General features: G+C 57.6%; 51 protein-coding genes and 5 pseudogenes (1 of these 56 running past the window's edge). 19 read left to right on the top strand and 37 right to left on the bottom strand.

What is annotated here, in order from left to right; all coding sequences use genetic code 11:
- The 3 genes from HDG33_RS29205 to HDG33_RS29195 form a co-directional block, all read right to left on the bottom strand.
- Positions 1-242, bottom strand: the 5' portion of a protein-coding gene (locus HDG33_RS29205) for a DUF3788 domain-containing protein (protein WP_184037444.1). It extends 244 nt beyond the left edge of the window; 242 of the gene's 486 nt are visible here — the first part of the coding sequence; the start codon lies at positions 240-242; its stop codon lies beyond the left edge, outside the window.
- 725 nt (positions 243-967) lie between these two features.
- Positions 968-2,038: a ferrochelatase gene (gene hemH / locus HDG33_RS29200; RefSeq protein WP_184037442.1), complete on the bottom strand. Its 1,071-nt coding sequence runs from the start codon at positions 2,036-2,038 to the stop codon at positions 968-970.
- Between the two features lie 215 nt (positions 2,039-2,253).
- Positions 2,254-3,663 (bottom strand): PLP-dependent aminotransferase family protein, encoded by a 1,410-nt coding sequence (locus HDG33_RS29195; RefSeq protein ID WP_184037440.1) that lies wholly within the window; start codon positions 3,661-3,663, stop codon positions 2,254-2,256.
- Between the two features lie 90 nt (positions 3,664-3,753).
- On the opposite strand from HDG33_RS29195, the gene HDG33_RS29190 reads away from it, so the two are divergent.
- The 7 genes from HDG33_RS29190 to HDG33_RS29160 all read left to right on the top strand — a co-directional run bounded on the left by HDG33_RS29190 (position 3,754) and on the right by HDG33_RS29160 (position 12,054).
- Positions 3,754-4,188: a GNAT family N-acetyltransferase gene (locus tag HDG33_RS29190; protein ID WP_184037438.1), complete on the top strand. Its 435-nt coding sequence runs from the start codon at positions 3,754-3,756 to the stop codon at positions 4,186-4,188.
- Entirely contained in the window at positions 4,188-4,826 is a 639-nt protein-coding gene (locus HDG33_RS29185; protein WP_184037435.1) for an FMN-dependent NADH-azoreductase, read from the top strand. The genes HDG33_RS29190 and HDG33_RS29185 overlap by 1 nt, the downstream gene beginning before the upstream one ends.
- 511 nt (positions 4,827-5,337) lie before the next feature.
- Complete coding sequence (locus tag HDG33_RS29180; protein ID WP_184037432.1) at positions 5,338-6,567, top strand: efflux RND transporter periplasmic adaptor subunit; 1,230 nt, start codon at positions 5,338-5,340, stop codon at positions 6,565-6,567.
- A 16-nt stretch (positions 6,568-6,583) separates the two neighbouring features.
- Positions 6,584-9,739: an efflux RND transporter permease subunit gene (locus HDG33_RS29175; protein WP_184037430.1), complete on the top strand. Its 3,156-nt coding sequence runs from the start codon at positions 6,584-6,586 to the stop codon at positions 9,737-9,739.
- A 40-nt stretch (positions 9,740-9,779) separates the two neighbouring features.
- Positions 9,780-11,321: an efflux transporter outer membrane subunit gene (locus tag HDG33_RS29170; RefSeq protein WP_184037427.1), complete on the top strand. Its 1,542-nt coding sequence runs from the start codon at positions 9,780-9,782 to the stop codon at positions 11,319-11,321.
- A 46-nt stretch (positions 11,322-11,367) separates the two neighbouring features.
- Positions 11,368-11,520, top strand: coding sequence for a methyl-accepting chemotaxis protein (locus HDG33_RS38435; protein ID WP_184037524.1), 153 nt, complete (start codon positions 11,368-11,370; stop codon positions 11,518-11,520).
- Between the two features lie 150 nt (positions 11,521-11,670).
- A complete protein-coding gene (locus tag HDG33_RS29160) occupies positions 11,671-12,054 on the top strand; it encodes a hypothetical protein (RefSeq protein WP_184037424.1) in 384 nt (127 codons plus the stop codon).
- A 440-nt stretch (positions 12,055-12,494) separates the two neighbouring features.
- Here HDG33_RS29160 and HDG33_RS29155 read toward each other — a convergent pair whose 3' ends face one another.
- From HDG33_RS29155 to HDG33_RS29140, 4 genes are read right to left on the bottom strand one after another with little or no spacing between them, the layout of a single operon-like run.
- Positions 12,495-13,550 carry an LLM class flavin-dependent oxidoreductase gene (locus HDG33_RS29155; RefSeq protein ID WP_184037421.1) on the bottom strand — a complete coding sequence of 352 codons (1,056 nt, stop codon included), beginning with the start codon at positions 13,548-13,550 and terminating at the stop codon, positions 12,495-12,497.
- A 33-nt stretch (positions 13,551-13,583) separates the two neighbouring features.
- Positions 13,584-13,988, bottom strand: a complete 405-nt coding sequence (locus tag HDG33_RS29150; RefSeq protein ID WP_184037418.1) for a DoxX family protein — start codon at positions 13,986-13,988, stop codon at positions 13,584-13,586.
- Between the two features lie 20 nt (positions 13,989-14,008).
- Complete coding sequence (locus HDG33_RS29145; RefSeq protein ID WP_184037415.1) at positions 14,009-14,677, bottom strand: alpha/beta hydrolase; 669 nt, start codon at positions 14,675-14,677, stop codon at positions 14,009-14,011.
- A 17-nt stretch (positions 14,678-14,694) separates the two neighbouring features.
- Positions 14,695-15,324, bottom strand: coding sequence for an NADPH-dependent F420 reductase (locus HDG33_RS29140; protein ID WP_184037412.1), 630 nt, complete (start codon positions 15,322-15,324; stop codon positions 14,695-14,697).
- A gap of 105 nt (positions 15,325-15,429) precedes the next feature.
- Between HDG33_RS29140 and HDG33_RS29135 the strand changes: the two genes are divergently transcribed.
- Positions 15,430-16,350, top strand: coding sequence for a LysR family transcriptional regulator (locus tag HDG33_RS29135; RefSeq protein ID WP_184037408.1), 921 nt, complete (start codon positions 15,430-15,432; stop codon positions 16,348-16,350).
- Positions 16,351-16,452: 102 nt separating this feature from the next.
- Here the strand turns inward: HDG33_RS29135 and HDG33_RS29130 are convergent, their stop codons facing one another.
- The 6 genes from HDG33_RS29130 to tnpA form a co-directional block, all read right to left on the bottom strand.
- On the bottom strand, positions 16,453-17,316 hold the full coding sequence (locus tag HDG33_RS29130; RefSeq protein WP_184037404.1) for an IclR family transcriptional regulator: 864 nt from the start codon (positions 17,314-17,316) through the stop codon (positions 16,453-16,455).
- A 120-nt stretch (positions 17,317-17,436) separates the two neighbouring features.
- On the bottom strand, positions 17,437-18,129 hold the full coding sequence (locus HDG33_RS29125; RefSeq protein WP_184037401.1) for a Crp/Fnr family transcriptional regulator: 693 nt from the start codon (positions 18,127-18,129) through the stop codon (positions 17,437-17,439).
- 49 nt (positions 18,130-18,178) lie between these two features.
- Positions 18,179-19,753, bottom strand: coding sequence for an EAL domain-containing protein (locus tag HDG33_RS29120; RefSeq protein WP_184037398.1), 1,575 nt, complete (start codon positions 19,751-19,753; stop codon positions 18,179-18,181).
- Between the two features lie 831 nt (positions 19,754-20,584).
- Positions 20,585-22,147 (bottom strand): IS66 family transposase, encoded by a 1,563-nt coding sequence (gene tnpC / locus HDG33_RS29115; RefSeq protein WP_184037395.1) that lies wholly within the window; start codon positions 22,145-22,147, stop codon positions 20,585-20,587.
- Positions 22,148-22,210: 63 nt separating this feature from the next.
- A complete protein-coding gene (tnpB, locus tag HDG33_RS29110) occupies positions 22,211-22,546 on the bottom strand; it encodes an IS66 family insertion sequence element accessory protein TnpB (RefSeq protein WP_184037393.1) in 336 nt (111 codons plus the stop codon).
- Positions 22,543-22,932 carry an IS66-like element accessory protein TnpA gene (tnpA, locus tag HDG33_RS29105; RefSeq protein WP_184037390.1) on the bottom strand — a complete coding sequence of 130 codons (390 nt, stop codon included), beginning with the start codon at positions 22,930-22,932 and terminating at the stop codon, positions 22,543-22,545. Before tnpA ends, tnpB begins: the two co-directional genes overlap by 4 nt.
- A 115-nt stretch (positions 22,933-23,047) precedes the next feature.
- Here tnpA and HDG33_RS37645 point away from each other — a divergent pair.
- Positions 23,048-23,548: pseudogene (locus tag HDG33_RS37645) on the top strand (group II intron reverse transcriptase/maturase); the annotation flags it as partial.
- A 355-nt stretch (positions 23,549-23,903) separates the two neighbouring features.
- On the opposite strand, the gene HDG33_RS29100 reads toward HDG33_RS37645, so the two are convergent.
- On the bottom strand, positions 23,904-25,931 hold the full coding sequence (locus HDG33_RS29100; RefSeq protein ID WP_260330616.1) for a sigma-54-dependent Fis family transcriptional regulator: 2,028 nt from the start codon (positions 25,929-25,931) through the stop codon (positions 23,904-23,906).
- Positions 25,932-26,709: 778 nt separating this feature from the next.
- Between HDG33_RS29100 and HDG33_RS38430 the strand changes: the two genes are divergently transcribed.
- Positions 26,710-26,868: a LuxR C-terminal-related transcriptional regulator gene (locus HDG33_RS38430; protein ID WP_221311573.1), complete on the top strand. Its 159-nt coding sequence runs from the start codon at positions 26,710-26,712 to the stop codon at positions 26,866-26,868.
- 200 nt (positions 26,869-27,068) lie between these two features.
- Positions 27,069-28,392: pseudogene (locus tag HDG33_RS29090) on the top strand (IS5 family transposase).
- Positions 28,393-28,792: 400 nt separating this feature from the next.
- Here the strand turns inward: HDG33_RS29090 and HDG33_RS29085 are convergent.
- The 4 genes from HDG33_RS29085 to HDG33_RS29070 all read right to left on the bottom strand — a co-directional run bounded on the left by HDG33_RS29085 (position 28,793) and on the right by HDG33_RS29070 (position 32,300).
- Complete coding sequence (locus HDG33_RS29085) at positions 28,793-29,329, bottom strand: peroxiredoxin-like family protein (RefSeq protein WP_184037387.1); 537 nt, start codon at positions 29,327-29,329, stop codon at positions 28,793-28,795.
- A gap of 685 nt (positions 29,330-30,014) precedes the next feature.
- On the bottom strand, positions 30,015-31,409 hold the full coding sequence (locus HDG33_RS29080) for a dihydrolipoyl dehydrogenase (RefSeq protein ID WP_184037384.1): 1,395 nt from the start codon (positions 31,407-31,409) through the stop codon (positions 30,015-30,017).
- Positions 31,410-31,531: 122 nt separating this feature from the next.
- Complete coding sequence (locus HDG33_RS29075) at positions 31,532-31,813, bottom strand: hypothetical protein (protein WP_184037381.1); 282 nt, start codon at positions 31,811-31,813, stop codon at positions 31,532-31,534.
- 142 nt (positions 31,814-31,955) lie between these two features.
- Positions 31,956-32,300 (bottom strand): hypothetical protein, encoded by a 345-nt coding sequence (locus tag HDG33_RS29070; RefSeq protein ID WP_184037376.1) that lies wholly within the window; start codon positions 32,298-32,300, stop codon positions 31,956-31,958.
- 165 nt (positions 32,301-32,465) lie between these two features.
- Here HDG33_RS29070 and HDG33_RS38425 point away from each other — a divergent pair.
- Positions 32,466-32,726 (top strand): annotated as a pseudogene (locus HDG33_RS38425) (AMP-binding enzyme); the annotation flags it as partial.
- 391 nt (positions 32,727-33,117) lie between these two features.
- Here HDG33_RS38425 and HDG33_RS29055 read toward each other — a convergent pair.
- Entirely contained in the window at positions 33,118-34,278 is a 1,161-nt protein-coding gene (locus HDG33_RS29055) for an IS30 family transposase (RefSeq protein ID WP_184037373.1), read from the bottom strand.
- Between the two features lie 695 nt (positions 34,279-34,973).
- Between HDG33_RS29055 and HDG33_RS38420 the strand changes: the two genes are divergently transcribed.
- The 3 genes from HDG33_RS38420 to HDG33_RS29045 all read left to right on the top strand — a co-directional run bounded on the left by HDG33_RS38420 (position 34,974) and on the right by HDG33_RS29045 (position 36,499).
- Positions 34,974-35,381 (top strand): GAF domain-containing protein, encoded by a 408-nt coding sequence (locus tag HDG33_RS38420; protein WP_409259087.1) that lies wholly within the window; start codon positions 34,974-34,976, stop codon positions 35,379-35,381.
- A 196-nt stretch (positions 35,382-35,577) separates the two neighbouring features.
- Positions 35,578-35,919: a PAS domain S-box protein gene (locus tag HDG33_RS38415; protein ID WP_184037370.1), complete on the top strand. Its 342-nt coding sequence runs from the start codon at positions 35,578-35,580 to the stop codon at positions 35,917-35,919.
- Positions 35,807-36,499, top strand: a complete 693-nt coding sequence (locus HDG33_RS29045; RefSeq protein WP_409259086.1) for a sensor histidine kinase — start codon at positions 35,807-35,809, stop codon at positions 36,497-36,499. Before HDG33_RS38415 ends, HDG33_RS29045 begins: the two co-directional genes overlap by 113 nt.
- Positions 36,500-36,737: 238 nt before the next feature.
- Here HDG33_RS29045 and HDG33_RS29040 read toward each other — a convergent pair whose 3' ends face one another.
- The 11 genes and pseudogenes from HDG33_RS29040 to HDG33_RS29000 form a co-directional block, all read right to left on the bottom strand.
- Positions 36,738-37,796, bottom strand: coding sequence for an AraC family transcriptional regulator (locus HDG33_RS29040; protein ID WP_184037365.1), 1,059 nt, complete (start codon positions 37,794-37,796; stop codon positions 36,738-36,740).
- Between the two features lie 78 nt (positions 37,797-37,874).
- Positions 37,875-38,396, bottom strand: coding sequence for an acyloxyacyl hydrolase (locus HDG33_RS29035; RefSeq protein WP_184037516.1), 522 nt, complete (start codon positions 38,394-38,396; stop codon positions 37,875-37,877).
- A 513-nt stretch (positions 38,397-38,909) separates the two neighbouring features.
- Positions 38,910-39,191, bottom strand: a pseudogene (locus tag HDG33_RS38410) (helix-turn-helix transcriptional regulator); the annotation flags it as partial.
- 40 nt (positions 39,192-39,231) lie between these two features.
- Positions 39,232-40,554: an IS5 family transposase gene (locus HDG33_RS29030; protein ID WP_184037362.1), complete on the bottom strand. Its 1,323-nt coding sequence runs from the start codon at positions 40,552-40,554 to the stop codon at positions 39,232-39,234.
- Between the two features lie 113 nt (positions 40,555-40,667).
- Positions 40,668-40,808 (bottom strand): annotated as a pseudogene (locus HDG33_RS37635) (AraC family transcriptional regulator); the annotation flags it as partial.
- 240 nt (positions 40,809-41,048) lie between these two features.
- Positions 41,049-41,450, bottom strand: coding sequence for a GNAT family N-acetyltransferase (locus HDG33_RS29025; RefSeq protein WP_311548393.1), 402 nt, complete (start codon positions 41,448-41,450; stop codon positions 41,049-41,051).
- A 162-nt stretch (positions 41,451-41,612) separates the two neighbouring features.
- Entirely contained in the window at positions 41,613-42,308 is a 696-nt protein-coding gene (locus HDG33_RS29020) for a glutathione S-transferase N-terminal domain-containing protein (protein ID WP_184037359.1), read from the bottom strand.
- Between the two features lie 150 nt (positions 42,309-42,458).
- Entirely contained in the window at positions 42,459-43,004 is a 546-nt protein-coding gene (locus HDG33_RS29015) for a carboxymuconolactone decarboxylase family protein (protein WP_184037339.1), read from the bottom strand.
- 185 nt (positions 43,005-43,189) lie between these two features.
- The gene (locus HDG33_RS29010; RefSeq protein WP_184037356.1) at positions 43,190-43,825 is read right to left on the bottom strand and encodes a nitroreductase family protein; all 636 of its coding nucleotides are present in this window, start codon (positions 43,823-43,825) and stop codon (positions 43,190-43,192) included.
- A gap of 67 nt (positions 43,826-43,892) precedes the next feature.
- Positions 43,893-44,072 carry a hypothetical protein gene (locus HDG33_RS29005; RefSeq protein WP_184037353.1) on the bottom strand — a complete coding sequence of 60 codons (180 nt, stop codon included), beginning with the start codon at positions 44,070-44,072 and terminating at the stop codon, positions 43,893-43,895.
- Between the two features lie 273 nt (positions 44,073-44,345).
- The gene (locus HDG33_RS29000) at positions 44,346-45,308 is read right to left on the bottom strand and encodes an AraC family transcriptional regulator (protein WP_184037351.1); all 963 of its coding nucleotides are present in this window, start codon (positions 45,306-45,308) and stop codon (positions 44,346-44,348) included.
- A 730-nt stretch (positions 45,309-46,038) separates the two neighbouring features.
- On the opposite strand from HDG33_RS29000, the gene HDG33_RS28995 reads away from it, so the two are divergent.
- On the top strand, positions 46,039-46,317 hold the full coding sequence (locus tag HDG33_RS28995; protein ID WP_184037349.1) for a hypothetical protein: 279 nt from the start codon (positions 46,039-46,041) through the stop codon (positions 46,315-46,317).
- Between the two features lie 416 nt (positions 46,318-46,733).
- On the opposite strand, the gene HDG33_RS28990 is transcribed toward HDG33_RS28995, so the two are convergent.
- Together HDG33_RS28990 and HDG33_RS28985 are read right to left on the bottom strand one after the other, a co-directional pair.
- Entirely contained in the window at positions 46,734-47,195 is a 462-nt protein-coding gene (locus HDG33_RS28990; protein WP_184037347.1) for a carboxymuconolactone decarboxylase family protein, read from the bottom strand.
- Between the two features lie 4 nt (positions 47,196-47,199).
- Entirely contained in the window at positions 47,200-47,616 is a 417-nt protein-coding gene (locus HDG33_RS28985) for a cupin domain-containing protein (protein ID WP_184037345.1), read from the bottom strand.
- Positions 47,617-47,703: 87 nt separating this feature from the next.
- Between HDG33_RS28985 and HDG33_RS28980 the strand changes: the two genes are divergently transcribed.
- Complete coding sequence (locus HDG33_RS28980; RefSeq protein WP_184037343.1) at positions 47,704-49,116, top strand: PLP-dependent aminotransferase family protein; 1,413 nt, start codon at positions 47,704-47,706, stop codon at positions 49,114-49,116.
- Positions 49,117-49,242: 126 nt separating this feature from the next.
- On the opposite strand, the gene HDG33_RS28975 is transcribed toward HDG33_RS28980, so the two are convergent.
- The 4 genes from HDG33_RS28975 to HDG33_RS28960 all read right to left on the bottom strand — a co-directional run bounded on the left by HDG33_RS28975 (position 49,243) and on the right by HDG33_RS28960 (position 52,276).
- Entirely contained in the window at positions 49,243-49,956 is a 714-nt protein-coding gene (locus HDG33_RS28975; RefSeq protein ID WP_184037341.1) for an SDR family NAD(P)-dependent oxidoreductase, read from the bottom strand.
- Positions 49,957-50,184: 228 nt separating this feature from the next.
- Positions 50,185-50,730 (bottom strand): carboxymuconolactone decarboxylase family protein, encoded by a 546-nt coding sequence (locus HDG33_RS28970; protein WP_184037339.1) that lies wholly within the window; start codon positions 50,728-50,730, stop codon positions 50,185-50,187.
- 185 nt (positions 50,731-50,915) lie between these two features.
- Positions 50,916-51,533 (bottom strand): nitroreductase family protein, encoded by a 618-nt coding sequence (locus tag HDG33_RS28965; protein WP_184037337.1) that lies wholly within the window; start codon positions 51,531-51,533, stop codon positions 50,916-50,918.
- A gap of 230 nt (positions 51,534-51,763) precedes the next feature.
- The gene (locus HDG33_RS28960; RefSeq protein ID WP_260330615.1) at positions 51,764-52,276 is read right to left on the bottom strand and encodes an ACT domain-containing protein; all 513 of its coding nucleotides are present in this window, start codon (positions 52,274-52,276) and stop codon (positions 51,764-51,766) included.
- A 461-nt stretch (positions 52,277-52,737) separates the two neighbouring features.
- On the opposite strand from HDG33_RS28960, the gene HDG33_RS28955 reads away from it, so the two are divergent.
- Positions 52,738-54,657, top strand: coding sequence for an FAD-dependent oxidoreductase (locus HDG33_RS28955; RefSeq protein WP_260330614.1), 1,920 nt, complete (start codon positions 52,738-52,740; stop codon positions 54,655-54,657).
- Positions 54,658-55,121: 464 nt separating this feature from the next.
- On the opposite strand, the gene HDG33_RS28950 is transcribed toward HDG33_RS28955, so the two are convergent.
- A complete protein-coding gene (locus HDG33_RS28950) occupies positions 55,122-55,625 on the bottom strand; it encodes a YkgB family protein (RefSeq protein ID WP_184037334.1) in 504 nt (167 codons plus the stop codon).
- 1,134 nt (positions 55,626-56,759) lie between these two features.
- On the opposite strand from HDG33_RS28950, the gene HDG33_RS28945 reads away from it, so the two are divergent.
- Positions 56,760-57,571, top strand: a protein-coding gene (locus HDG33_RS28945) for an IS5 family transposase (protein WP_184037331.1) whose coding sequence is annotated in 2 segments (ribosomal slippage) — positions 56,760-57,108 and positions 57,108-57,571 — 813 coding nt in all. Because the reading frame shifts where the segments join, the coding sequence is not laid out codon by codon here.
- Positions 57,572-57,671: the final 100 nt, after the last annotated feature.

The raw sequence follows: 57,671 nt of genomic DNA, 5'->3' as shown, positions 1-57,671 counted from the left end.
CTGTATTCAGGAAGCAACGTGCAGAAGGCTTTGGTCTTCTTGTAGCGCAGTGACCAACCGCGTTTCTTGCCGCCATAGAGCCAGTCTGGCGTGAAAACATTGGGGTACGATTCCTCGATCCAGCTCTGCAGGTCGGCCCAATGCTTGAACGCCTTCGCCCCCATCCAGTTGCGTAGAGTTTGCCCATCGGGCGGCGCCGATTTGTCGGTGATCCTATCTCCAATATCGGGAGACTCTTTCATGTTGCTTCCTTCTCCTCTGCGGGCGGAATGCTTGTATCGGGGGGCGTGCTCTTCTCGCCAACGATCTTACATGAGCTTCTGCCAAGTGATTTAAATGCTTCTGAAGGCTTATTCATATCCTCTGGAGGGGCTGCAATGGCAATACCCCTGATTCACAGATCTTCGCTGCAGCCAGACCCGACGCGCAAATCAGGCCTGCAATGGCTCCATCGTCTGCAGGGAAAGTAACCTTCGGCGTCGTGAATTCAACTATGAAATTTCGTTACTGCGTAACGAACACGGTGACATTCAGTGACGCTGTCCCACTAAAGCGCTATGGCGTGAAACCGCATGGGCTGCGTATGTATATCAGACACCTGTGACAAGGGAGAAGTTAAGTGGTGTCCGGTGGACGCAGTTGAGTAGGTTTTTTCGACGCGAGGTTTCGTCATAGATTGCTTCCCGCTCTGCGTCCTGGTAACCCACATCAGCGATGAGATCGCGGACTTGCACTCCTTGGTAGGCTTCGCCGTTGCGCCACGGATTCGCGCCGGCTCTTTCGCCGCGGCGTCGCCAGCGAGCGCGTTTTGACGAGGCGCGCCGTCAACAGCCATTTGTCAATACGCAGTCCCGCGCCCCGTTTCGGCTGAAAGTCTTGTAGCCGATCAGCGCTTCTTCAGGCTCTTCCAGACGCCATTAGGCATCACACGATTGCACATTGCAGATTGCAAGCCGGAGGCGTAATTTCAAGCCACGGACGCACTTTGCGGCGTGTCCGCCTGAACCGGCCAGCCCTGCAGATGCTGCGCGACGATTTCGCCGAGCGCCGCGATCCACGCGGGCGCCGCGTTCAGGCATGGAATAGCGTGAAAAGCTTTCCCGCCGGCATGAACGAACTCGTCGCGCACTTCCATGCCGATTTCCTCGATCGTCTCCAGGCAGTCCGCGGTAAATCCCGGGCAGAACACGTCCGCGCGATGCACGCCCGCCGCGCCCAATTCCTTGAGCGTCGGCGCTGTATAGGGCTGAAGCCACTCGGCCTTACCGAAACGCGACTGAAACGTCACACGGCAATCGACGGACGTCAGCCCGAGCGCATGCATCAACAGCGACGCCGTCTGTTGACATTGGTCGTGATACGGATCGCCCAGATCGATCGTGCGCTTGGGCACGCCGTGAAAACTCAGCACGAGCTTGTCGCCCGCCGCGAAGTCCGGACGGCCATGCGCATGCCAGTAGTGATTCACTTGCGCCGCAAGCGCCGCGATGTACGCGGGGTGATCCGCGTACTGGCGCACCGTGCGGATTTCCGGCTGGTTGCGCATGCGCTTGAGCGCGGCGAACGCGTCGTCGAAGGCGGTGGCCGTTGTGGACGACGAATACTGCGGGTACATCGGCATCAGCAAAATGCGCTCGGCGCCCGCCAGCTTCAACTGATTGAGGATGGCCGGAATGCCGGGCGTCCCGTAGCGCATCGCGTACTCGACGATCACCGTGTAATCGTTTAGATGCAGCGGATGCCGCAGCCCCTCGACCTGCTTTTGGGTATACACGCGCAACGGCGAGCCCTCAGGCATCCACACCGACGCGTACTTCTTCGCCGAGGCCAGGCCCCGAAACGGCAGGATGAACAGACGCAGGATGACTTGCCATACGAAGGACGGAATCTCGACCACGCGCGGATCGGACAGAAACTGCCCCAGGTAGCGCCGCACGGCGCGAGGCGTCGGCGCATCGGGCGTGCCTAGATTGATCAGCAGTACGGCGACGCGACGAGTCGCTGCGGACTCAATGGGCCGCTTGATATCGAAGCGCATAGGAAAAAGACAAGAGCCGCGCGAAGGCGCGGCACGTAATGGACTGAAAGCTCATTATAGCGGCGCGCTCTGCCAGCGATATCTGGCCGTCCGGCCGATTGGCGCGGAGAAAAGCGCCGCGCATGCTGGACACCGGATATTCGCCGGCGGGATTGGCGAACGCGCGCGGCCTGAAACCCAGAAGCTGTTCATGAGCGGCGGGATTTGTGCACATATCAGTGATCGAAAGCCTCTCTCAACCGTCGGACATGCTTTAAAGCTTGTTCGGGAGTGGCAATATTGGCAAATCCCATCAGCAGGCCAACCGGGGATCGACGGCGTATGCACCATTCGCTCAAGGCCATTATTGCTAAACCTTTGGCATTGGCAGCGGCAGCGAATGCCTTATCGTTGTACTTTGGTTTTAGATGTGCAACCACATGGATTCCCCCCGCGCGTTCGGGAACCAGCAGCATATCGCCGAACACCTGAGCCAAAGCCTGAACAAGATAATCGCGTCTTGTCGCGTAAAGTGAACGCATTTTCTTGATGTGCCGAGCAAAATGGCCCTGCTCCATGAAATCGGCTACGGTGGCCTGAAAAAGGACTGGGTTGCTTCCGAGTTGCGCCATTGAGGTCCGGAACTTGCCGATTTCATGCTCCGGAACCACCAGGTAGGCCAGTCGCAATCCCGGGTACAGCACCTTGCTGAAAGTGCCGGCATATAGCACGCGGCCCCCGTGGTCCAGGCTCTTCAGAGGAGGAAGGGGCCGGCCGTCGTATCTGAACTCACTGTCATAATCGTCCTCCACGATCCAGGAGCGCTGAACTTGGGCCCACTCCAGTAACGCCAGCCTTCGCGGTAGTGACAGGGCGACGCCGGAGGGACTTTGATGTGTCGGGGTGACCACTGCAAACCGTGCGTCGACGGCCTGTTGCAGGCCCGCCTCCACGTTTAGGCCGTCGTCGTCTACGGGCAGCGGGACCAATCGCATACCGGCGTCTTCGAGGAATCGTCGGGCGTGTAGATAGCCAGGATCCTCGAACCAGCCCGTATCACCCCGCCGGAGCAAGGTGCGCCGGATGAGTTCCAGTGCTCCCCGGTATCCTGCCGTGACGAAAACCTGATCGGGCGTGCAGGCGATACCACGGGAAACCGCCAGATAAGCGGCGATCGCCCGTCGCAGCGGCTCATATCCGTTGGGATCCGCGTTGACCATCTCCGCGACGTTCGTCGCGCGCAGATTGCGCCCGGCAAGCCGAACCCAGGTTTTTCGAGGAAAAGCATCCAGTGCGGGCAATCCCAGCTGCAAAGGCTTGGCGCCGGACGGTTTCATCTGATTTGGTCGGTGAATAACGCTCGACCCAACCGGTGTCGTAGCGCCGATGCGCCCATCGAGCTGCGGAGACACAACCGTGCCTGCCGGTCCGCGTCCTATCAGGTAGCCTTCGCTGGTTAACATCTGATATGCCGCCTCGACAGTACCGCGTGCGAGATTCAGCTCGCTCGCGAGGCTTCGAATCGAAGGCACGCGGTCGCCAGGAGCCAGCTTGCCGGTGGCGATTGCATTTCGGAACCGCCAATACAGCTGCAAATAGATCGGCGACTCATGGTCGGTCAGCGACTTAAGGTCAGGTAAATCCATCGCGATGTCCCAATCATTTGGATGTTTCTTGTGCCTATTGAGTAGGTCACCGTTCTTCTAAACTGGTGATTCGCTATCTCGGATATCGCCATGACATTCCCCTCCTTACGTCATATCGACAACGATCAAGATTGTATCGCCTGCTATGCCGTCATGCAGGAGCTACGACCGAATCTCGTCGGGCCGGACGCCTTTGTCACACAATTCCGACGGCAGTCAGAACAGGGTTACCGGCTGCTCGCTGCATGGCAGGGAGAAGAGATCGTTGCGCTGGCGGGTTATCGGTTCCAGGAAAACCTGCTGTACGGTCGCTTCGTCTATATCGATGATCTGGTGGTAGGCGCTGGCGTACGCAGCCAAGGCCTTGGGCGACGACTGATTGAAGCAGTACGTGAAGAGGCGAAACAACTGCGCTGTGATCGGCTTGTGCTCGACACAGGTTTGTCGAACGCGTTTGCTCAGCGCTTTTACTTCCGACAAGGGTTGCTGGCAACAGGATTGCATTTTGTTGAGGCGGTTGACTGATGAGCACCTTTCTTCTGTTGGAATGCAGCCCCCACGGTGAGCGCTCATTGGGCGGCCGGTTGGCACGCGACGCTATCGAACAGTTCCAGTTTGGACGCCCGGAAGTTCGTCTCGTGACGCGCAACGTCGCTACTGATGGGTTGTGCGCCCTTTCTGCGGCGTACGCGCAGGGTCTGTTTGAGTCATGGACGCATACGCCGGATGCCTTCCCGGGTTCCGAACAATTGATTGATGAACTGGAGCGGAGTGCTTACGTGCTGATTTCCACGCCGATGCATAACTTCGCCGTGCCTTCGGCACTGAAGTTATGGGTCGATCACGTTGTGCGTGATGGACGCACGTTCAAACGAGGGAATCGGGGGAAGATTGGGCTACTCAAAGATCGCCCGACACTGGTTCTTGTTCGCTCTGGCACTCCATGCGTTGGCGAAAGAGCGAGTCAACCTGACTTTCTCACGCCGTATCTGCGCCATGTGTTTTCTGTTATCGGGATCCATAGTACCGAATTTGTTTATCTGGCGGGGCAAGACCCGACAGCGGGTGACATTGCGATTGCGCGTGCGAAACTGACCACATCGCTTGAATTTTCATCACGGGTGTTCCGCTCGGTGCGAAACATACAGCGGACTGGACGTTAGGAAGGTTCTACTTCTAACACGGATGGTTTGCTCCGCGGGTACGACGTCAGAATCTCAAAGTGCTTGAGGCGACGCGATACCGAAGACCACGCTCAAGTCGGCTAATTGTCGACATGAGCATCCGTCGGCTGGTTGTTGTTTAATGCGTAGTTGAACCAGTGTTTGCCCACGTAGGTTTTACAAAATTTTCGGCGAGGAGTGTGGTGGGTATTTCGGAATCTTCTCTACGCGTCACTAGCGCTCCCAGCGGTCACGAAAAGACTCACGGATCACAATGGCGGCTTGCAACGCGAACGGACGCCGATTCCGTTGCTGACGGCGATCGCGGCAACGAAAGCGCGTTTTCATTTGCTGCTTCTAGAAGCGTTACTGAGACACGCATCGCGCGATGTGTCTGTCCGTTATCACCATTACCAGCTTTGCCTCCATGACAAGTTTGATTTGAGCGCCTTTAGCCGTTCTTATGCGGCGACGCCAACCAGGATACGACGGTTCTGACGAGATGTAGCATATGCGTACTACACGAACTTTTCACTTAATAATCGCGATTGCGGCTTCTGCTATTGGATTAGCAGCGTGCGGAAAGAAGGAATCCGTTCAAAGCCCTCAAATACCTGAAATCGGCTTTGTGACCGTGAATCCGCAAGCAGTACCCATCTTCACTGAGCTACCGGGACGCACAAGCGCGTATCTGGTCGCACAGGTGCGTGCGCGAGCAGACGGGATTGTACTTAGCCGTGACTTTGTTGAGGGAAGTGAGGTAAGGGCAGGTCAACGCCTTTACAAGATCGACCCCGCTCCGTACATCGCCAAGGTCGATGCCGCAAAGGCCGCTCTTGCCAAGGCCGAAGCAAGTCTTATCACCGCGAGCGCCTTGGCAAAGCGGGATAAGGTGCTGGTCGCGGCGAGTGCGATTAGCGAGCAGGATTACGAGAACGCCGTCTCCGCGGAGAGGTCAGCGGCCGCTGATGTCGCTGCAGGAAAGGCGGAAGTGGAGACGGCCCAAATCAATCTTCGCTACACCGACGTAATTGCACCTGTGACAGGTCGCACAGGTGTATCGCAGGTTACCCCAGGCGCATATGTTCAGGCGAGTCAGGCGACTTTGATGGATACGATTCAGGAGATGGATCGCGTATATGTCGATGTCGCACAAGCCAGCCTCGACGGACTCAAACTTCGTCGCGAGATTCAGGAGGGGCGTCTAACGACGACCGGTCCAAATGCGGCCAGAGTCACATTGATTCTTGAAGACGGACGGGAGTATTCGCACAAGGGGACTTTGCAATTCTCTGACGTGACCGTAGATCAATCTACGGGTTCCGTCACGTTGCGGGCGGTGTTTCCGAATCCCGATCGCGTCCTGCTGCCTGGCATGTTCGTCCAGGCGCGTATAGAGAAGGGAATCGACGAACATGCGTTTCTTGTACCACAGGTTGGCGTCACGCACGACCAGAAGGGGCAGGCGAACGCACTCGTAGTGGGCGGCGATAACAAGGTGGTTGCGCGCTCTATTGTCACCGTCGGCACTTACGGTAGTGACTGGGTCGTCGACAGTGGCTTGCAGCCGGGAGATCGAGTGATCGTACAAGGCGCAGGAAAAGTGCGTCCCGGCATGACGGTGAAGGCCGTTCCGGCGACAAATGCGGCGACAGCAATGGGATCTTCCGTTGAACCTGTCTCCCGGCGCAGCCCTTCACCGGGTGCACCCGTCTCACAATCTGCAGCCTCTGGCGTTTGAGTAGGAGTAGCGTCAATTGTCCAAGTTCTTTATCGATCGCCCGATTTTCGCGTGGGTGATTGCGATTATCCTAATGTTTGCAGGCGCAGCGTCCATTATCGCGCTTCCAGTCGCCCAGTATCCACAAATCGCACCGCCTGCGATCCAGATCACGGCAAACTATCCCGGTGCTTCCGCAAAAACCGTCGAAAGTACGGTGACTCAGGTCGTCGAGCAGCAAATGATCGGTCTCGATCATCTGCTGTACATGTCGTCCAACAGCGATGACTCGGGCGGCTCAACGATTACGATTACGTTCGCGCCGGGCACAAACCCGGACACTGCACAGGTCCAGGTGCAGAACAAGTTATCCCTTGCAACACCGCTGCTACCCCAAGCCGTGCAGCAGCTGGGCTTGCAGGTCACAAAATCGACTAGCAGCTATCTGCTGTGGATCGCTTTTACATCCGATGATGGGAGCATGTCTTACGTCGATTTGACGGATTATGTCGCATCGCATGTTCTTGATCCCATTAGCCGTATCAACGGTGTGGGACAGACACGTTTGCTGGGCTCACAGTATGCGATGCGGATCTGGCTCGATCCGTCCAAGCTGACTAACTATTCGCTTACGCCACTAGATGTCACGCATGCGATATCGAATCAAAACGTGCAGGTTGCTGCCGGGCAGATTGGTGGTACGCCAGCGGTAACGAACACTGTAATGCAGGCCACCATTACCGCAGCCACTCTTCTCCGAACACCGGAGCAATTCGGGAATATCCTGTTGCGGGTTAATCAGGACGGCTCCCAGGTACGTCTAAAGGACGTGGCTAGAATCGAGCTGGGCGCCGAGACGTATAGTTTCGATACAAAGTTTAAGGGGCAACCTGCTGCCGGCTTCGGAATCCAGCTTGCGCCGGGCGCTAATGCCCTGCAGACGGTTAGCGCAATTCAAGCGAAGGTGAAGGAACTGTCGGCATCATTCCCGCACGGGCTCGCGGTCCATTATCCGTACGACAGCTCACCGTTCGTGCATAAATCTATCGCGGAAGTTGTTAAGACACTAATCGAAGGGATAGTGCTTGTCTTCCTGGTGATGTACCTGTTTCTGCAGAACCTCCGTGCAACGTTGATCCCGACAATTGCCGTACCAGTTGTTTTGCTTGGCACGCTTGGCGTCGCGAACGTGCTCGGTTTTTCGATCAACGTGCTGTCGATGTTTGGACTTGTGCTCGCGATTGGCCTGCTCGTCGACGATGCGATCGTGGTCGTTGAGAACGTAGAACGCGTGATGATGGAGGAGGGGCTTTCACCGCGAGAGGCAACTCGCAAGGCGATGGGACAGATTACAGGCGCGCTGATTGGTGTCGCGCTGGTGCTGTCGGCAGTATTTGTTCCGGTCGCGCTCTCTGGTGGATCTGTCGGCGCGATTTATAGAGAGTTTTCTGTGACTATCGTCTCGGCAATGGTCTTGTCGGTGCTCGTTGCACTGATTTTGACACCGGCGCTCTGTGCGACGATCTTAAAACCGATTCCGCGCGGTCATAAGGCCGAAAGGGGGGGATTCTTCGGCCGGTTTAACCGGATGTTCGATCTGGGTCGCGTCAAATACCAGGGCGGTGTGCATCACGTCATCCGACGATCGGGGCGGTGGATGCTGATTTACCTCGCCGTTATCGCTGGCGTTGCAGCACTTTTCATACAGTTGCCGAAGTCCTTCCTTCCAGACGAGGACCAGGGGTACATGTTCGTCATTGTGCAGACCCCACCCGGTTCGACGAAGGAAATAACCGGACGCACGCTTTCAGACATCAACGACTACTTGCTGACGAGCGAGAAGGACGTCGTAAAATCGGTGTTTACGATGAATGGGTTCAGCTTTGCCGGCCGAGCTCAGAACGCGGGTCTTGCGTTTGTAAAACTGAAGGACTTCGAACAGCGCCAGCACACAGATCAAAGCGTTCACATGTTGATTCGGCGTGTGGCTGCACACTACGCAAAGTACAAGGATGCCAAAGTCATTCCCTTTAACCCGCCTGCGATTCGTGAATTGGGTACGGCATCAGGCTTTGACTTTGAGTTGACGGACAACGCTGGCGTTGGACATGAGGCTCTGATGGATGCCCGAAATCAACTGCTGCGGATGGCTTCCGAGGATCCGGTACTGTCACTAGTACGTCCTAACGGCCTAAACGACACGTCCACATACGAGGTCGATATCGATAGGGAGAAAGCGCAAGCCCTTGGTGTGTCGCCGTCCGCGATTGATCAATCCTTGTCTATCGCATGGGCATCTCAATATGTGAACAACTTCCTCGACGCCGACGGTCGGATCAAGCGTGTCTATGTGCAGGCTGACGCGCCATTCAGGAGGACACCCGAAGACCTGAGTCGATGGTATGTGCGCAACGACGCCGGGACAATGGTGCCGTTCAGCACCTTTGCTGACAGCCGGTGGGCGTACGGTTCTCCGAAGCTCGAACGTTACAACGGCGTGTCGTCTGTGGAGATTTTGGGCCAGGCTGCGCCAGGAAAGAGCACTGGACAGGCTACGGCGGAAATGGAGGCGCTCGCGAAAAAATTGCCTGCGGGCATCGGTTATTCGTGGACTGGGTTGTCGTTCCAGGAAGTTCAGTCTGGCTCGAAGGCTCCGATCATCTACGGCACGTCGATTCTCGTTGTGTTCCTTTGTCTCGCGGCGTTATACGAGAGCTGGTCGATTCCGTTCTCTGTAATTATGGTCGTGCCGGTTGGCGTCATCGGCGCGCTGCTGGCCACGACATTCCGAGGTCTTGAGAATGACGTTTTCTTCCAGGTCGGTCTTTTGACTACCGTCGGGCTGTCAGCAAAAAATGCGATCCTCATTGTTGAGTTCGCGCGTGAACTGCAGGATAAGCAAGGGATGGCTCCGATTGATGCGGCGCTTGAGGCGGCGCGCCTGCGGCTGCGCCCCATCATCATGACATCCCTCGCGTTCATCTTCGGAGTCTTTCCGCTTGCCGTCAGTAATGGCGCAGGGTCCGCTAGTCAGCATGCAATCGGGACAGGAGTGATCGGCGGGATGCTGACGGCGACGTTCCTAGCGATTTTCCTGATTCCGATGTTCTACGTGAAGGTGCGAACGATGTTCGCTCGCCAGGGCGGTGGTATCGATGAGGCCATGCACATCGTAGAGGAGCATGAGCAGTAAACGCATACCCATCGTGACGACGAAATCAACGAGAACCTCAATGAGACCCCTTGTCCTAACCATCGCAGCGGGAACGCTTATGGCGGCAGGCTGCACAATGATTCCTGCGTACCAACGCCCTGCCGCGCCAATCTCGAACCTATATCCCACGGGCGGAGTGTATGCAACGCAGTCGAGTCACGGCGGTGCAGACCGAAGTGCGAAGGATCGCGCTGCGGCCGATATTGGATGGCGTGAATTCTTCGCCGACCCGAGATTGCAAAAACTTGTCGAAATCGCTCTCAGAAATAATCGCGATTTGCGCGTGGCCGTATTCAACGTGGACGCCGATCGCGAGCGGTACCGCATAACCCGGGCTGCTTCACTTCCGGCAATTGACGCCTCGGCTGGGGCGAACGTACAACGGACGCCCAAGGATTTGGCAGTTTCTGGACGAACTGTTTCCAGGGATTATACCGTTGGGCTAAATACGTCTTGGGAGATCGATCTCTGGGGACGCATTCGGAGTCTGAGCGGAGCAGCTCTGGCGCAATATCTCGCAACAGCACAGGCGAGAAAATCAGTCCAGATTGCACTTGTGGCGCAGGTCGCCGACGAGTACCTAACGTTGCTTGCGTACGATGATCTCCTGAATGTGACGAAAAATACGCTATCGACAGCGCAGGAATCCTACCGCTTAACGAAGCTTCAGTTCGACACCGGGGTTGGCTCTGAACTTGACCTGAGGGAGGCGCGGAGTGTAGTAGACCATGCACGGGCAAATCTCGAAGCACAAGCCCGTGCTCGGGCCCAAGCTGAGAACGCGCTCGTGCTCCTAATTGGTGAACCGTTGCCGGACGATCTGCCGCTCGGGTTGTCGCTCGACGCCCAGGATCTGCTAGCAGATGTCCCTGCGGGGTTGCCGTCGGATTTGCTTTCACGTCGCCCCGACATCATGGAGGCCGAAGAGCAGCTGATTGCAGCTAACGCGAACATTGGAGCAGCGCGGGCCGCGTTCTTTCCCAGGATTTCTCTCACCGGTGCTTTCGGTACAGCGAGTCCAACATTGGGGGACCTCTTCAAGGCCGGATCAGCGGCTTGGAGCTTCGCTCCTCAAGTGGCCTTGCCGATTTTCGAGGGAGGTGCGAATACCGCGAACCTGAATCGAGCCAACGTTCAAAAACAGATACAGATTGCAAACTATGAGAAAACCATACAGTCAGCATTCCGTGAGGTCGCGGACGGCCTTGCTGCACGCGGGACTTACGACAATGAGATCGCCGCCCTTCGAAGCAATCAGGACGCACAGCAGCGGCGCTTTGACCTGGCGTACGCACGATATCGTAACGGCGCCGACAGTTATCTATCGGTGCTGACGGCTCAAAACGATCTTTACTCGTCCGAGCAACAGTTGGTAGTGACTCGACTCGCGCGATGGACAAGTATCGTTGACCTGTACCGAGCTCTCGGCGGGGGCTGGTTGGAGCACTCGGGTGATGAGCCAATAGCGCTGGATGCTACTGCGAGCTATGCGCGTGTGACCTCCCCCGATTTGAAGGCCGGAGTTTCCCTTGGAGCGCCATTTTCCAATGGAACCATGTGATTCTCCGCTGCCGACGGGATTCGTGTTGGCATTGGCCTTATAGCTCCTGCTTGCCCTGAATGCGGCGGTGGACTCTGCCCGTGCCGGTGCGGCGGGGCGAGGCTTCTCTGTTATCGCGAGCGAAATCCGGTCTCTCGCGATCCGGTGTGCGGCGTCCGCCAGCGAAGTGCGGAACGCGAGATCTCTGTCAGGTTCTTAGGTCGCGAAGGGCGTCGAGGGTTCGATCGAGAGCGTGCAACGGACGAGCGAAATTCTTACGAGTATCCAGAATCTGTCGGTCCGGGCTCACGTCATATCGGAGGCATCGAGACAACAGGAGAGCTCACTGCGTGATGTGGCCGAGGCGCTCTTGCAGATCGATGGCGCGACACAACAGAATGCGGTGCTCGCGGAGCAGATGACATCTGCGGCTCAGGTACTGGATGAGAAAACGGCGGCTCTCGCGGAGGCGACAAGGCACACCCGGTTGCGGCAGGGGACGGCAGACGAAGCGTACGCCTTGGTCCAAGCGGCAATTGAACTCGTCGCTTCCGCTGGATTGCGGGCAGCACTTGATGATTTTAACGACCCATCGGGTAAATTCGTCGACAGGGGCCTGTACGCGATCGTCAGCGATCGGGAAGGCATTTTTCACGCATTCGCTGCTCGACTGGAAATGATTGGCCAAGGCATGGCATCCATGCCCGGCCTGGACGCCAAGAAGTACATGGCCGACGCGCTCAAGGCGGCTTGAGCAGGCGGAGGGTGGGTGGATTTCCAGATCAGGCATCCTGCGACTGGCGTGATCACCGACAACTCATCCTACGTTGCCTTCCTAGAGCCTGAGCGGCTGCTTGTCAGTTGCGGCTTTTTGAAGTCGTGAGTGCTGCGGGACCTGCTGAGCCGGATCTGACCTATCGGCGCCGCGTATTCGGTCGAAATCAGTGTAGCGTCGCCTGGTGGCCTGCGCGTGTTTTCGTTCGTCCATTAGGTTTTCTCAATTGGGCTCGAGTTTTCCTGCTGCCCAAACGCATCAAAGATTGTATTTCGAAGCCACCGGTTGTCTGGATCACTGTGATAGTGGTCGTCCCAGATCACATTGATTGGGATTTCAGGGATGCGATTGGGGCAATCGACTGTGATCAGCGTTCGTCAAATGTGGCTGTGACGAAGCGAAATTAAACCATCTTCGAATCAACGATCAGCGGATGCAGGTATGCGAGTTGGTTGGCGAAGTGCTTTTCGCACGGCCGGCGCGACTTCGGTCGCAAGCAACTCGATTGATCCGAGGACTTTCTCGAAAGGCATCCCACCGATGTCCATCTGCGCCATATAACGTTGATGTCCAAACAACTCGTGTTCCATCAGCACTTTATCGACGATTTCGTGGACACTGCCCACGAATAGCGCGCCGCGTGGGGAGGCCAGCGTTTCGTATTCTTGCCTGGACATCGCCGCCTGTCCGCGAGGCAAGTTGTTTGCGATATAGCTGCGGTAGTGCGGAAAGAACTCGTCGCGCGCGCGCTGTCCGTCGTGTTGCACGTGAAAGTGCCCGGAAATGGCAACGTGTAACGCATCACGGGGGTGACCGGCCTCTATGCCGCGCTGGCGATAGAGTTCGATGAACGGCACGAAGCGCTCCGGCATACCGCCGATGTTCGCGAGGTTCAGTGGTAGGCCTGCGCGACCGGCGCGAATCGCACTGGTCGGTGTGCCGCCCGCAGCGATCCAGATCGGCAGATGCCCGTGCAGCGGCCGCGGCATTATTGCAGCGGATTCGAGAGCGGGCCGATGATGGCCCTGCCAGGTCACCACCGCTCGTTCGTCGATTGCCTGAAGCAGCCCGAGCTTTTCCTCGAACAGCGCTTCATAATCGGCGAGCGCGTACCCGAAAAGTGGAAAGGATTCGATATATGCGCCACGCCCCACCAGCAGTTCAGCGCGGCCCGCAGACAGGAGGTCGAGCGTGCTGAACTGCTGATAGAGCCGCACGGGGTCGTCGGAACTCAGGATGCTCACCGCACTTGTAAGGCGTATGCGCTGCGTAACCGCCGCAATCGCGGCGAGCACGACAGAAGGTGATGAAATCGCGAAGTCGCGGCGATGATGCTCGCCCACTCCGAAGACGTCGATGCCGGCCTCATCGGCGAATTTCGCTGCTTCAACTATGTCGTTGATGCGTTCGCGCGCGCTCGTCCCATCGGACGCACCGTGCGCGAGGTCGCCGAACGTGTAGATGCCAAATTCCATATCATTTTCCACGGTCTTCGTCTGAACTGCCGATCAAGCGCTGCGTAGAGTCGGCTTCAGCGCGAAAGCACCGTCGCCAACGAGCGCGAGGGCGGCCGCGGTCACTGCGAGAAACACAGGATATTCCCACCCACCGTTCGCGTTGGTGAACATCCAGCCGTTCCCGAAGTGCACGGTCGAAGCGACGAGCAGTTCAATAGCGCCCACTGCAGCGACGGCACGAGCGTAGACGCCGAGAAGCAGCAGCACGCCCGCGAAAATTTCAAAAACGATGATCGGCCACGCGAATGCGCCTGCAAAGCCGACGGATTCGAAGAACTTTGCCGTTCCGGCCGGAGTGAAGACCAGGAGCTTGGTCAGTCCGTGTGCCACAAACATGAAGCCAAGAGCGAGACGCAGGACAAAGGCTGCGTAGGGTGCCGTGCGAAGGTCGTTCATAAGAGCTCCAATTACTGTTGTTAAATTTCGATTTGCCGGCTGAGCCAGCTTGAAAAATCCCGTACAACGTCGGCATTTAGCGAGTGACCGATGGGATAAATGTGGGTTTCGTGTTGCACGCCGAGTTCCGTTAGCCTCCTATCAGCATGATTCGCGAACGCAACGCGCAGCTTGTCGTCATACTCACCGTGTGCGATGAAGCCGGCGGTTTGCTTGAGTGCCTCACGTGATGCGAGATGTGGCTCAAGCTCCGGCAAAATGCGGCCACTCAGAATCGCAAAGCGCGCAACGTCTTCAGGCGCCGACAGAGCCACGCTGGCGCTGAGAATGCCGCCCTGGCTGAAGCCGGCCATCAACGCAGGCATCGGGGCTGCGCCGTCGCGCTTGCTGAGCGACTGCACGAGCTGATGCAAGCGCATCCTGCTGTCATTTGCCTGGTCCGCGTTGATGACTGGGCCATTCGCGCCGAAGTGGACCTGAAACCAGGCGTACTGTCCGTGTGCGAGCGTGAATTGACTGCGCACGAACACGAGTTCGAGCTGCTTCGGTAGATCGACGGCAAGTGGCATCAGGTTCGTTTCGTTGCCGCCCACTCCGTGGAGGAGAAAGAGGCGTCCGAGCGGTTGCTCGGACGCCGGGACGACGCGGAACGAGAGACCCGAAGCCTCGTCACGTTGCAAGATGTCCATGAGTGCGCCACTTCCGCTTATTTAGAGATCCAGGCCGGTGCGACGGACGTGCCCATCCCTGCGCCGTACCCGAAGTAAATGTTCAGGCCGGCCAGCGGCTCGAGGTAACGCGCGTTTTTCAGACCGCCCGCATCGACCGGTCGGAAGCCGAGGCTTTCAATCAGAGATTTCACCTGAGCCTTGGCGTCCGAGCTGTCGCCGGCAAGGAACACGCTGCCGAGCTGGCCGTTTGCGAACGCAGGGCCATCGGCGAGAACTTGGGCGAAGAGGGTGTTGAACGCCTTCACGACTTCGGCACCCGGGACAGCGCGCGCGATCTCTTCCGCAGCCGAGGTTTCATGGCCAATGGTCAGGCCCATGTAGTCGGCAGTAAGGGGATTCGTGATATCGATGACCGTCTTGCCGGTGAGGTTGCCGACCGAGCGCAATGCGTCGACTGCGTCGCCGTAGCCGGTGGAAAGGATCACGATTTCACTGTCGCCCACGGCCTGTGCCGGCGTTGTGGCTTCGACACCAGCGTATTGGTTGGCGACGGCTTGTGCCTTGGCGGCGTCACGGCCGGTGACGCGTACTGCATGACCTGCTTGGGAAAGTTGCTTCGCAAAGGCCGAGCCCATGTTGCCCGTCCCGATTACCGTGATCTTCATACTCCACTCCGTATTGATTCGTGGGAATGAGACCATCCTATTGATGCCAAGTATGAAGATAAACTATGGTTTTGTGGATTTATAAACCCTTATATCGGGACAATAATGGACAAGAGCCAGGAGATGACCGCGTTCACAGCGGTCGTTGATGCCGGCAGCTTCGTGGCGGCTGCGGAGACACTCCGGATCTCCAAAACCGCCGTCTCGCGGTACGTGGATGCATTGGAGCAACGTATTGGGGTGCGCTTGCTGCATCGAACGACGCGGCGCCTGTCGCTCACTGAGGAGGGGCGCCTGTTCTATCAGCGAGCGCGCGACATCTTGGCCGCGATAGATGATGCCGAGGCGGAGGTCGGATCCAGAACGCAAGTGCCGAGTGGATCGATTCGCGTAAACGTGCCGCTGAGTTTCGGGATGTCGCACCTTGCGTCGATATGGGGTCAGTTCATGACGTCCTACCCGCAAATCGACCTCGACATCACGCTCAACGACCGGGTCGTCGATCTTGTCGACGAAGGCTACGATTTGGCGGTGCGCATCAGTTCGCTGCCGGACTCTTCCCTGGTCAGCCGAAAGCTTGCGACAACGGAAATGCTCACTTGCGCTTCGCCCGGCTACCTCGCCCGCAATGGGACGCCGAGCCACCCGCGGGACCTCACCGAGCATCGCGTCCTGGCTTATACAGGGCTGACTGAAAGAGACGAGTGGCGCTTCCAGGGCCCCGAAGGAGAAGTTGTAGTCCGAACGCGCGCACGCGTGTATTCGAACAACGGCGATACCTGTCGTGCAATTGCGCTGAGTGATGGCGGCATAATTTTGCAGCCGAGCTTCATGGTGGCAGGAGACTTGGAGCGCGGGCAACTGATTCGAGTGTTCCCAGAATACCGATCGCGCGCGTTGGGGATTTATGCCGTCTACCCAAGCCGGAAGCAATTGCCGCTGAAGGTTCGCTGCCTGGTCGACTTCCTGGCGGAAGCGTTCAAGATTGCACCGTGGCGCTCCGTCGAAGGTCTTGGGGCTAGTTGAGAAGCTCAGTATCGCGCCGTGGCCGTACATTGGCCAGGCCGCAACATCTCACGATGACCAGATCTTTCTCCCACGCGAACGTGCGTCGTATGCCAGATCGGGCTAACCGGATTCGCCTGCGCCAAGCATTTGTGAAATCTGGCGAGCTGCTGCTTTGAGCGCATCGATAGTCGCGGGCTCAGAACGGGCGGGCAAATAGTGAATGGAGCCTACGATGGCAATCGCACCGAAAAGCGAGCCGTCCTCGTACAAGAGTCGAGCCGCAAGTGCATTGACGCCTACGAATACTTCCTCGGGGGCTTCGGCCCACCCGCGCTCTCGAACGAGGTCGACCTCGTAGCGCAGTCGCGCGGGATCAACGATCGTGTGAGGGGTACAGGCGACTAGAGGTTGCTTTAGAAAATTCTCCAGTCTAGCCGGCGAGCCAAACGCGAGCGCCACCTTTCCCTGTGCAACCGAATGAAACAGAAAGCGAGTGCCAGGGTTAAGCAGTATCTCTAGCGGGCTACGCCCACGTACGAGATCAAGCACGACAACGTCGTTCTCAGTGAACGTCGTGATCACAATGGTCTGCCCGACCTTGTCACGTAGTTCCTCCATAACGGGGCGTGCAAGGGTGACGACGTCAAATTGCTTGACGACCCGTTGGCCGAGCAGAAACAGCCGCCATCCGATCCTGTAGCGACTCGTGCGCGCATTCTGGGCTACATAGCCCTGCTGCCGCAGGGCTGTCAGGTGTCTGTGAATACGGACCTTCGGGACACCGATAGCCTCCGCCAAGCTCGTTATGCCGCATTCTTCATTGCGCTCCGCCAACGCTTCCAGAATGCGAAGAGAAATGACGGAGATGGATGAGGACGCTGTGTCGTCACTCGAGCCGGTCAAGTCAGCCTGACCGGTCTGGCTCTCGGTAGTGTCTATTGTGCTGGTCACCGCAGATGCCTGCCTGGATGTTGAACTGGACATAAATTATCTTGCCTGAAACCGGGCCCGGCACACACGGCTTTGCGACTAGTCGAGCTGCACGAATCGCTCGCCAAAAACATGGTATCGCTGCAGCAGACACACCTATCGAATACGCCGCATTCAGGCCACTTCCACTCCCGCGGCTATCCGCTGCAACATTGCGATATCGCGAATGCGAAGGCGCCGTCCGATACGGACGATGACGCCTTTGCTTTCGAGAGATTTCAAAACCCGCGATACGGTCTCGCGACTCACTTTGGCCAGTGCCGCCACAGTTTTCTGGTCCGGTATTTCCACGGCCGGCCACTCATCCGCCTTGTTTTCGCGGATGGAAGTCGCGATGAGGGCCGAAATTCTCGCGCTGGCGCGAGACAGCCGTCCGACGGTGTAATGCTGCGCCATCTGCAATAGGTCCGCCGACATCAGTTCGTTGACGGACCGGGCAATGGTAGGTGAGTCCAACAGCGAAGTCGCTTGCGCGCGGCTTAGCGTGACAACCGTACTCGGGGTGATGGCGGCGACGCTCCATGGCAAAGAGGTGCGCTGGATGATGGTCTCCACGCCGAAAGTTGGTCCGGCGATGTACGTGCGTATCGGAATTTCACGTCCGTCTTCCGACGACACAAACGAATGCAATTCGCCTTCGAGCAACATAAACACAGGGGAGTTCATGTCGCCGGCGAACGCCACATATTCCCCGTGCCTGAAGTTGTTGACGCGGATTAATCCGGCGGCGGACTTTATCTCTTCGTCAGTAGAGGCTGAAAACAGAGCCTGATCTCTTAGTAGATGATTGATTGTTTTTTCTTTCATCATTGTATCCGTGATTCGGAACGTTTTTATTCTTCCCCGCTGCTGCCTCTCATCGCCAGCGCCGTTTCTTTTGCATCCGCAGCGACGTTCCGCCAGCCTCAAGAAACGTGCGCAGAAGGCTAATGACCATGGTTCGACCATAGAAGAATCCCTGCCCGAAATCGGCTCCTGACTGGCTTACCACCGTGTGATGGCCCGCGCTTTCCACTCCTTCCGCAACGACGGTCGCGCCGAACAGGCGAGACGCATCGACTACCGCTGTCAGGCACCGCCTGCGTTCATCCGTTTCAAGAGCCAGTACCTGGCGGTCGATCTTCACGAGCTCGAAGGCATACACCTTGATCAGGTCTGGATCCACGAGGGACGCACCCACGCCCGAGAGTGCAAAGCGCACCTTTTTTGCTCTTAAAGCCGCAAGTGCATTGAGGACATTCGCCGTCGGCCTTGCGCATTGACTCTCCGGCATATGCAGGACCAGCCGGGAAAGGATCCGTTTGCCAGCCCTGCGCACATCCGACACAAACGTTGCGCTCTGCACATGTGAGCTGGAGACATTAACGCCGATGTACAGCGGACTGTCGGCCATCAGCGGTCCAAGTTCGCGGGCCGCCGTTGAAAGCACGAACCGGGTAAGCGGGCCAATTAGCGCCGTGTGCTCGAGACGGCCCATGTAATGCGCTGGCCCCAGCGACCCGTGCTCCGGGTTGTTCCAGCGGATCAGCGCCTCGACGCCCACGCACCTGCCGTCGCGGAGGCTGACCACCGGCTGGTATTCCAGACGGAATTCACCCTTCCTTAATCCCGACCGGGCAGCGCGAACGAGCCGGGCGTCGGGGCCGAATCGGCGTTTGAAGTAAATCCATGCCAGCGCACTCAGGCCCAGCAGCATCAGCCATGACGCCAGCCAGAGGCCCAGCCATGAAGGCAGGCGGGGGTTGATCGGTGTCCTTGCAGGCTTGCGCGGCCGGGCAACCGGCTCGCGCGCCGAGCCGTCCGCGTCATCGATCCTCTCAGGCCGTGCGGGCGATGCAGTCGCTGCGAGACGATCGCACACACCATCCTGAGCGCAGCCGGTCGGCAGAAGTGGAGTTACTGATGGATCTGCTAACCCCAGCATCCGAAAAGTAATGACCGGGAAGGAGGCTGGAGCGGGGGTGCCACTGTCGCTGCCGGACTCCGCGCCGGTCAGGCCTTCGGCTGCCGCGCCCGTGGTTGTCGACGGGGCGCGACCTGTCACACGCGCTACCGGCTGCGAGACGGAAGCTGCGCGCCAAACGTTCCTTGTGTTGAGCAATGAGATGCAATGCAGCTGCCGCCCGCCTGTTGGCTCGATGAGAGTCGCATCCACCCCACCCAGCGTTGCAGGTATCAGCAGGAACGAAGGAGGGGTGCACTCCGTACCAAACAGAACGGGCGCGGCGGGTTCCGCGGAAACTGGTTCGGCCGCTGGCGACGCTGGCGCAGCGATCGCGCTTGGCGCCCGAGTGCTCGCAAACTCCTGCGTCGGCGCGGCCCGGGCGAACGGCACCGATAACACCAGAATCAATGTCGTCGTGCATATTCGCTTGTTACGCGGTAACCAGAATGCGTCAATGGTCGCCGTTTTCAAACGGTGATCTTGCATGGAAATGCAGTAGGACGGGCGATCTGTGGGTGCCTGTAATCGTCGCGAAAAATAATCCCTAAGGCGCGAACCCGCAGTCCCGGATACAAAGAATGATGACAATTGTTAGCTAATAGCTATGGACACTACGGCGTCGCTCGCGAGTGCGTATTCCGGTGAACGTGACTACTGATCGCGCGCAACGTAATCATTGCGCCGGGGGTACGCGGTTCAGAACGCGTGGGCGCCGCTATAGTACGATTTGTTCCTCCTTTGATCACGGTATTCGAGCCGTTACTGCGTAACGATTCGGATACCAAAGTACGAGTCCAATTACGGCGTGTTGAGGTAAAGCGTCGCGATCACACAGTCGTCCTCGATCTTGATGTGGCCTTCGATCAACTCCACTTTCGTTACCCGGCAACGGCGCGCAAGTCGCCCGCGGCCGAGGAAGGCGCCGTGCCAATTTGCGTGGACAATCGACGAGAGTTTGGACGTTTGGACTACTTTGTACCCTGTATCGAGTAATCAATTACCACACCTGCAAAAGTTGCTGGAATGACCTGCAGGTGCGTTTCGATCATCATGACTTCTTTGGTGTCCGCGTCACAAAGGTACGCCAAGGCAATTCGAATGCACGACTGACCCAGTCGAAGCAGGTGGTCGATGCGATCCGCGCGATACCTGAATTTGCGGCACATGCGAGGTTTGCGACCGGGCACGGAGACCATATTAATGAGCGTGTGCACGCGCCGATATTGTCGTGAGCACGCTCCACCAATCGTGGTCCGAAGCGCGAAGACTGTAAGCGCCCGGGGAAGGCACGGCAGGTAGCGCTGGCGTGAGCGGGGTCTATATCGCGGCTACGTCAGGTTTCCAACGATGAGGCAGCAACTGGTTGATGTCGGCAGCGCGATGTGTTGGAAGGCGCGTGAGCACGTCCTTCAGATAGGCGAGCGGTTCGTGCCCGTTCAGTTGCGCCGAGCGGAGCAGGCTCATGATGGCAGCGGCGCGTTTGCCGGCGCGAAGTGAGCCTGCGAATAACCAGTTTTTCCTGCCGGTCGCCCACGGACGGATCTGGTTCTCAACCCAGTTATTGCACATTGGCACGTGCCCATCATCGAGATAGCGCGTGAGCGCCTCCCACCGATTGAGGTTGTAGTCGAGTGCTTTCGCGATTCCTGAACCCTCTGGAACCAGGCGCCGCTGCGCACTCATCCACCCGTGCAGGGCATCCATGACTGGTCGCGACCGGGCCTGCCGCAGCACACGCCGCGCATCGGGATCAAGCACTGCTGCTTCACGTTCGATTTCGTACAGCGTGCCGAAGTATTTCAGCGCTTGCCCGGCGATCTCGCTCTGATGGTTGGCATGCAGCTCGAAGAACGCGCGCCGCGCGTGCGCGGCACAGCCCATTTCCGTGACGCCCTGGGTAAAACTTTTCTTGTAGCCGCTAAAGTCGTCGCACACCAGCTTGCCCTGCCAGTCGCCCAGGAATGCGCGCGCATGCTCACCAGCACGGCTGTCGGCAAAGTCGTATATCACCGCCTTGAGTGAGCAGTACTGGGTCGTGGCGTACGCCCAGAGATACGCACGGTGCGTCTTGCCCTTGCCGGGGCTGAGCATCTGCACAGGCGTTTCATCAGCATGCAGCACAAGCTCACGCAGCAGGTGTTCGCGCAGGGCATCAACCAGCGGCTGCAGTCGCACGCCGCACACACCCACCCAGTCGCCCAACGTCGACTGTGGGATCGCCAGACCCGCGCGCGCGCAGATGCGCTCAAGCCGGTAAAGCGGCAGATGATCGGAGAACTTCGACACCAGCACCCATGCCAGCAGCGAGGCCGTGGGAATGCCCTTGTCGATGATGTGCGCGGGCACGGGCGCCTGCGTCAGCGTCTCGCATTGACGGCACACCCACTTGCCGCGGATATGTCGCTCGACGGTGAACACGCCCGGCGTGTAGTCAAGCTTCTCGTTGATGTCTTCGCCTATGCGCTCAAGCTCGCAGCCGCAGTGACACGTCGTGGCATCCGGATCGTGATGAATGTCGGTTCGTGGCAGATGCGCAGGCAACGGCGCGCGTCGGGGACGTTGCTGTCGTGATGTGCGCTCGGGCGTGTCTGGCTGAAGCTGATCGAGCTCGGCTTCGATCGCGGCCAGATCCGTCTCGATCGCCTCGTCGAGCAGGCTCATCTGTTCCGTATTGAGCTGCTCGCTGCGCTTACCAAACTGTTGCCGCTTGATGACCGAGAGCTCATGCGTGAGCTGGTCGATGCGGGTTTGCCGATACTGCAGCTCCCGTTCCTTCTCACCGACTTCGCGTTCCCTGTCCGCGAGCTGGGCGGCCAGCCCCGCGGCCAGTGTGCGAAGCTGGTCGGCGCTGAGCGTGGAGAGGTCGACAGGCAGGTCCATGACACCGAGTCTGCCAGACACATCACACATCAGGAAGCGAAACTGTTTACGTGCGCGTCGACATCACACCACGGTAATGGCGTGATCGCTTGCCAGTGTGCGCCACGGCAGTCCCGCGACCAGCGCCCGCAACTGTTCCTCATTGAGCGGCAGTGAAACGGACCGCTCGCCGTTGCTCCAGATGAATCGCCCGCGATTCAGGCGCCGCGTGGCCAGCCAGATTCCCAGACCATCGTAGACCAGCACCTTCATTCGCGTCGAATGCCGGTTGGCAAACAGATAGGCATGGTGGGGGCGCGCCGCGCCGAACACCTTTACTACGCGCGCGAGCAGCGTATCGGCGCCCGCACGCATGTCCACGGGCTCGGTGGCCAGCCAGATCGCGTCGATGCGGATCATCGCAACCATCCCTGTAACCACGCCGTGCAATCGTCGGCCGCCGACAACGGCCAGTAGAGCGTCACCGTGGTCGCGCCGCGACGGACCTCGATGCGAATCTCGCCCGGTTTGGCCGCCGGCGGCGCTTCGAGTTGCAGCGGCACGAATGCCGCCGCCAGCGGTTGCTGCGCTTCGTCTGGCTCAGACATGTCGGCCGCGCGCTGCCGGGCTGCCACCACCCATCGGCGCAGCAGGTTCGCGTTCAGCCGGTAATGCAGCGCCACCGCTGCGATCGAGACGTGCGGTTGCATCGCCGCCCGTACCACCATCTCCTTGAATTCCCGGCTGTGTTTGCGACGCTCTATTGCCGGCACCACTTCATCATCAACCCGGTCGTTGTCCGCCATCGTGTACACGTCTCCATCACGTTTTTGATGGACACGATGCTCCTATGCGCAGACCACACACTTCAACGTGACTTCACCGGACCCTTACCGAAGACTTCGGGGCTAGTCGGGTGCGCAGTTCTCGCTTGAGCTACATCCGGACAAGACGAGGCTGCTGGAGTTCGGCCGCTATGCAGCGGCTAACCGCCAGAGTCGGGGTCTTGGCCGACCAGAGACCTTCACCTTTCTGGGTTTCATCTATATCTGCGGCACGTCTCGTCGCGGGGCTTTCCAGTTACAGCGGAAGACCCGAGGGGATCGCATGCGGGCGAGACTCAGGCAGATCAAGGAGGCACTACGGAAGCGCATGCACGAACCGATTCCAGTGCAAGGGCAATGGCTCAGGCAGGTGGTTCGCGGATACTTCGCGTATCACGCGGTGCCTACCAACTCGCGGGCACTCGTCGCATTCCGTCATCACGTCACCGATTTATGGCGGCGCACGCTCCGGCGGCGCAGTCAGAAGGACGCCATGACGTGGGAGCGAATGAGACGAATCGCCAATGCCTGGCTTCCGCCCCCTCGAATCCTTCATCCCTGGCCTGATCGACGCTTCGCCGTCAAACACCCGAGGTAGGAGCCCGGTGCCCGAATCGGGCACGCCGGGATCTGTGCGGGGGGTGCTCAGTAATGGGCATCCCTACCGCAATCCTCGGCCGAATCGAGCCGGACTATCGGACATCGTCTGGCCGACCAAGTGCAGACTTTTACAAATCACATTCTACTCGCCAAGCGCCCGACGGTAACTTGCCGACCCTCGAATGGCGAGCCCGCAGGTATCACGGGTGCAATCGACCGAGAGTTTGCAATGTGCAAGCGACAACCTTTCAGTGTCCTCACCTTGACGTCGTCGTCATAACACTTCGCTGTTTCCAGCAAAGCTTGTCTTCTTTAACGTGTCGCAAGGCACAGACTGGTCTTTGCAAACCGCCTTAGCTTGAAAACTTTCGACGGGCGGTCGCAATGTCGTCCGTAAGTCCGTATTTCGCGACCTTCTGATACAGCGTGCTCTTCGCAATTCCAAGTTGAACAGCCGCCGCGGTGAGATCTCCGCGATACTTCTGTATCGCGAGCCTTATTGACTCGGCTTCCACCGCGTCAAGTGAACGCACCTCCCGGGGTACTGCCTCGGAGGCTCCGGCATTTGGCGAATCTTGCGCACCTGCAGAAACCGAAGGCGTGTGGATTTCGGCTGGTAGGTCGCGGATCCTGATAACGCCGTCGCATGCCATCAGCACAGCGCCTTCAATCGCATTGCGCAATTCGCGCACGTTGCCGGGCCACGCGTAGTTCATCAAACACTCGAATGCCGTGTCATCGATTACGACGTTGCCCACGCCAAAGCGGTCTCGGGAGACGCTTAGCCAGTGTTCGAGCAGGTCGGGCAAGTCTGTCTTGCGTTCGCGTAGTGGGGGGATCTCGATGTTGGTTACGGCCAGCCGATAGTAAAGATCAGCGCGGAAGCTTCCATCAGCAATTTCCGCTCGCAAGTCGCGATGAGTTGCGGCGATCAAACGGAAATTGACCTTACGGGCGGTGTTTTCTCCCAGTCGAAGGACCTCGCCTTCTTCCAACACCCGTAGCAAATGCGGTTGGATATCGAGGGGCATTTCTCCGATTTCGTCGAGGAACAATGTGCCGCCGTCCGCTGCCTCGATTTTTCCGGCCATGCCTGATCTGCGTGCGCCCGTAAATGCGCCTTCTGCGTAACCAAAAAGCTCGCTAGTCAACAGGTCTCGGGACAAGCTGCCGCAATTCAGTGCCACGAAGGGACCATGTGCCCTCGTGCTGGCCTCATGGATGCCTCGCGCAAACAGTTCCTTGCCCACGCCTGTCTCTCCGAGGAGCAGAACCGGAACAGTAGCTCTGGCGAGCTGCTGCGCTTTCTGGATCGTCACACACAGAGCCGGGCTCGAGCCGATAAGGCGGCAGAACGCCGGCGCAGGCGTTGATGCGGCGGTGGGTGTCAAGTCGGAAAGCAGGACGGAGCGGTCCGCGACGGCCGGGGCAATCAGCATGAAACCAAGTATCTCGCTGCCTTCCGAGACCGTTTCGATTCGAGCGAGGCGCAACCACGACGCTCCTTGCGGCGACGGCGAGCCCGCGGCGATTCTCCCGATCTCTGGGATGGGAAAAGCGCTTTCCAGGGCGCCCGATATACCGAGCCGAGCAAATGCGACCTGCGCCGGCGGATTCGCCCTTACGAGGCGCCCGCGATCGTCCACGACAATCACGCCTTCCGCGCGCCCGGAGCAATAGGCCCAGCAACGCGCCATCAGCCGCAGTCGTCGTTCCATGGTGAACTTGCCGAGGCTACCCTCGATACGCCCGGCCATTGAGACAATGAACGCCAAACTATGCCGATCATAGGTTCGAGCAAGCCCCGAGACATCCAGAACGCCGAGTATCGTACCGTCGAACGGATCGTGGATTACTGTAGCTGAGCACGTCCAGCGTTTGATCCCCGCACAGAAATGCTCGGAGCCATGAATCTGCACTGGCCGCCGCACCGCTAAGGCAGTGCCGATCGCGTTGGTCCCGGCACTTATTTCGCTCCAAGTGCAACCCGGGACCAAGTGAATCTCGCCCGCTGGTTGGAGGAGGCGCGTGTCTCCAGCATTCTCGAGAATCAGCCCATGCGGATCCGTGAGCAAGAGGATGGTCCCCGTCTGTGAAAGAAACTCGTTTGTCTGATCGATAAGCGGTACGCTGGCGCGCATCAGTTGGTCGTTCCTGGCGCGCAAGTCAAAGAGCTGTCCTTCTTCGAGCGGTGGCGGCGCGCGCATCGTCTCGGGATCCACGCGACCATCCAGGCATCGATGCCACGAGGCGTCAATGATCGCGCGTACAGCGCTGGCGGGTGGCCTGCTTCCTTCAATCATGCGTTCCCACGCCGACATGATGTTTGCATCCTGATCCGGGTGCGAAAACCAATCGGCTGATGTGCTCGCCCTTCTCATTACGCCTCCTGTCGGGTGTCCTTCCCCGATCGTTTGAATTCTATGCCTCTAGCGTACGAAAATCGAACGCTGGCGGGATGCACGACTATGAACTTGGAAGTCGTTGGGCAATAGTTTCAATGAAATCAAAAAGATGCGCGGAGCTTGTTCGTCTTGGCACGGCCGATGCATGTGGAGGGGTTGTACCGCAGCTCGAGCGGGGGCGAACATCAGACGAGACAATTCAGGAGTGACCTCTACAAAGTGGGAATCATGCCGGTCGCGCCGCGGCGTCTCCCTAGACCGCAGAAAGCAGGAGGATATTGTGACATTGCAAACATCTGAGCTTACGACCAACGATAATGCCCCGCCCATAGTTTTCGTGGTCGACGATAATTATTCAGTGCGCGAAGCGATATCAGAGTTGCTCAATTCTGTTGGCATTGTGGTCAAGAAGTTTCCCTCTGCCCAAGATATATTAGAGGAGCTTGACGATTGCAATAATGACGGATTCGCGGACGCAAACTGTTTTATTCTTAATGTTCGTATGCCTGGAATGGCGGCTTGCACTTCAACGTCGACTGCGTAGTGGGCATTTTAACGTGCCGATAATTTTTACTTCTGCTTACGGCGACATCCGGACGACGGTTGACGCGATGTAGGCCGGTGCGTTGAATTTTTTGGGCAAACCTTTCCGCAGTCAGGAAATGCTAGATTCCGTTAAGGCTGCGATCGAATATGACCATCGTCGTCGAGAGATTGACCGTAGACGAAAGGCCTCCTTGTCCGGTATTTATCTTTGACACGCGGGGAGAGAAACATATTAGCCCTTGTGGCGCAGGGCTTAATGAATAAGCAGATCGCTTCGGAACTGTATCTCAGCGAAATAACAATCAAGGCAAATCGATCGAATTTGGTGCAAAGAAATGAAAGCAAAGTCGGTCGCAAAGCTGGTTAGAATGGAGGCGCATCTGAATCACTCGGCCTCAAGTCGTGGAAATTACGCGATGGCACGTGACGGACATCTAATTATTTAGTCCAACCTGAACAATTCAGAGAACCTTGTGCGGCGGAGCTTTGAGGCCGAAATGGTGTTGTGAGATTTGCAGGAACCTGGCACATTAACGTGAGAATCCTGCATTTTTCGACGAGGTGCGGATGGGTCCGAAGACGCCTGTGACGGAGGGAGATTTCTTCCGCCAACCGCTGCGCGAACAGATCAACCTGAAGCATCCGTTGATACGTTTGGCCGACCTCATCAACTGGGAGCGACTTGGCGCATCAATGAGCGAAAGCTTTGTATCGCGCAAGGGGCGACCAGCGACGTCTCCCAGGCTGATCGCTGGGCTGCTGTATTTGCAGCCATGCGTTCGACCTGTCCGACGAAGAGGTCGTCTGGCAATGGGTGGAGAACCCGTATTGGCAGGTGTTCACCGGCGAGACCTATCTGCAGACCGAACCTCCGATCGACCCGTCGAGCCTGACGCGCTGGCGCAAGCGACTGGGCGAATCCGGCGTTGAAGAGTTGCTGGCCGAGACAATCGAAGCTGCAAAACGCGCTCGCGTGATCAAGGCCTCGAGCGTCAAGCGCGTGATTGTTGATACGACCGTCATGGAGAAGGCGATCGCCCACCCAACCGATTCGCGATTGCTCGAACGGTGTCGCGACCATCTGGTGAAGGCCGCGGCACGGCACGGTCTGAAACTGAGGCAGAACTACAACCGCGAGGCGCCGCATCTAGCGCTGCAGATTGGCCGCTACGCTCACGCGAAACAGTACAAACGCATGAGGAAAGCATTGCGCACGCTGCGTTCGCGCGTTGGGCGGGTAATGCGCGATGTGGAGCGGCAGGTCGCCCAGGCGGGCGACCCAGGCTGCGCTGAATTAACGGAACTGATCGCCCGCACGAGGCGCATCCTGACGCAGAAGCCGAAGGACAAGAACAAGCTTTATGCACTGCATGCACCGGAAGTCGAGTGCCTGGCCAAGGGCAAGGCGCGCAAGCCGTACGAATTCGGGGTGAAAGTGTCGATCACGACGACCCACAAGGAAGGACTGGTGGTTGGCATGCGCTCGATGCCAGGCAATCCGTACGACGGGCACACGCTGGCTGAAGCGCTAGAGCAGGCGGCGATCCTGTGCGACGCCACGCCGGAGGTCGCCATCGTCGACCGTGGCTACAAGGGTGTCGCCGTCGATGGCGTGAAGATCTACCATCCGGGCTTGCGTCGGGGCATCACACGCGGGCTACGCGCGATGATCAGACGGCGCAGCGCAATCGAGCCAGCCATCGGTCACATGAAGACAGACGGAAAACTCGATCGCAACTGGCTCAAGGGCGCGCTCGGCGATGCGATGCACGCGGTGCTGTGCGGCGCAGGCCACAATCTTCGGATGATCCTCAGAAAGCTGCGGCTTCTTTGCGCCTTTATTCTGGCTGCCTTGCTCAACCGTCGCATTGCTGGGCTCCAATCGCCGTAACCCCGGTGGTTGGAAAAACGAATTGTTCAGGACGGACTATTTAACAATTCGACGCCGCTAAATTAAAACCAATCTGGATATTTCTTACCCTGGTACGATGCATCCTCCGAGTAGAGAGATTTCACAGAGATGAGGCTGGATGATCTGCGACGCCGTGCTATGCCAGTTGCTTTGTTACGCTTTTTGCCGCGTTAAATGCATTCTCGCGAACTCTGAGCACGGAACAAGCCTCCCGCGGCGGCGAACGGTGTCTATTCAATAATCCGCGCGCGCATGTCACCCGAGGCCTGTTGCAGTGAGAGAGGCATCTCCGAGCGGTGCCGACAAGCAACGTGATCGGAGAGCGCCGAGCACACCGGCCTGTCGCACTTCTCCAGAGCGGACTAATCGGCTTCAAGGGTCATAACGCGCCGACGTACTCGCCGCGCGTCGGGTAATCATGTTCGATCAGGAAGTCGAGAGCGTGCAGCAGCTCCTCGAAATTGGGGCGCAAGAGAGGTATCGACTGGACGGAAAGATAGTGGATCGTCCGATCGGCACGCACCAGAAACAGACCAGACTCGAAGAAAATTTCAAGCTCTTCGATTCCGATGGATGACTTACTACGAGATGTCGAGATAAAGAGTCCCCATTTCCGAGCTACTGTTAACGGAAGTTCGTAGCCGATGCGCAAGTTGTTAGCAGCGATCTTTTTCTGCATCCCTCTCGCGCGAGCTTTGCTATCAGAACTGATGGCAATCGTCGTGACCCCTCGTTCAGCGAATTCCGGCGTCAGGCGTTCCAACTCCTGTAGATACGTCGCGCAAACCCCGCAATGAAGGCCTCGATAAAAATAGATCAGCGTCATTCGCCCCGGCCTCTTTGAGGCTAGATCGAACGAAGCGTGGTTCACGGTATCAACGACAAGTGCGGGTGCCGTTCGACGGGGGGCAAGCATGGCGCAACTCCTTTCCTACAAATGATCCTCGCCCGTTGACGCAAAGGCTCGAACGTCGAAGCCAAGGCGACTGACGCCTCCTGGCACTCTCTGGGCGGGCGACCAGGCAAGTGCCGAGCCCCCAAATACGCTCGCGGAATTCGGGAAGCGACTTAAGGTGCCACATTGTCGGGACGGACAACTGGGCAACATCAAGCGTCCGAGCGAACGATCAAATCCGCGCTCCCATCGGAAAAGACAACTCGCATCGACAGAACAATTATCTCCCAATGCAGGTGGCAGGCCCGTGCTGACCCGCAGACGTGGTTACCGCATAACAGAGGGGAAAAAGCCGCGGTCGTCTAACGGTGTCAGCGGTGGGCCGCTAATGGGCGTTGCAAGAATATCGACGTAACGTTTCTGCCGCCGCGAGACCTATGTCTGTAACTACGCTAGCCCGATCGTGCGAGGAAACGCGGACGGAGTCAATCGTCTTGCCGGCCGCCGCAGGCACAGTACCGACGGCACCGAGCGCCGATTGTTGATTGCCGCTCCCAAGCCACAATGCTTGCGTTGCGGCGCTCACAGGCCTTGTTTCGCTGGGTGCTATCGCGACGAACGTAGTCGGACCAGTTCAGGCGAGGCGCATCGCGACGTTCGTCACATTCATCGCCGCAGCGGGCATGCCTTAACATTATCCCTTTTGCTAAGCGTTCGGTAGTTGCGCGACCACATTGCGCAATGCGGTCCGCAGCCCTTCCTCAACGACGGGGTGATAGAACGGCATTGTCAGCATCACATCTACCGTGAGCTTCATCTGCAGCGCCCATGCAAGCAGATGCGCAATATGCTCTGCGTCGGGCCCGATCCACTCGGCGCCCACAAAGCGGCGCGTCACCTTGTCGGCATATACGTGCATCAGTCCGCGATTGCGCAGCATCACGCGGCTGCGGCCTTGGTCTTCGAAGCTCACTTCACCTGTCAGGAACGACCCCGCCGCCAAGTCCGAGTGGCGGGCACCGACCATCGCAATTCCTGGTTCGGTGAACACCACGGAGATCGGCGCGCGACGTTCCAGTGGCTTCACATCAGGAAAGCGCGCTGCGTTCTCGCCGGCCGAACGGCCTTCGTCTGCGGCTTCGTGCAAGAGCGGCAGCACGTCGTTCGCATCGCCCGCGATGAACACGGGATGTGTGCCCGCCTGCAGCGTCAGCGGATCGAACACAGGTACACCGCGCGCATCGAGTTCGAGCGTCGTGTTGTGCAGCGCGAGCCTGTCCATGTTCGGACGGCGGCCGGCCGTGACCAGCACATAGTCGAATGTGTCTTCGTGCAAGTCACCGGCACTGTCGCGGTATCGCAGATGCACGCTGTCGTCTTCAAGCGTCGCCGCTTCGACTTGCGCATGTGGCTCGAAGTGGAATACGTCGTTGATCACCTTGCGCCCGTAGGCCTTGATCGCAGGGTCGCTTAACGGACCGACGCGACCGCGGGCGCCCAGCATCGTCACCTCGACGCCGAGCCATGCAAGCGCCTGACCGAGTTCCAGCCCGATCACGCCCGCGCCGACCACGGCGACCTTGCGCGGCAGGTCGTCCCACGCGAACACGTCGTCGTTAACGATCGCGCGTTCGCCGAGCGCCTGATACATCACGGGCACGTACGGAGACGAACCCGTGGCGATCACTACGCGCTCGGCATAGACGCGCGTATGGTCGCCAACTTGCAGCACGTTGTCGTCGATGAACTGAGCATAGCCGATTAGCCGTTCTTCGTCGGGAATGATTTCCGTGGATTCGACGACGAAGCCAACGAAACGGTCCCGTTCGCGCTTGACGCGCGCCATCACTTCACGGCCGTCGATACGCACGGCGCCGTCGACATGCACGCCGAACGGCGCCGTGCTGCGCGCCGCATGCGCCGCTTCGGCGGCGGCGATCAGCAGCTTCGACGGCATACAGCCGACGCGCGCACAGGTCGTCCCATATGCGCCACCCTCGATCAGCACGACACTCGCGCCCGCCGCCTTCGCTGCGCGGAATGCAGGCAAGCCTGCGCTGCCTGCGCCAATTACGGCAACATCGATATGAAGCGTCATCAAGTTGGATCTCGCTCTGACGGTCGGGTTGCGGACTCAATGAGCTGCGCCGCGCGGCTCGCTGCCGTCCAGTAGAATCGGTTTGCATTGCACACTTGACACTATACGGTCTGCCGTCCAGCGTGTTAATCCTCAAACGGCTCAAAGAAATGCTTATTCGGCTCAAGTGATTGGCTAACGAGCAGGGCGCAAGAAACGCTTCCGGGCGTCAGAATAGTTACTTGGTGCTGCGCTCGCGTGACGCTGACGCAGGGCGACTGACGAGCGTGGTCATCAATGTTCTCGGGCATGTTTAAGCGCACAATTCTGTCACCATTGAAAGGCGGCCCTCCTTTCCGACTAACCGGCCATCCTCCGAAGATGATCACTTCGTCGAACTGCTTGCCTTTGGCCTTGTGCATGTTCATGACGACAACGCCCGACTCGGGTCTTGTGCCCGTTGAGAAAGTATTGTTGATTGAAGACCGCCTCACTATTTCAAGGGCGTTCTGGTATCTGCCGTTACTCCTCCAATCTTGTGACAGCGCCTGACGCAACTGCATGCCATGATCAAGAATGTGAATACTCCTTGCGTCTTCCGCCACTTCCCGCAGGCGCTTGCAGGTACCCCGCTCTAAGAAAGTCTCTGACCGCGCGCCAGTCGTCGTCAGGCTCGCCCGTCAGTTTCAACGCACAAATCTGGTCATACACTGTCAGAACGTCGACGATGATGATGTTCTTGCGAATCGTCTTGCCTGTGGCCTGGGCGACAAACAGTTCCTCATATGCCTTGCGTAAGCTGGCGGCTTCGTTGGACGCTTCTTGCGATGCCTCGTCGCCGCGTTTGCCGAGGTAATACTGCCAGGCCCACGGCTCTAATCGGCGGCGGCAATGGCTGCGATCTGAACAAAGCAAATAAGCAGCACTTGTACCGATCTGAACTTTAGGTGTTTTGTTACTCTGTAACGAGCATGGCCGATTCCAGCGACTCTATTCCACCGAAACACTGACGCGGAATTGGCACAAGTCGTTGTTGGTCACCGGGAAACATCTGATAACGTCTGAGGTAAGTCGCGTTGGGGGCGCAGACGTATTACCGATCGACTCAAGGATGTCATAAAGTCCGACGGCGAATGGGTGTCGTCGCTCGAACTGGAAGATCTTATTTTCGTGCATCCGGCTGTTGCTGAAGTCGCCGTCATCTGCGTGAAAGACGCTAAATGGGGCGAACGCCCGCTGCCGTTGATCGTGCTGAAGGCCGTTGAGAATACCAACGAGCAGTCCATTCAGAAGCACTGGAAGGAATACGCGATTTGCGGCGTCATTTCGAAGTACGCTGTACTTGGGGCCGACCCTCACGCCTGCGCAGGTCAAGCCGCCACAGCTGCCAGCACGTCCCACGAGCTCGACATGCGCACGCGAGCGGAGCTGCCGGTCCCGCTCGTCGAGCTGCGCATTGTCGACGAACAGACGCACGACGTCGCGCATGACGGCAAAACCAGCGGCGAGATCGTGGCAAGAGCACCGTGGCTCATCTACGAGTACGTCGGCGATCCCGCTGCGTCCGAAAGGTTGTGGGCTGGTGGTTATCTGCACACGAACGACATCGGGGGCATTGACAGCCACGGTTACCTGCACGAAATTCGCCCGTAATCGTCGACAAAGTAGGGTACCTCATCCGGCCGTTACGCAGTAACGAAATTCGGTCGCTGAGGGCGATATGGTGGCGGATTCAACCGGTGGATGCAATAGTTTGGTTAAAGCGCTCGGCTGGCGTTTCGTAGTTCAATGTCTTCCTCGGACGTTCATTGAGGCGTCTCGCCACAGCATTGAGTTTGGCCTGTGAATACACCGAGAGGTCGGTGCCTTTCGGGAAGTACTGCCTCAACAGTCCATTCGTGTTCTCGTTCGACCCTCGCTGCCAGGGATGTTGTGGGTCGCAGAAGTAGACGGCAATGTCAGTCGCAACAGTAAAGCGCTTGTGGCTGGCCATTTCCGTACCGCGATCCCAGGTTAGCGATTTGTAGAGTTCCTGCGGCAATTTGCAGGCATGTTTGATGAGCGCATTGGCAACCACCTCGCTGTCCTTGCTGGCAATCTTCACCAGCATGACATAGCGTGTCTGGCGTTCGACGAGCGTCGCAATCTGGCTGCTCCCGCTGCCGCAAAGCAGATCACCTTCCCAATGTCCGGGCACTGCGCGGTCCTCGACCGTGGGTGGACGTTCGCTGATCGACACTGTGTCGCGGATCCTGCCGTGGTCGCCCGTCTTCTGCGTGTAGTGGCGGGAACGCCGCATGACCCGGGTACGCCGCAAATGTTCCAGCAATTCCTTCTTCAAGGCACCACGGGCCTGGATGAAGAGACTGCGGTAGATGGTCTCGTGTGACACGTGGTAATCCTCGTTGTCCGGGTACGCGCGCTTGAGCCATCCGGCGATCTGCTCGGGCGACCACTCCAGTTGAAGTTTGTCTGCCACGATGCGTGCCAACATCCGGTGTTCGACCAGCTTACAGGGTTTGGGACGCTGCGCCCGATCCCATGCAAGCTGATCGGCGTGGCTTGCCCGATAGCCATCCGGTCCACTGTTGCGTTTGATCTCGCGGCAGATGGTAGAGGGAGCCCGCGAAAGCCGACTGGCGATTGACTGGATTGAATCGCCAGCAACAAGTGCTCTCGATATCTCCTCCCGCTCGGCTAATGTTAGCGCCAGCCGCGAGCGATGTCGCTGTGCCGGCTGGATTCCACCGGTTTCGCCGATAATCCGTTGCACGGACGAGTGGTGGCGATCGAAAAGCTGGGCGATATGCTGGAGCGACTCACCCTGCCGCCAGCGCTCCCACATCAGCGCTTTCTGCTTCTCGCTGTAGTAAATCCGGCGTCGCTGTTTCATTTGCAACACTCCCGCCGCTCATGCAGCGTTCATTGTGTTGCATCCACCGGTTGAATCCGCCGGTCCTATGCTGTCGATTCGAGCGATTAGTGTTCTAATTACTTACCGCTATTATTAACCGATGACGAAATTGATCGGCCCATCGCATATCGTCTTTCTTTCCGTCATTGATGGGCCACCGACCGGGGTGAATATGCATTGTCTATGTAGATATCTGAAGTGGCGCCGAAAATCGCAATACAACTCTGCGGAAAGTCAAGCGGCGCTCAAGCAGCGCACTTGTCGACGAGCGATTCCTCAAGGTCACAGATTTAACAAGATGGCTGTCGGCCATAGGCATTGTTTGCGCAATGTCGACGGTTCTGACTGTGCCGGTAAAATCTATTGAAGTGAGTAATACGACGTCCGGATTTTGTGGTTCTGAACATAGGATGACGGAAGTAGGAGACCTCATAAATTTCGCTCGTCTGCATGCTTCCGGGCAGGTGCCTACGCTCCGCGACCGCATCGACGGCAGAGCACTCGCCTCAATGCCCGACGCAAAAATTGCCGAGCCAATCTCCGAAGTGAGCAAGAGAGGTTATGGCACACCGGCACATCGCAAATCCTGCTTTCCGACTCAGAAGTTCGCTAGTTCGATATGAGCGTTTGATCTCCGTCCGTGACGACCGCCTTGAGATGGTCGCTGTTGTTTCATGACGAGGCGAGTTTCGACGGACCTGGCCGCGATTCGATACCGAGTTAAAGGGCTGGAGGCGAAATCCATCGTCGACGTCATGGCGGACACCATTCAGGTACCTGCGGCATTAATAATGCACTTGCGAGGGGACTCAATTGAAGTGTTAGGTTCGAGCCATACGTCTGAGAATCCATATACACCGGGTCATAGCGAATTAGTCTGGAACTCTGGCCTGTACTGCGAAAGAGTTTTTAGGACGGGAGCACCGCTGCTAGTAAATAATGCACTCCTGGACGCGGAGTGGAACGACAACCCCGACGTGAAGCTTCGCATGATTTCATATCTGGGGTTACCGATTTCGTGGCCGGGCCAAGAGCCGTTCGGCACCATCTGCGTTCTGGGACAGCCGAGAAAACGGGTATAGCGGCGTTTGCGAAAGCCTCATCTCTCAGTTCCGCGATATTGTCGAACAACATCTGGAAGTTATTTATTCTACGTTGCATTCAAAAATAGCGGCTACTGGCTTCAACGACCAACCGGTGAGCGTGGTTGAAACATGGAGATGGAACGTAGCGAGAGGCAAATTGCTTGGGTCTGAAGAATGGGCGCGGATACTCGAGATGGAGCAATTCGGTTCACCCCTTAGCTATGACGCTTTTACTGCGCTAATCCATCCGGACGATAGGCGTCATGTCGCTCTGGAATTGCAACATGCGATGTCATCCCTTGTTCCCTTCCGGATCGAAGCAAGAGTACTGTGTAAGGAAGGCAAATGCCGTGTTGTTGAAGTTGCTGACCGACCCATCGTTGGTCGAAAGAGAAGGTCTGGTTTGCTCGGGACACTTTCTGATGTTACGGAACGAGTCCACGCGGATAACAGCTTTTATGCAACTCAGGGCGGCGCTGGCGGGCGCATTGCGCTCGTCTGCAATCGGAGAATTGGCTGGCTCAGTGGTACATGAGATCAATTACCCGTTGGGCGTAGTCGCTAATTATCCGGGGACGATGCGGCGTTGGCTTGACCGGGCGGAACCCGACTTGCGGGCGGTACGCGAAGCGGCGTACGGCCTGATTGAGGCGGCGGTCAAGGCGGGTGAGATCGCCGCCAGGCTAAAAGCGATTGCTCGTACACCGTCAATCAAGATGTCGAACGTCGACCTTGATGCCGCAATTGTGGAAGTTCTCGCGTTCGTAGAGCATGACGCGCAGTTGGACGATCTTGTACTTTCTACCAAGTTTCAAGTACGTGGCACCTCGGTGTGTGCAGACAAGGCGCGAGTCCAGCAGGTCATGCTCAGTTTGGTGTTTCGCGCTACGAGGGCGATGACGCCGGTGTCTGATCGAACAAAGAAATTGTTGGTCTCGTTTAAGCGAGTCAGCGAAGATTTCGTGGGCGTTACAGTGGAAGATAACGGTGTCTCACTGAACAATGAAGACGTTGAACGAATTTTCGAACCACCTCCGACAGCGCGGACCGACGATATAGGAATGGGGCTATCCGTTTCCCGTTCAATCATAGAAGCTCAAGGCGGGCGTGTGTGAGTAGAGCCGGGCTCCGCTGAGGGAACAATCCTTTGTTTCGAATTGCGTTCTTACGCGTGCGAGGACCAATAGGCTGCGGGCGGGCTGTCCCGAGAACAGGTTGAATGCACCGGGGTCATCGCTCTCGGATGAGGTGTAGACAGCGTCGCATACCAGGCCAAGCCATTGTAACCGGGAAGTTTCCCTGACCGGATTCATGTGCCGAGATTGTCCCAGATGAGCGGCCAGACGCGGCACGTCACGTGCGCTTCGCCTGGCGATAATCGCGCGGTCCTGTGCCGTGGACTTCCTTGAAGGCACGTGCAAAGCTGGCGCGGCTTGTATAGCCGCAGTTGCGGGCGACCTGATCGACAGTGTAAATGCCCATGTCAAGCTGGGAGGCTGCCTGCCTCATCCGGAGATCGCGCAAAAGCTGCATCGGCGTGCGTCCAATGACACTGGTAAAACGTGACATGAAGATTGACCGGCTCTGATTGGCCGCGTTTGCGAGGCTTGCAATTGTATGATTTGCACCGGGTTCCGCGACCATTTCAGCGAAGGCCCGCGCAATTTTCGGGTCGCTGAGCAAGGAAAAGCGCTCTTCCCACAGGTTTTTCGATTTGAGCGAGCGGCGCAGCAGAGCGACGATGACCTGCTTTAACAAGGCGCCCGTCATCGCTCCAGCTGCGATTTCTTTCGCCACCAGTTCCTGGAGCATTGTCTTAAACTGACGCTCCAGGTGGTCGCTCGCGTCAAACTGCTCAACGATGGGAGTGGAAAGCGTACTGAACAGGTCGACTGACGGGCCATACCGAGCCTGAAAAAGACCACAGATCATTGTCGTCTTCGGCTCGGACTCGCCCGCATTAAACTGATATATAGAGTTCACTAGTTCAGCGTCTTCCCGGCGCGCGAAGACGCTGGTAGCAAGCGAGGGGGAGCCATTGGAAGCGGGCACCTCGAGTTCCAACGGGAACCCGGGCGGAACGATGATCAGCGTGTGTGGATTCATCTCCACCGACGATCTCTTTTTTACGTGAAGTTTACCTGTGCCTGAGAGAATGTAATAAAGTCCCGGCTCAATATGGCCGTCGATGACGACTTTGAAACCGGGGCTAACCAGCCACTCCGAAAGTCCGATTACCTGAACCTCGAGGAGAGTGATCAGGCTGTTCAGATCAAACTGAGAGACGGAGGATGCAGCGCGCGTTGCCAAGATTCTAGTCCTTCGGTTGCGTTCGTTCACTTCGTTGAACAGTGCGCTTGGAAGACTGTTGCAGCGAATCCGGTTCAAACGAAGAGCGAATCTTGCGTTCATCGGCATATACCATACTTGTCGTGAAACTGTCTCGCATACGTCCGCCTCTAAGCAACCGGTGACCGTCAACCAAAGTGGTCACAAATTATATTGAACATATAGCTGCTCGAAGTCGATGCCAGGATTTGGCTCCTTGATGCTCGCGTTAGATAGATGCTGGAAGCGAAAACCGGCCGCATACTGTTGGTGGCTCCCAAAGCTTGCTCCGACGCCGACCATGTCTGCAAACTGAAAAGCACTGGACATCATGTAGTGGCTGGAAATTGAGGGGTGTGAAAGCAGTCGGACGCCGACTCCAGCCTCAACGAAAGGGCGAATCGCTCCACTACTTTTGATGAAACGGAAGACGGGCGTCACGCCAAACTCAAAAACATTGTCATGCACATCCGCCGTGCTCGAGTGCCAGTAAGCAACATGCCCTTCGAAGACTGCCGCGAAGTGCCAGCCGCCGATCTCCCACCAGGACCACTGTGGATCCCACACGCCACCGAGATCGACCTTGCTCTCGCGCACGTCATGACTGTTTGCGATGCCGCCCGCGACCTGTACTCCAAACTGATCCGCACGAGCAGGTCCTGGTGCGGCGAATGAGAACGCCATCAAGGAGGCGGCTCCAATAAGTGAACGAGACGTTAAGCCGGAGAAGCCACGAACAATTGGATGCCCGAAAAGTCCTTTTAGATTCTTCACTTGTGTTCGATTTGGTGATAGGTTGAGCTTACGCGGAACCCGACGGGATCGGGACCGCGCATCGACGTAATGTAGCGTTTTTACGGCTGACTGTTGTGAATAAGTTTATCCATGTACGAGACGTCCTGGAGCGTTGACGCGGCTATACGTGCGTATAGAAGATTCACCGGCACGATGAAACGCAAGCTGTACGCGCGCATTGCGGCTCATGGCGGTAAGGCGAAATCGCATAAGACGGGGTTTTGCCGGAGCATGGCATTTCGGCCTGTATGTTCAACGCTAACGCAGTTGAACTGCAGGGTCTGATTGAGGCGACACGCGAACTGCTGGATGCGCAGCGGTGATCGGCCTTGCGATGCGTGTACCGCGAGGTCAACCTGATATGTGATTTCGAGTATGCGACGTTGAAGGCAGCCGCTGATCCTAGCCTGCGCTCATGAGACGGCGCCATTGCCCCGGTGTCATGCCTATCTTATCGGTGAACGCGCGCCGAAATGCCGCGACGGATCGCTACCCGACTGAGTCAGCCACGGCTTCCATGCTCATCGCCTGCTTCTTGAGCCCATTGGCGGCCCGGCTCATGCGCAATGTCGGTGATCATGTCGATGGCGGATCGCCCGAGCTTGTCTGAAAGTGCCGCATGAAAGTGGCGCGTGACATGCCGGACAAGTCAGCGAGATGAGGCAGCTTCCGCGGCCGCGCTGGATAGTCGGCCCTGAACAATTCGTTTCTCGTGCCACCGGCATCACACCATCACGTCGGCGGCAATCCGGCGGTTGATCAGAGCGGCGAGAACGAAGGCGCAAAGAAGCCGCAGCTTCCGGAGGATCATCCGCAGGTTGTAGCCAGCGCCGCACAGCACCGCGTGCATCGCATCGCCGAGCGCGCCTTTGAGCCAGTTCCGATCGAGTTTTCCGTCCATCTTCATATGGCCAATGGCTGGCTCGATCGCGCTGCGCCGCCTGATCATCGCGCGTAGTGTGCGTGTGATGCCGCGCCGCAAACCCGGGTGGTAGATCTTCACGCCGTCGATGGCGACGCCCTTGTAACCACGATCCACGATTACCACCTCGGGCTTCATGTCACTCAGGATCTCGGCCTGTTCCAGCGCTTCAGCCAGCGTATGCCCGTCGTATGGATTGCCCGGCATCGAGCGCATGCCGACCACCAGCCCTTCCTTGTGTGTTGTCGTGATCGACACTTTCACGCCGAACTCGTAAGGGGTGCGTGCCTTACCCTTGGCCAGACACTCGACTTCCGGCGCGTGCAGCGCATACAGCTTGTTTTTGTCCTTCGGCTTTTGCGACAGGATGCGCTTCGTGCGAGCAACCAGATCCAGCAGCGCCGCATGACCGCTGCCGCCTACCTGGCCGGCCTGGCGTTCCACGTCACGCATGACGCGACCAACCCGGGAGCGCAGCGTGCGCAGTGCCTTTCTCATTCGTTTGAACTGCTTCGCGTGCGCGTAGCGGCCAATCTGCAATGCAAGCCGTGGTGCTTCGCGGTTGTAGTTCTGCCTGAGCTTCAGTCCGTGCCGCGCCGCGGCCTTCACAAGGTGTTCGCGACACCGCTCAAGCAATCGCGAGTCGGTTGGATGGGCAATCGCTTTCTCCATGACCGTGGTGTCGACGATCACCCGCTTCACGCTCGACGCCTTGATCACGCCGGCACGTCTGGCTGCGTCGATCGTCTCCGCCAGCAACTCCTCAACGCCGGCTTCGCCCAGGCGCTTCCTCCAGCGCGTCAGGCTCGACGGATCGATCGGCGGTTCGGTTTGCAAATAGGTTTCGCCGGTGAACACCTGCCAATACGGGTTCTCCACCCATTGCCAGACCACCTCTTCGTCGGACAGGTCGAACGCATGCTGCAGATACAGCAGTCCGGCAATCAGGCGCGGCGACGTCGCTGGCCGCCCCTTGTGCGACACGAAGCTTTCTCTCATCAATGCGTCCAGCCGCTCCCAGTTGATCAGCTCAGTCAGGCGTACCAACGGATGCTTCAGGTTGATCTGTTCTCGCAGCGGTTGCCGGAAGAAATCTCGCTCAGTTACAGGCGGCTTCGGACCCATCTGCACCTCGTCAGGATTTGCAGGATTCACGCATCAATATGCCAGGTCTCTGCAATTCCCACAACACCAGTTCGGCCCCAAAGCCATGCCATATAAGGCTCACCGGATTGTTCAGGCTCGACTGGATAGGGGAACATGGCGGAAATGGCGGGCGCCAGTCGTGGATGACCAGCAAGCGCGAGCAGGCCTGCGGGGGCCTGCTCGGATTCACTCGTCGCCCGTAGCGTGAGTGTGAACAGCGCTGAAGAAAGGGCGTAGCAGGCCGGCGATGGTGATCGCTTGCAGGAGATGGCTCAGCCAGTCGACTTGAGACATAGGACCTTCGCAACTTGCGACGCTCTAGCATCGTATGCTAGTAGCACATCTGTTGACCATCACGCTGCCGCGTGTGCGGCCAAATCGGGCCTGGTGCGCCTCAAACCATGATCCTGATGCTGTTTCCACAAGGATGGCGCGGCGGCGAGCGAGCCCTGAAGCCGAGCCCGCGCGAGTTATCACGTGAATTGTTTTCGATACTGAAACCCCGAGCAATCAATGATGCGGTCGTAAAGCTGCATCGCGTTATCGTTGGATTCGTGCGTCAACCAATGCACACGGGCCGCCCCATTGCGTCTCGCATCGACGAAAACGTGCTCGATCAGCGCCCAGCCGACGCCGCGGCCACGCGCATTGTCGGCAACGAATAGGTTCTGAAGATAGCAATAGTTGCCGGTCGTCCAGGTCGATCGGTGGTAGATCAAATGCACCAGCCCTAACACTTGTTCTCCTGCGATGGCAAGCGCTGCGTACATTGGTTCTGCCGGATCTAAGAAGCGTGCCCACGTCTGGAGGGTAACGGCCTCCGGGATATCCACTTCGTAAAATCGCTGATAGCCTTTCCACAGCGGAAGCCAGATATTAAAATCGGCGCTCTAGACGGCTCGGATTTCGATTGATTGCATAGAATGCTCCTCAAATAAGAACGCTAGGGATGATGAGACATGGAATGTGTTCATGCACTGGCCATCGTCCGCGGTGATCAATAGCCGCTGTAAGCACCTTATCCTTTCGGCCCTTCGTTATGCAGCCGTCACTTGCAGTCCGCGCTGTACCGCTGGCCGCGAGAGACCATCGTCGAGCCATCGTTGGACGTTCTTGAACCGGTCGAATCCGACGAGTTCCCGTGCCTCATAGAAGCCGATCAAGTTGCGCACCCACCCGAGCAGCGAGATGTCCGCAATGCTATATCCGTAGTCCATTACCCATTGACGAGTCACCAGCCGTTCGTCTAGAACGCCGAGCAGACGTGCTGACTCGGTGGCGTAGCGATCGCGCGGGCGCTTGTCCTCGTATGCCTTACCGGCGAATTTGTTGAAGAAGCCAACCTGGCCGAACATCGGCCCCACACCACCCATCTGCCACATCAGCCACTGGATTGTTTCGTAGCGCCTGTTAGGATCGCCCGAGAGGAACCGTCCGGTCTTGTCGGCGAGATAGATCAGGATTGCTCCCGATTCGAACAATGCGAGTGGACGGCCGCTGGGCCCATTGGGGTCGAAGATCGCTGGAATCTTGCCATTAGGGTTGAGCGCTAGAAAAGCCGAATCCTGGTTCTCGTTTGCGAGAATGTCGATGCGGTGCGGCTCATAGGCGAGACCTGTCTCCTCCAGCATGATCCCGACCTTCACGCCGTTGGGTGTTGGAAGGGAAAAGAGCTGGAGCCTATCACGGTGCTTCGCCGGCCAGCGCGTGAAAACTGAATGATTGAGTGTCACTTTTTGCTCCTGGACTCAGTCGTTTGTACGAAAGGCCTTGTCCGCCTTCGCAAGGCTCTTTCCTTTGGGTGCCCGGGCTTCGGTGCCATGCGCGCATCACGCGGGGGCTCCAGGAGCTCCGCGAGACGGCTCATGCAACCAGGTAGGGTCTCAGATCGAGCCAGCCGGTGTAACGGCGGGAAAGTCTTTCTCGGGGTCAAACACGTTGTTGAAGAAGTTCGTCAGGGAATACATGGCGACCAGCGCGACGATCTCCATGACGTTCGCATCCGTGTACCCGGCATCGCGGACGGTTTTCAGATCGGCGTCAGTGACCTGGCCGCGTGTCTCGATGACCTTGCGCGCGAACTGGACGGCGGCGTCCCGCTTCGGATCGCTCGCGTGGCCCTTCCGGGCGAGAACGACTTCTTCCGGCGGCAGTTGAGCCATATGCTTGGCCGTAAAGCTGTGGACTGACAGACAGTAGTTGCAGCCATTCACCTCGGAGACAGCTAGACCAATACTGTCGCGCGTCTTCACGTCGAGCGCCTTACTCAAGGACCCAAGCAGGGTCGCCCACGCGTTGAACGCGATCGGGCTTTGTGCGAAGGATGCCATCATGGTCGGAGTGAATCCGATGTTTTTCGTAAAGGCATCGAGAGTCGGTTTTGACTCAGCTGGCACCTGTTCCGGCGATAGTGCAACAGTTCTCGGCATCTCAGTACTCCTTAAGCAACATTTTACTAAGTGAGAGAAGTCCATGTAGGAGCTCTCCGTCGGCTTACTTCGTGCCCAAGGCAGGGTCGAAGCTGGTTAGGCCTTCAAGTGGGAAGTGGTGTGTGATTGCCCCTCACTTGCTGGCCGGTTAATCTGTCGCCGCGGTCGCTGCTGCGGCGACGCACTCATACCAGGTCCAAAACATCGCCCACGGGGCGGCGCGGCTTTTGTGCCCAATTTCCCGAACGCTCTGCACCTACTGTCAACAACATGACCGGCACTTCGTCGTCGGCCAAACCAAACTCACGGTGCACGGCTTCGGCATCGAAACCGATCATCGGAGTGGAACCCAGTCCAAGTGAGCGGGCCGCATAGATCATCGCTGCTGCGCCAAAGGTGCCACTGCGCACTGCTTCGTCTCGCTGCCGCTGGGGGTGCTCCTTGTACAGACCGCGCGCCGGGATTTCCCATTCCGGCACCATCTCTGCCGGCATGACGCCGGCTTCGACCAGAGGAGCCAGGCGATCAGGTATCACGCTCGAATCGGCCAGCTGGCCGCAGACGATGAAGGTAACGGCGGCATCGGTGATCGCGGGCTGATTCCAGGCGATCGGACTGAGCTTGGCCTTGGCTTCGGGTGTACGGACGGCGATGAAGCGCCAGTTCTGCAAGTGAAAGGACGTGGGCGCCGAGGTGCCGATACGCACCAGTTCGCGAATCTGGTCGTCGCTCAAGGTGGCGGCGGGGTCGTAGTACTTGGCGGCGCTACGGCTCAGGATACATTCGATGACGGCATTGGTCTTGATGGTTGCGTTGGTCATGCTGATTCCTATGGTTTAGGCGACAGGTTCGGCTACAAGATTGCTCTTGTTCTATGCAGAGCTGTTGTCATTCAAAACGCTGTACGCGTTCGGCTTGATTGAGCTGGTCCATTGAAGCCGTCGAAGGTGACCCAGACGCGGTGAACGCGTTCGGGACTTGGGCGCTGGCAACGTTGCTGACCCGCACATAGCTATCAGCGGTCGCGCCGATTGCGGACTCAATGACCGGAACAGGGAAACGGCTCATCGTGGGGACGCCTTCATCAGGTAGTTATGAGTCTCTACTGTAAGGCCGCCAGATACCGATTTCGAGACTGTATTTACTCAATCAAATGCTAGAAAGGATCAAATCAACGAGGCAATCCATTCCTCAATGCCGGTGCAGTTAAGTACGATGTAGTCGACTCAGTCGAATGCTCGAACATGAAGACGTGCGTTTTCGCGAGGGCGCTACGGGCGGCATCGGCAGCGACAGCCTTGCGAGAGCGTCTTCCGGACTGTGGATCAAATGCGAAGCGCATTACCCTCCGTCGCGCGCCTGGCTGCGCCATTGCCCCGGTGTCATGCCTATCTTATCGGTGAACGCGCGCCGAAATGCCGCCACGGATCGGTATCCGACTGAGTCAGCCACGGCTTCTGTGCTCATCGCCGGCTTCTTGAGCTCATTGGCTGCGCGGCTCATGCGGATGTCGGTGAGCATTTCGGTGGCCGAGCGTCCAAGCTTGTCCTGAAACTGCCGCATGAAGGTGGCGCGTGACATGCCGCACAAGCCAGCCAGATCAGGCAGATTCCACGGCCGCGCTGGATCGGTGAACATGGCGGAAATGGCAGGCGCCAGTCGTGGATGACCAGCAAGCGCGAGCAGGCCTGCGGGGGCCTGCTCGGATTCACTCGCCGCACGCAGCGTGAGTGTAAATAGCGCTGAAGAAAGGGAGTTGAGGATGGCGAGCCCGCCCGGTTTGTCGCTGGCGGATTCCTCGCGCATCAGCGCTACAAGACTGGCCAAGTGGTTCGACGCAGACACAGGCCCCTGTTCCGCCGATCCGGCCGCCGCCCGTACCACCAGATTCGTCGGGAGATAATCGCGAATCAGCCGGTCGTGGGGCGATCCGATGAAAAATCGGCCGCATAACATATCCAGATGCTCGCCATCGCCATCGCCGTCGTTCTGGCTGAGCGTCCAGCCTGCAGAAACCTGGCGATTATAGGTAGGGCCTGGTGCATGCCCGCTGCCATCATGGAGCACGTGGGCTGACCCGCGAGTCACCAGCACGATGTCTCCGCTCCCCAGTTCCCTGGTGGTTCGTGCCTCCGGATCCTCAATAATGGCCCGGCCTTTCAGGACGACGTGGTACGGAATTTCATGGGCCGCAGACTTACCCCAGGCCACCTGCCAGGGCGAGCCATAGGCGCAGCGTACTTCGAGCTGGCCCGCGATGGTGATCATTTGCAAGAGATGGCTCAGCCAGTCGATTTGAGACATATGACCTTGAAAATTGAAACGCTCTAACGTCGTGCCAGCGGGCTCTCGCAGCCAGCGACAATCTCGTTCTATTTCGTCCCGGCAGGAAACGCATAGCAGGGTTCCTCGTCTAGCGTTGAACCTGTCGAACTGCTCGCGCAGATACAACAGACGCACTTAAAATGATGGCATCGCAAGTTTGACCAGATACTATGGCCCGCCGAGATCGTGGATTTGCAACAAGCGTCTCGTCGTCCCTGGCAGCGTCTCCGGCCGGTTAATCTCATCGGAATGTCGCATCGATTTGACGACGAGAGTTGGACACGATCGCAGTCTTTATCGGTCGTTCTGCCGATGACAATGACGAGTGCGCGATGAATTTAATCGGGCGACGATACTTCGCCGCCTCGCGGAGATCTGCCTGCTTTGTTTTTTTAACGGCGGGCGCTGTAGGTCCACGAAAGCTGCTTCATCGCGCCTCTGATTGGTTCGCTATGAGTCCTCTGACACAAATCCTTGTGAAAAGAAGCGCTGCTGTCCATCTTCGTCAAGCTGACTAAGCACTTCATTTGTCCTCTCGTTAATCAGCATCTCAATTGTCCCGGTAATCGTTCGATCGAAATGAAATGCAAGACGTTCTAGACTTCGCTTCGTAGCAATAGATACGAGGCAACTGATACGTTCATGTTTTCCTCCAACGCCAAGCCGCCTCTCCCGATACTGTCTTTGTCGTTCTGAATTTGAAAGTGCCATGGATGGTTTCCCGGTTTTTGCCAATAATCGTTTGGCGACCCATTGTTGCGATCGCCGTCCGCGGAATCCTTTTGACAGCCTGCTGCAGATCGAGAATGAATTTCCGGAATGCGTTAGTTGGTGCAATCCGCACATGTCGACTCCTCCATCGATCCAGCGTATTCATTTACGTCCGGATAAAATCGATCAACGGCAGGTCAATTCAGCCTCGTTGCTTTTTTCGCAATCTCTTGGTCGCCGATCACGCAACCACTTCCCGATGAACCTGCTGTCCTAGGTTCAATTAAACTTTGAATACTTCACCAGTGCAACGAAATCAAAGTCTCTATTTGAGATACGTGCGTATAGGTTTGTTAACGGTGAAGATGATCGATGCACGTGCTCTCCGCATGCGGTGTCCGGTCTGACCGCGTGATAGGGGAGAGGCCATACGTCTAAATCGTCCAGGCGACACTAGTGGCCGGATGAACTTCTCGCTCGAGACAAAACGGCGTTTTGCTCCTCTGTGCCGATGATCCGTTCAGATACTTTACGTAAGGAGGCGGCGCTACTACCTGTACCTCTTTTTCGTCTTCGACCGTCTGCGGAAATGTAAATCCGCGATGATGATGCGGTCTTGGCGCCTAATGGGAGAAACGCCGACTGTCAGAGGCGTTTCTCCGTCTTTCCGATCGCTATTCGATAGCCACGGCGTCAGCCTTTCACTGACAACACAGAGTCAGGCGTGCGACGAAAGCTGATGGCTAGGCGGTTATAGGCGTTCATCAAGCTAATGGCCATTGTGAGGTCGGCGAGCTCTTTCTCGCTGAACACTGCGGCGACGGTAGTGAAGTCGTCTTCCGGCACGTGGGTATCGGCTACGAGGGTTACTGACTCCGCCCATGCCAGAGCAGCTCTTTCACGGTCAGTGAACATCGTTTCCGCCTCACGCCAAGCTTGCACGAGGGCCAGCTTTGCTGGCGTTACGTTCTTCTTGATCAAGTCCTCAGTATGTTTGTCGAGGCAGTAAGCACAACCATTGATCTGGCTCACCCGCAGATAGACAAGGTCAATGAGGACGTCTTCAAGCCCCGACTCCAGTACGTAACCATAAACGCCACCAAACGCCTTCACACCGCCGGGCGAAGTTTTCATGTAGTCCAATCTCACTTTCACTCTCCTACTTGACGTTGGTCGTCAGTTGCTTATCATCCGAATCGACAACGAAGACCGCAAGTAGCTTCGCGGGCTTCGTCTTGCTCGCATTGCGGCTCACTGCGTGTAGGGAGCCGGGTTCCTCGAAGAAGCTCTCGCCCGCCTTGTAGACGTGCTCAGGCTCGTTGTTCACTTTGCTGACTACGCTGCCCGAAACGACGTATGCGTAGATGAATGCCGATTTGGCATGCGTGTGAGGCTGTGAGGTGCCACCGGGGGGGTAGACGACTTCCACGGCCGTTAGAGACTTCCCGGGAATGTTTGGTAGCACCCTTGAGACATTCGGCTTGACCGTTTCGCTGACATCGTGAGCCGCGGCGGCACCGGCATAGCCCGAACTCATGGCGACGACAAGAGAAGCAAGAATGCTACGAATTTTCATGATCAGATCCTTGAACGTTAGAATCATGAACTGTTACAAGTTCACCGAAAAGGACCAAGAACGTAAATTTTTATTGGACCATGGGCTATGACTATTCTGAATCTGACGCTTGACCGTGCGTCCAAGACCTCGCTGTCAGAGCAGATCCGACTGTGCATCATTGGTGCGATCGAAAGTGGAATACTTGTTCCTGGTGCCAGGCTGCCGTCGTGGGTGGACTTGGCTACACAGCTCGGAGTGGCCCGCGGCACGGTCCGGACAGCGTATGAGCGGCTGACCGATGCGCAGTTGGTCGTTTCATCTGGCGCGGGCGGGACCCGAGTCTCCGACCATACGAGCATGGCGCGTCCTTCCGCGGAACCCGCGCGTTCCATCGAGACGAATCAACCATCTGCCTTATATCAACACTTCCTGCCCGGGTCTGCCATCTTTCAGAATGGAGTACCAGCGTCGGACTGTTTCCCTCGTATCTTGTTTGCGCGGCTCAGAGCTCGTGCGGCACGTGACGAGGTCGAAGCGCTCGCGTCCTATCCTGACCCTCGCGGCGAACATGAACTGCGGCGAGAAATCGCGGCCCATCTGGCTTTGTCGCGCGGCATTGAATGTTTGCCCTCGCAAATTTTCATCTCGGGAGGGTTTACAGGGGCGCTTGGCGTCGCACTCCGAGTAATACAACCGGAAGGTCGAAAGGCATGGGTCGAGAACCCGGGATTTCTCCCCAGTCGCATGGCATTGGAGCTTTCGCGGCTCGAGACGGTTCCCGTTCCGGTAGACGAAGACGGGCTCGACGTCGCCTACGGCGAACGGCACGCACCGGACGCTGCGATTGCTCTCGTAACGCCCGGGCAGCAGGCGCCTTTAGGTCCGACATTGTCGCTTGCCCGACGCGTTCGGCTCCTGGAATGGGCAGGGAATGCCGATGCCTGGATCATTGAAGACGATTACCTGGGTGAACTTCAGCTGAGACGGCGCGCGGCGCCCGCCCTTGGATCGCTGGATCGAGCGGGCCGGGTGATTCATATAGGGTCTTTCAGTAAGACCATCAGCCCGACACTTCGGCTCGGGTTCGTAGTTGCGCCAGCTTCCCTCGTATCGCGGTTTGAAGAAGTCGTGGCCTGTCTCGCCACCGCTCCCGGTCCGGCCGTGCAATTGGCGACGGCGGAATTCATGCGAGATGGGCACTATATGCGGCATTTGCGCCGGATGAAGCGAATCTATGCGAGCCGAAGCAACGCGGTTCTGGCGACTCTGGAAGCCAAGGGGTTGGAGGTCTATCCATCCGGACTTGCAGTGGTGCTCAGGCTTGCCGATGGCGTGGACGATAAGAGGATCGTCCGGGCCGCATATGCCTACGGGCTGGCACCGGGGCCTTTGTCACGATGGTATTGTTCCGAGGACACACAGCGATCGGGACTCCTCCTCGGCGTGCCCACTGCGATTGAACGGCAACTTCCCAATGCGTGTGATCGTTTGCAACAGCTGATCCGGAAGCTCTCGTAGGCGCGCCGCTTGCCCGAAGGCTTTCTTTCGCTATGATGCACTTGGGGCATACCCGCATCGCCTGCTGGTGCAAGCGCGTAGATGTCGGACATGAAACCACACCGGCTTGCCGTGCCCGGCAAACGGCTAATGACCGGCGCTCAGGCCGCCGTCGACGTGCAGGATTTCGCCTGTGACAAATGGTGCGGAATCAAGAAAGAGGATTGCGTTAGCGATATCGCTCATGTCGCCCATGCGCCCCAATGGATGCAAGGTTCCCAGTGCCTTATGGGTCTCGAGTGCATGCATCGGCGACTTGATGAGTCCGGGCGCGACGGCGTTCACGCGAATCCCTTTTCTTGCGTACTCGATCGCCAGCGACTTCGTAGCCGCGTTCAGACCTCCCTTGGTCAAGGCCGCGAGAACCGAATACACACCGGTGCGCGGAGCGTCAATTATGCTTGCCGTGACGCTAACTACATGGCCGCTCGAATGTTTTTCCATTTCCGCGATGGCGAGCTGAGTGATGTGATAGAAGCCTGACAGATTTACGTTCACCACTGCTGCGTAATCTTCGAGTGTGTTTTCCGTGAACGGTTTGCCGATGTAGATGCCTGCGTTGTTCACCAATGTGTCAATCCGGCCAAAACGCGCGATGGTTTCGGAAATCACGCGTTGCGCGGTTACCGGGTCGCCAATATCACCGGCGATGGTCATAAAATTCGGCTCGTCCGACGGTTTGATTGAGCGCGCAGTGGCGACAATGCGATAGTCGAGCCTCTGAAACATCTTGACGACTTCGCGGCCTATGCCTTGCGAGGCACCGGTTACGACGACAACTTTTTGTGATGTGCTGCTCATATTGTCCTCAGTAAGCTTATGGCGGGGCTGTAAGAGCATCCTAGCTTGCAGCTCCGCCCACGCCGGACATAGATGCGTCAAGCTGGATTTCGCGCACACCAACTGGCTTGTTTGCCAACTGCAGCCAGAGGTGACGGCGCATCCGCCCGATTGACGCTTTGGCGTTGCGCTCGCATCAGTTGAAACCGTCAGGAAATCGTTTGGATTTCCGTTACGAGCGCAGAAGGTTTAGATGGATCCAGCCGGTGTAACGGCGGGAAAGTCTTTCTCGGGGTCAAACACGTTGTTGAAGAAGTTCGTCAGGGAATACATGGCGACCAGCGCGACGATCTCCATGACGTTCGCATCCGTGTACCCGGCATCGCGGACGGTTTTCAGATCGGCGTCAGTGACCTGGCCGCGTGTCTCGATGACCTTGCGCGCGAACTGGACGGCGGCGTCCCGCTTCGGATCGCTCGCGTGGCCCTTCCGGGCGAGAACGACTTCTTCCGGCGGCAGTTGAGCCATATGCTTGGCCGTAAAGCTGTGGACTGACAGACAGTAGTTGCAGCCATTCACCTCGGAGACAGCTAGACCAATACTGTCGCGCGTCTTCACGTCGAGCGCCTTACTCAAGGACCCAAGCAGGGTCGCCCACGCGTTGAACGCGATCGGGCTTTGTGCGAAGGATGCCATCATGGTCGGAGTGAATCCGATGTTTTTCGTAAAGGCATCGAGAGTCGGTTTTGACTCAGCTGGCACCTGTTCCGGCGATAGTGCAACAGTTCTCGGCATCTCAGTACTCCTTAAGCAACATTTTACTAAGTGAGAGAAGTCCATGTAGGAGCTCTCCGTCGGCTTACTTCGTGCCCAAGGCAGGGTCGAAGCTGGTTAGGCCTTCAAGTGGGAAGTGGTGTGTGATTGCCCCTCACTTGCTGGCCGGTTAATCTGTCGCCGCGGTCGCTGCTGCGGCGACGCACTCATACCAGGTCCAAAACATCGCCCACGGGGCGGCGCGGCTTTTGTGCCCAATTTCCCGAACGCTCTGCACCTACTGTCAACAACATGACCGGCACTTCGTCGTCGGCCAAACCAAACTCACGGTGCACGGCTTCGGCATCGAAACCGATCATCGGAGTGGAACCCAGTCCAAGTGAGCGGGCCGCATAGATCATCGCTGCTGCGCCAAAGGTGCCACTGCGCACTGCTTCGTCTCGCTGCCGCTGGGGGTGCTCCTTGTACAGACCGCGCGCCGGGATTTCCCATTCCGGCACCATCTCTGCCGGCATGACGCCGGCTTCGACCAGAGGAGCCAGGCGATCAGGTATCACGCTCGAATCGGCCAGCTGGCCGCAGACGATGAAGGTAACGGCGGCATCGGTGATCGCGGGCTGATTCCAGGCGATCGGACTGAGCTTGGCCTTGGCTTCGGGTGTACGGACGGCGATGAAGCGCCAGTTCTGCAAGTGAAAGGACGTGGGCGCCGAGGTGCCGATACGCACCAGTTCGCGAATCTGGTCGTCGCTCAAGGTGGCGGCGGGGTCGTAGTACTTGGCGGCGCTACGGCTCAGGATACATTCGATGACAGCATTGGTCATGGTGGGTGCGTTGGTTATAAGTTGAGGGACAACAGTACTTGCGTAGTGGTGGCAACTGATTAGATTTCGACGGGGTGTTTCCTTCTATGCTTCGGTTGATTGCCCTATGGATGACCGGGTTGCGACCGGTCCTCCTTTGCGAGATTCGCCCGTGAAGCATACCGACGAACTTCGCTGCTGCACTTGACGTGGCCTCTAGTTGCCGAGCGGCCCAAGCAGCGCGTCACGGTTTATTGCAGTGTCGTGCCAGACTGGTTCGCGGCGTCGCGCTGGAGTTGCTCAAGGACGGACATCGCATCCTCGGCAGCTTCGAGCGGCACAAATATGTGATCGTGATAGGTTGCGGCGACTACATTGCAGCTGATTCCGACAGCGCCTAGTGCACCGGAGAACAAAGCCGTAAGCCCCGCGGAAGTCAGGTCCGAGCGAAGCAGCAAAGTTATCCATGCTGCACGAAACGTAATTTTCAAATTGAATCGCTCCGCTACTCCCAGCTCCACAAAAACAGTTAGTCCTTCTTGCTCCCGAAAAGTCCCGATGATCGCGCTGCCCGGGATGCCTTCAGGAGCTCTTTCACCCAAAGCAAGACTTACAAATGCGACGCGCTCCTGATTGAGGATTGGAGACATAGATGCGATGAGTGTCGTCAGATTCGTAGTACTCTCGTGCATGTTCTGATATCCCAAAAAGACCAAATCGCACGATGAGTAGCGGTCTGGCTGAAGCCGTGAAGCGTTGGCCAAACAGATGGCCATTAAGTGGGATTGCCACTAGATCGCTTAGGAGCGCACTTATGGCTCGATCGGATGCTGAAGGTTGCACAGAAGGTGCGCTGTCAGGAAAACTGACCCACCGGAATCTGGAACCTCTCGACGTTGTTCGACGTAGTGGCGTATCCGATGAGTGTACAAAGAGCAAGCGTATTGTTGGCTCATGCCTGAGGATATGAAGGCGATACCTCGTCGGCCTTGCTGGAATCTGCGGCATGCGCAAGACTGTAGCGATCCGGATCATGACGACCGCGGCGGCTTCGCTGTCAGGGAGGATGACCGGCTTCAGAGATGATCAACGTTGTGACGCGTCGTTGGCGTGGCGCAGCATTGAGAGTCACAGTGGCCGTTTCGGGTGTAGGTCCGGGACAACTTCCGCTAGCTCTCCGTTGCGGCCCGGTCTCGAGGGCGAAAGTCTATCAACCAGATGCTCTATGAATGCAGACGAAAAATCCCCGTTCAACCTGGAACCCGAGGCTTCGAAAAATGCTACGAATGAACAGTCGCCTGGCGGGACGGGCGACTTTTCTGATGCCGCCTCGGAGCGCCCTGTCCTCAAGCACGGTGTTTCCGCAAATTATGGTCTCTACACCTCCAATGCACCGTCGAGTCATGTACCGGTCACATCCCGGAATACGCCTGAGGGACGCTCTGCGAATTATGGCTATTACCTTAACCGAAGTCGCGCGCACGAGGAAGAGCACGGGCCGGGAGGGGCTGCACTCAAGCAGCGTCGCCCACAGATGTATCCCCGACTCAGCGATTCAGACGTCGAACGGGTGCGTAAGGTTGGTACGGTGGAGTCTTGGAAAGGGGGCGACACCATGTTCCGCGCCGGCGAACCGGGACTCGGGCTACGAATTATATTGCGTGGCAATGTCTTGCTTACCAGGCGAGATGGACTCGGGCAATCACGATTTATGGCTGAGCTAGGCGAAGGACAATTCGTTGGAGAGACTGCGCAGCTGACGGGAAAGCCACATCTTGTAGATGGATACGCGGTCGACGATGTCTGCTCGATTCTGATCTCACCGGCGCAGGCGCGCACGCTGTTGGTTGAAGAAGCACAGCTTGGGGAGATCATCATGCGCGCACTCATACTGCGTCGCACAGAGCTCGTTCAAGAGGGCAGCGGCCCGGTACTGATCGGGCCTGCGACAGACACCAAGACAATTGCGCTCGAGGGGTTTTTTCGGCGGGTAAATCATCCCTACCGCGTGGTCGACACCGAAAGTGATGCAGAAACCGTCAGCGTCCTTTCAAAGCTTCCGGATTGGCGGGAATCAACGCCAATTGTGGTGTTCCCAGACGGAACTATACTGCGTTGCCCGGACGAGGCTACCTTGGCTGAAAGGCTGGGGCTTTTGCCAGAATTGACTCCGACGAAGATTTTCGATGTCGCGATAGTCGGGGCGGGGCCAGCCGGATTGGCTGCTGCAGTGTATGCGGCATCAGAAGGCTTGTCCGTCATAGTATTCGACTCACATGGTGCTGGGGGACAGGCAGCGGCCAGCGCACGTATCGAAAACTATCTCGGCTTTCCCGCTGGAGTCTCCGGGCAGGCATTGGCCTACCGGGCATTCATGCAGGCAGTAAAGTTCGGTGCGGAAATTTCGATTCCGTCAGAAATCTTGAAGCTGGAGTGCGCGGAGTCGCCGCTTGCAGTGCATCTTACCGGCGGCCGTTTGGTCCATGCACACTCAGTCGTGATTGCCACCGGGGCCTCTTATCGTCGTCCAGACATCCGTGGTCTGGATTTGGAGACCACGAAAGGCGTCTATTATTGGGCCTCATCGGTCGAGGCGAAGCTTTGTCAGAAGGCAGAAGTTGTACTTGTCGGAGGCGGGAATTCAGCCGGGCAGGCAATCGTGTACCTCTCGAACTATGCTAGCCACGTCCACGTACTCGTGAGGCGTGAAGGGCTCGAAGAAAGTATGTCTCGATATCTGATCGATCGCGTAATGGCGCTACGCAATGTGACGATCCATACACGCGTGACGATCGAATCAGCGTCCACCGATGAAGACGGACTCTGCGGCCTGGCGTTGACGGTGAACGGGCGTGATGCGTCCATTGCGACGAGACATCTCTTTCTGTTCACAGGTGCCGATCCAAATACCAAGTGGCTTCGCGAATGCGAGGTAGAAGTTGACGACAGGGGATTTGTTTTAACGAAGGCTGTAGCGTCGTCCGATTCTACTGGTTGCCTTACATTTCAGACCAATGTGCCTGGTGTTTTCGCGATAGGTGACGTGCGCTCGTCGTCTATCAAACGAGTTTCGGCCGCGGTGGGGGAGGGTGCGGCGGTCGTGTCGGAAATTCACGCGATGCTCACGCGAATGAGTGTGCACTGAACATATCGCCAAGGCTATCTTGTAGTTGGGGTTAATCTGATGAGTTCTTGAGCGCGTCATGGCAACACACACTTTCGTGCAGTAATGTGCCTCGATGGCGCGTTAATGTTGTCGAAAGGAGGTCAGTTCCGCACTGCCATCTCGGGCGTTTGCTTTTGCTCTGGAATGGAACTGTTTGTCGGCAGCGGTTGGTCGACGCAGTTCAGGTGCGACCGCACGTTTAGAGTGGGGTTCGGTGTTCTTTCATCCACCTGATGAGTAACGCCCAAGGCTTAAGCTCGGCGGCGATCTCGCCGCCGGTAGGCAATCGCGCGTCCGGTTTCGATCCCGAATCCGCAACTGCGTTCGTTCTGGGGTGCGACGCCCGCTCGTGCGCGTCCGGCGTCTACGCCATTCTTTGGTATAGACACCAGATTTGTTTCAGACTAACTGGCATAAGGGATGCCATCGGTCAAAATAGACCATCAAGACATTTCTGCCGCCTCGGTAGCGCCGCTTGGTGCCAATTGAATTGACTTCATCAGAAGGCAGGCAGACGCCGCGAGAAGAACAAGGTCCTTAAGCAGGAATTGCCCGACATCGCCTGATAGCCACGGGAATCCGCCTAAGGGAGCCGCGGTTACGCCAGGGGTGCTGAACATGAACGTCAAGGTGATGATATAAGTCGCGCACGACATCGCAGCGCCAAGGGCCGAAAAGATCGGCATAGATGCGCCAAGGATGAGGGCGACAGCCGTCGACAGTTCGAGGACGCCGATGACATTGCTCGCACCTTGGACGCCGAATAGGGTATTGAGCCAACTCATGATCGGACTATGTACGATGAATGAAGAAATCCCGTGGGCCTCGTAACTAGTGAACTTCATGCAACCGAACCACAGGAAAATGATTACCAACGCCCAACGAAGGATCCCGACTGGCCAGACGGAACTGTCATACTTTTCGGCGACGTGTACGTTCTTAAGCATATCTTCCGTTCCATTAGATTTGGTTTGAGAATTTGGCTGAAGGAGCCAACGCCTTATGGTTGTGTTGCAATCCGGGCGTGCGTCGACAAAGCGACTCTTGGCGGGACGAGCAAGCCAACTGAACGTCATCCTGATGCCCAAATCGATCTGTGGCTGTTATACGTGGGAGTGCTCAGTGAGCATCAGATATAGAAAATGATATCCCCTGGCTTCACGATTAACAAATATACGTGAGTATCGTTTGATGTCCAGATGGACCCGCAGGGACGAATTCGAGCAGTGACGAGCGGTCGTCGTAACTTTCCTCTTCTCAGATGGGCTGCCAGTACCAACCATCGTGGCATATCGCTACGCCAAGGGATGCGGAAAGTCCTTTCTAATTCGGAGCAGCTATCGAGATGACGAAATCGCTGACGCCTTCGGGTAAAGCGTGTCACAAATTGGTGACAGCGCGAGTGTGCGTGCCGTAACGTGAGTGAGCGCCGAGCAACTCTCGAAAAGGTCGATGCGCAGGCCGACCCGAGCACCTTATCGGGGAAGGCTGACACGACTGGATGGTATGCGCCATTCCCGGACTGGTTCGTCAGGCAAAACTTCTGCCAAGGCTCGCCTTCTCGGCTGCGGAAGGCCGCGTGCGGCCGAGGGCGTGTGAAAACACAAAAGTACTTGGTTTTCGGGTGTCGCTTTAGCCTTCCCGGGTCGCCACCAGCCCGTTACACGGCGATCTGGAGGGTCGGCTTTTAAGAAGGCCTCAGGCAAAGCGCGTTTTCACACGCCCTCGGCCATCCTGGGACGTTGGCCACGCTCGTGACGCAGACATTTGAACGACAGATAGCACCCGGCGAACCCATACCATTTAGCCGGGCTCCGAGACGCGTTCGGTTGAATGCAGCATGCCGTTGCGGTCCACGTGAAAAGTGAAGCCGCGCCAGGCAACCCGCGTGGAACTGTAGCTCGCGAGAAATACGAGAAATAACGCAATGTCCCATACCGGCAGCAGCCACGGGCTGCGATCGGCGTGGCACAACGCCCGGTCTGCCCGAAGCTTAAGAGCCCTTAACAAAATGAACAAAGGGGCTGTTTACTCTCGATGAATCCTGTTAACCTTTTCATTGTTTCGACGACGAAAAGGACATGGCTAAACCCATACTCGACGACGAACTTTGGGCACTCATCGAACCATTGCTGCCCCCTCCCAAACCAAGGCGAAGCCGTTATTCAGGGCGCAAGCCGCTCGATGATCGTGCGCTGCTCACGGGCATTCTGTTCGTCCTGCAGACGGGCCTGCGCTGGGACCTGCTGCCGCGCGAGATGGGCTGCGGCAGCGGCATGAGTTGCTGGCGCCGTCTGCGGGACTGGCAGGCTGCCGGCGTCTGGGAGCGACTGCATGAAGTCCTGCTCGCAAAGCTGCGCGCGGCTGACCAGATTGACTGGTCTCGTGTCGTCGTCGATTCCTCCTCGATCCGCGCAGTGGGCGCAGGTCAAAAACGGGACCGAATCCCACGGACCGCGCGCGACCCGGTTCAAAGCACCACCTCATCAGCGAAGCGCAGGGCATCCCGCTCGCGGTAATCCTCACGGGCGCCAACCGTAACGATGTTACCCAGCTTCACCCGCTGGTTGACACCATCCCGCCCATTGCTGGCAAGCGCGGCCGGCCGCTTTCGAAGCCCCGCATTGTTCAGGGCGACCGAGGCTACGATCACGACAAATACCGCCGTCCGCTACACGCAGCCGGCATCGCGACTGAAATCGCCCGACGCGGCGAGCCCCACGGCAGCGGACTGGGCAAAACACGCTGGGTTGTCGAGCGCACCATTTCATGGCTCCATAACTTTCGACGACTGCGCATCCGTTTTGAACGTCTTGCATTCATCCATGAAGCCTTCATGAAAATCGCCTGCTGCATCATCTGCTGGCGAAAGCTGAAGAACTCATTTTGTTAACGCTTCTAGAGCGTGTTAGGCACTTTCTGTCAGACCTGGTAACCTGGCGGGATGATAGAACGCAAGCCATACCCGACAGATGTTTCGGACGAGGAATGGA

This window comes from Paraburkholderia sp. Cpub6 (assembly GCF_014201065.1).
GTDB classification, from domain to species: Bacteria; Pseudomonadota; Gammaproteobacteria; order Burkholderiales; family Burkholderiaceae; genus Paraburkholderia; species Paraburkholderia tuberum.
Note: the sequence above shows the minus strand (reverse complement) of the source record. Positions and strands in the feature narration are given on the sequence as shown.

Coding starts and splice junctions, on each gene's coding strand:
- hemH (WP_184037442.1), bottom strand. CDS start 2,038: ATGCGCTTCGATATCAAGCGGCCCATTGAGTCCGCAGCGACTCGTCGC.
- HDG33_RS29195 (WP_184037440.1), bottom strand. CDS start 3,663: ATGGATTTACCTGACCTTAAGTCGCTGACCGACCATGAGTCGCCGATC.
- HDG33_RS29190 (WP_184037438.1), top strand. CDS start 3,754: ATGACATTCCCCTCCTTACGTCATATCGACAACGATCAAGATTGTATC.
- HDG33_RS29185 (WP_184037435.1), top strand. CDS start 4,188: ATGAGCACCTTTCTTCTGTTGGAATGCAGCCCCCACGGTGAGCGCTCA.
- HDG33_RS29180 (WP_184037432.1), top strand. CDS start 5,338: ATGCGTACTACACGAACTTTTCACTTAATAATCGCGATTGCGGCTTCT.
- HDG33_RS29170 (WP_184037427.1), top strand. CDS start 9,780: ATGAGACCCCTTGTCCTAACCATCGCAGCGGGAACGCTTATGGCGGCA.
- HDG33_RS29155 (WP_184037421.1), bottom strand. CDS start 13,550: ATGGAATTTGGCATCTACACGTTCGGCGACCTCGCGCACGGTGCGTCC.
- HDG33_RS29150 (WP_184037418.1), bottom strand. CDS start 13,988: ATGAACGACCTTCGCACGGCACCCTACGCAGCCTTTGTCCTGCGTCTC.
- HDG33_RS29145 (WP_184037415.1), bottom strand. CDS start 14,677: ATGGACATCTTGCAACGTGACGAGGCTTCGGGTCTCTCGTTCCGCGTC.
- HDG33_RS29140 (WP_184037412.1), bottom strand. CDS start 15,324: ATGAAGATCACGGTAATCGGGACGGGCAACATGGGCTCGGCCTTTGCG.
- HDG33_RS29135 (WP_184037408.1), top strand. CDS start 15,430: ATGGACAAGAGCCAGGAGATGACCGCGTTCACAGCGGTCGTTGATGCC.
- HDG33_RS29130 (WP_184037404.1), bottom strand. CDS start 17,316: ATGTCCAGTTCAACATCCAGGCAGGCATCTGCGGTGACCAGCACAATA.
- HDG33_RS29125 (WP_184037401.1), bottom strand. CDS start 18,129: ATGAAAGAAAAAACAATCAATCATCTACTAAGAGATCAGGCTCTGTTT.
- HDG33_RS29120 (WP_184037398.1), bottom strand. CDS start 19,753: ATGCAAGATCACCGTTTGAAAACGGCGACCATTGACGCATTCTGGTTA.
- tnpC (WP_184037395.1), bottom strand. CDS start 22,147: ATGGACCTGCCTGTCGACCTCTCCACGCTCAGCGCCGACCAGCTTCGC.
- tnpB (WP_184037393.1), bottom strand. CDS start 22,546: ATGATCCGCATCGACGCGATCTGGCTGGCCACCGAGCCCGTGGACATG.
- tnpA (WP_184037390.1), bottom strand. CDS start 22,932: ATGGCGGACAACGACCGGGTTGATGATGAAGTGGTGCCGGCAATAGAG.
- HDG33_RS29100 (WP_260330616.1), bottom strand. CDS start 25,931: ATGAGAAGGGCGAGCACATCAGCCGATTGGTTTTCGCACCCGGATCAG.
- HDG33_RS29085 (WP_184037387.1), bottom strand. CDS start 29,329: ATGCTTGCCCCCCGTCGAACGGCACCCGCACTTGTCGTTGATACCGTG.
- HDG33_RS29075 (WP_184037381.1), bottom strand. CDS start 31,813: ATGAACATGCACAAGGCCAAAGGCAAGCAGTTCGACGAAGTGATCATC.
- HDG33_RS29055 (WP_184037373.1), bottom strand. CDS start 34,278: ATGAAACAGCGACGCCGGATTTACTACAGCGAGAAGCAGAAAGCGCTG.
- HDG33_RS38420 (WP_409259087.1), top strand. CDS start 34,974: ATGACGAGGCGAGTTTCGACGGACCTGGCCGCGATTCGATACCGAGTT.
- HDG33_RS38415 (WP_184037370.1), top strand. CDS start 35,578: ATGGAGCAATTCGGTTCACCCCTTAGCTATGACGCTTTTACTGCGCTA.
- HDG33_RS29045 (WP_409259086.1), top strand. CDS start 35,807: ATGTTACGGAACGAGTCCACGCGGATAACAGCTTTTATGCAACTCAGG.
- HDG33_RS29040 (WP_184037365.1), bottom strand. CDS start 37,796: ATGAACGCAAGATTCGCTCTTCGTTTGAACCGGATTCGCTGCAACAGT.
- HDG33_RS29035 (WP_184037516.1), bottom strand. CDS start 38,396: ATGGCGTTCTCATTCGCCGCACCAGGACCTGCTCGTGCGGATCAGTTT.
- HDG33_RS29030 (WP_184037362.1), bottom strand. CDS start 40,554: ATGGGTCCGAAGCCGCCTGTAACTGAGCGAGATTTCTTCCGGCAACCG.
- HDG33_RS29015 (WP_184037339.1), bottom strand. CDS start 43,004: ATGCCGAGAACTGTTGCACTATCGCCGGAACAGGTGCCAGCTGAGTCA.
- HDG33_RS29010 (WP_184037356.1), bottom strand. CDS start 43,825: ATGACCAACGCAACCATCAAGACCAATGCCGTCATCGAATGTATCCTG.
- HDG33_RS29005 (WP_184037353.1), bottom strand. CDS start 44,072: ATGAGCCGTTTCCCTGTTCCGGTCATTGAGTCCGCAATCGGCGCGACC.
- HDG33_RS29000 (WP_184037351.1), bottom strand. CDS start 45,308: ATGTCTCAAATCGACTGGCTGAGCCATCTCTTGCAAATGATCACCATC.
- HDG33_RS28995 (WP_184037349.1), top strand. CDS start 46,039: ATGGATGGTTTCCCGGTTTTTGCCAATAATCGTTTGGCGACCCATTGT.
- HDG33_RS28985 (WP_184037345.1), bottom strand. CDS start 47,616: ATGAAAATTCGTAGCATTCTTGCTTCTCTTGTCGTCGCCATGAGTTCG.
- HDG33_RS28980 (WP_184037343.1), top strand. CDS start 47,704: ATGACTATTCTGAATCTGACGCTTGACCGTGCGTCCAAGACCTCGCTG.
- HDG33_RS28975 (WP_184037341.1), bottom strand. CDS start 49,956: ATGAGCAGCACATCACAAAAAGTTGTCGTCGTAACCGGTGCCTCGCAA.
- HDG33_RS28970 (WP_184037339.1), bottom strand. CDS start 50,730: ATGCCGAGAACTGTTGCACTATCGCCGGAACAGGTGCCAGCTGAGTCA.
- HDG33_RS28965 (WP_184037337.1), bottom strand. CDS start 51,533: ATGACCAATGCTGTCATCGAATGTATCCTGAGCCGTAGCGCCGCCAAG.
- HDG33_RS28955 (WP_260330614.1), top strand. CDS start 52,738: ATGAATGCAGACGAAAAATCCCCGTTCAACCTGGAACCCGAGGCTTCG.
- HDG33_RS28950 (WP_184037334.1), bottom strand. CDS start 55,625: ATGCTTAAGAACGTACACGTCGCCGAAAAGTATGACAGTTCCGTCTGG.